The organism is Vibrio sp. 1731 (assembly GCF_033339955.1).
GTDB lineage: Bacteria > Pseudomonadota > Gammaproteobacteria > Enterobacterales > Vibrionaceae > Vibrio > Vibrio alginolyticus.
In genome coordinates this window covers 1-57,671 of record NZ_JAWOVO010000002.1, presented here as the reverse complement: position 1 = coordinate 57,671, position 57,671 = coordinate 1, and the positions used below count along the sequence as shown (strand labels likewise).

General features: G+C 44.9%; 51 protein-coding genes and 1 pseudogene (1 of these 52 running past the window's edge). 39 read left to right on the top strand and 13 right to left on the bottom strand.

Annotated elements, in window-relative coordinates:
- The 7 genes in view from R7035_RS03005 to fliJ are tightly spaced (at most 24 nt apart) and all read left to right on the top strand, a layout consistent with a single transcriptional unit that may run on beyond the window.
- Positions 1-1,261, top strand: partial view of a sigma-54 interaction domain-containing protein gene (locus R7035_RS03005; RefSeq protein WP_031778880.1) — the 3' portion only. It extends 71 nt beyond the left edge of the window; 1,261 of the gene's 1,332 nt are visible here — the last part of the coding sequence; its start codon lies beyond the left edge, outside the window; it ends in the stop codon at positions 1,259-1,261.
- A 15-nt stretch (positions 1,262-1,276) separates the two neighbouring features.
- Positions 1,277-1,633: a flagellar hook-basal body complex protein FliE gene (gene fliE / locus R7035_RS03000; protein WP_005375045.1), complete on the top strand. Its 357-nt coding sequence runs from the start codon at positions 1,277-1,279 to the stop codon at positions 1,631-1,633.
- 3 nt (positions 1,634-1,636) lie between these two features.
- Positions 1,637-3,388 carry a flagellar basal-body MS-ring/collar protein FliF gene (gene fliF, locus R7035_RS02995; RefSeq protein ID WP_005384024.1) on the top strand — a complete coding sequence of 584 codons (1,752 nt, stop codon included), beginning with the start codon at positions 1,637-1,639 and terminating at the stop codon, positions 3,386-3,388.
- On the top strand, positions 3,357-4,370 hold the full coding sequence (locus R7035_RS02990; RefSeq protein ID WP_005375048.1) for a flagellar motor switch protein FliG: 1,014 nt from the start codon (positions 3,357-3,359) through the stop codon (positions 4,368-4,370). The genes fliF and R7035_RS02990 overlap by 32 nt, the downstream gene beginning before the upstream one ends.
- 4 nt (positions 4,371-4,374) lie before the next feature.
- Positions 4,375-5,130, top strand: coding sequence for a flagellar assembly protein FliH (gene fliH / locus R7035_RS02985; protein ID WP_017820534.1), 756 nt, complete (start codon positions 4,375-4,377; stop codon positions 5,128-5,130).
- Complete coding sequence (gene fliI / locus R7035_RS02980) at positions 5,123-6,469, top strand: flagellar protein export ATPase FliI (protein ID WP_005375057.1); 1,347 nt, start codon at positions 5,123-5,125, stop codon at positions 6,467-6,469. Before fliH ends, fliI begins: the two co-directional genes overlap by 8 nt.
- Before the next feature lie 24 nt (positions 6,470-6,493).
- Positions 6,494-6,934, top strand: a complete 441-nt coding sequence (fliJ, locus tag R7035_RS02975; RefSeq protein ID WP_017820533.1) for a flagellar export protein FliJ — start codon at positions 6,494-6,496, stop codon at positions 6,932-6,934.
- 16 nt (positions 6,935-6,950) lie between these two features.
- Here the strand turns inward: fliJ and R7035_RS02970 are convergent, their stop codons facing one another.
- Both R7035_RS02970 and R7035_RS02965 read right to left on the bottom strand, forming a co-directional pair.
- Positions 6,951-8,009: a S1 family peptidase gene (locus R7035_RS02970; RefSeq protein ID WP_167415864.1), complete on the bottom strand. Its 1,059-nt coding sequence runs from the start codon at positions 8,007-8,009 to the stop codon at positions 6,951-6,953.
- 73 nt (positions 8,010-8,082) lie between these two features.
- On the bottom strand, positions 8,083-8,976 hold the full coding sequence (locus R7035_RS02965; RefSeq protein WP_033906699.1) for a LysR substrate-binding domain-containing protein: 894 nt from the start codon (positions 8,974-8,976) through the stop codon (positions 8,083-8,085).
- Positions 8,977-9,104: 128 nt separating this feature from the next.
- Here R7035_RS02965 and R7035_RS02960 point away from each other — a divergent pair, with 128 nt between their 5' ends.
- The 6 genes from R7035_RS02960 (at position 9,105) to R7035_RS02935 (ending at position 14,389) form a co-directional block, all read left to right on the top strand.
- A complete protein-coding gene (locus R7035_RS02960) occupies positions 9,105-10,028 on the top strand; it encodes a DMT family transporter (RefSeq protein WP_053307934.1) in 924 nt (307 codons plus the stop codon).
- 99 nt (positions 10,029-10,127) lie between these two features.
- On the top strand, positions 10,128-10,574 hold the full coding sequence (locus R7035_RS02955; protein WP_005375065.1) for an SRPBCC family protein: 447 nt from the start codon (positions 10,128-10,130) through the stop codon (positions 10,572-10,574).
- Between the two features lie 83 nt (positions 10,575-10,657).
- Positions 10,658-11,410, top strand: coding sequence for a phosphatase (locus tag R7035_RS02950; RefSeq protein ID WP_005375066.1), 753 nt, complete (start codon positions 10,658-10,660; stop codon positions 11,408-11,410).
- A gap of 156 nt (positions 11,411-11,566) precedes the next feature.
- Positions 11,567-11,956, top strand: a complete 390-nt coding sequence (locus R7035_RS02945) for a cytochrome b562 (protein ID WP_021035869.1) — start codon at positions 11,567-11,569, stop codon at positions 11,954-11,956.
- A gap of 218 nt (positions 11,957-12,174) precedes the next feature.
- Positions 12,175-12,534, top strand: coding sequence for a hypothetical protein (locus R7035_RS02940; protein WP_080276971.1), 360 nt, complete (start codon positions 12,175-12,177; stop codon positions 12,532-12,534).
- Positions 12,535-12,949: 415 nt separating this feature from the next.
- Positions 12,950-14,389, top strand: coding sequence for a PepSY-associated TM helix domain-containing protein (locus tag R7035_RS02935; protein ID WP_262651704.1), 1,440 nt, complete (start codon positions 12,950-12,952; stop codon positions 14,387-14,389).
- 57 nt (positions 14,390-14,446) lie between these two features.
- On the opposite strand, the gene R7035_RS02930 is transcribed toward R7035_RS02935, so the two are convergent.
- The 3 genes from R7035_RS02930 to R7035_RS02920 all read right to left on the bottom strand — a co-directional run bounded on the left by R7035_RS02930 (position 14,447) and on the right by R7035_RS02920 (position 16,322).
- Entirely contained in the window at positions 14,447-14,830 is a 384-nt protein-coding gene (locus R7035_RS02930; protein WP_053303870.1) for a VOC family protein, read from the bottom strand.
- Positions 14,831-14,841: 11 nt separating this feature from the next.
- Positions 14,842-15,771 carry a LysR family transcriptional regulator gene (locus R7035_RS02925; RefSeq protein ID WP_042601221.1) on the bottom strand — a complete coding sequence of 310 codons (930 nt, stop codon included), beginning with the start codon at positions 15,769-15,771 and terminating at the stop codon, positions 14,842-14,844.
- Between the two features lie 77 nt (positions 15,772-15,848).
- Positions 15,849-16,322, bottom strand: coding sequence for a hypothetical protein (locus R7035_RS02920; RefSeq protein ID WP_213870665.1), 474 nt, complete (start codon positions 16,320-16,322; stop codon positions 15,849-15,851).
- Positions 16,323-16,610: 288 nt separating this feature from the next.
- Here R7035_RS02920 and R7035_RS02915 point away from each other — a divergent pair, with 288 nt between their 5' ends.
- The 4 genes from R7035_RS02915 (at position 16,611) to R7035_RS02900 (ending at position 20,367) form a co-directional block, all read left to right on the top strand.
- A complete protein-coding gene (locus R7035_RS02915) occupies positions 16,611-17,294 on the top strand; it encodes a spondin domain-containing protein (protein ID WP_033906705.1) in 684 nt (227 codons plus the stop codon).
- Between the two features lie 9 nt (positions 17,295-17,303).
- A complete protein-coding gene (locus R7035_RS02910; protein ID WP_213870661.1) occupies positions 17,304-17,999 on the top strand; it encodes a spondin domain-containing protein in 696 nt (231 codons plus the stop codon).
- A gap of 146 nt (positions 18,000-18,145) precedes the next feature.
- The gene (locus R7035_RS02905) at positions 18,146-18,877 is read left to right on the top strand and encodes a response regulator transcription factor (protein ID WP_017820525.1); all 732 of its coding nucleotides are present in this window, start codon (positions 18,146-18,148) and stop codon (positions 18,875-18,877) included.
- A gap of 116 nt (positions 18,878-18,993) precedes the next feature.
- On the top strand, positions 18,994-20,367 hold the full coding sequence (locus R7035_RS02900) for a sensor histidine kinase (RefSeq protein ID WP_065275485.1): 1,374 nt from the start codon (positions 18,994-18,996) through the stop codon (positions 20,365-20,367).
- A gap of 28 nt (positions 20,368-20,395) precedes the next feature.
- Here R7035_RS02900 and R7035_RS02895 read toward each other — a convergent pair whose 3' ends face one another.
- Positions 20,396-20,911 carry a superoxide dismutase family protein gene (locus R7035_RS02895; protein WP_213879420.1) on the bottom strand — a complete coding sequence of 172 codons (516 nt, stop codon included), beginning with the start codon at positions 20,909-20,911 and terminating at the stop codon, positions 20,396-20,398.
- Between the two features lie 541 nt (positions 20,912-21,452).
- Here R7035_RS02895 and R7035_RS02890 point away from each other — a divergent pair.
- The 11 genes from R7035_RS02890 to R7035_RS02840 all read left to right on the top strand — a co-directional run bounded on the left by R7035_RS02890 (position 21,453) and on the right by R7035_RS02840 (position 35,160).
- Complete coding sequence (locus R7035_RS02890; protein ID WP_025768582.1) at positions 21,453-22,862, top strand: aminotransferase class V-fold PLP-dependent enzyme; 1,410 nt, start codon at positions 21,453-21,455, stop codon at positions 22,860-22,862.
- A 62-nt stretch (positions 22,863-22,924) separates the two neighbouring features.
- Positions 22,925-23,857, top strand: a complete 933-nt coding sequence (locus R7035_RS02885; protein ID WP_053307925.1) for a transporter substrate-binding domain-containing protein — start codon at positions 22,925-22,927, stop codon at positions 23,855-23,857.
- A gap of 73 nt (positions 23,858-23,930) precedes the next feature.
- Complete coding sequence (locus R7035_RS02880; protein WP_318145953.1) at positions 23,931-26,183, top strand: putative bifunctional diguanylate cyclase/phosphodiesterase; 2,253 nt, start codon at positions 23,931-23,933, stop codon at positions 26,181-26,183.
- A gap of 212 nt (positions 26,184-26,395) precedes the next feature.
- Positions 26,396-27,589: a glycine C-acetyltransferase gene (locus R7035_RS02875; protein WP_005375095.1), complete on the top strand. Its 1,194-nt coding sequence runs from the start codon at positions 26,396-26,398 to the stop codon at positions 27,587-27,589.
- A gap of 44 nt (positions 27,590-27,633) precedes the next feature.
- Positions 27,634-28,665 (top strand): L-threonine 3-dehydrogenase, encoded by a 1,032-nt coding sequence (gene tdh / locus R7035_RS02870; protein WP_005383983.1) that lies wholly within the window; start codon positions 27,634-27,636, stop codon positions 28,663-28,665.
- A gap of 389 nt (positions 28,666-29,054) precedes the next feature.
- Positions 29,055-29,600, top strand: a complete 546-nt coding sequence (locus R7035_RS02865) for a spore coat U domain-containing protein (protein ID WP_005375099.1) — start codon at positions 29,055-29,057, stop codon at positions 29,598-29,600.
- A gap of 39 nt (positions 29,601-29,639) precedes the next feature.
- The gene (locus R7035_RS02860; RefSeq protein WP_017820521.1) at positions 29,640-30,137 is read left to right on the top strand and encodes a spore coat U domain-containing protein; all 498 of its coding nucleotides are present in this window, start codon (positions 29,640-29,642) and stop codon (positions 30,135-30,137) included.
- A gap of 20 nt (positions 30,138-30,157) precedes the next feature.
- Positions 30,158-30,913 carry a molecular chaperone gene (locus R7035_RS02855; protein WP_025768578.1) on the top strand — a complete coding sequence of 252 codons (756 nt, stop codon included), beginning with the start codon at positions 30,158-30,160 and terminating at the stop codon, positions 30,911-30,913.
- The gene (locus R7035_RS02850; protein WP_373921582.1) at positions 30,913-33,339 is read left to right on the top strand and encodes a fimbria/pilus outer membrane usher protein; all 2,427 of its coding nucleotides are present in this window, start codon (positions 30,913-30,915) and stop codon (positions 33,337-33,339) included. Before R7035_RS02855 ends, R7035_RS02850 begins: the two co-directional genes overlap by 1 nt.
- 96 nt (positions 33,340-33,435) lie before the next feature.
- The gene (locus tag R7035_RS02845; RefSeq protein ID WP_318145952.1) at positions 33,436-34,299 is read left to right on the top strand and encodes a spore coat protein U domain-containing protein; all 864 of its coding nucleotides are present in this window, start codon (positions 33,436-33,438) and stop codon (positions 34,297-34,299) included.
- A gap of 141 nt (positions 34,300-34,440) precedes the next feature.
- Positions 34,441-35,160 (top strand): carbonic anhydrase, encoded by a 720-nt coding sequence (locus R7035_RS02840; protein ID WP_005375106.1) that lies wholly within the window; start codon positions 34,441-34,443, stop codon positions 35,158-35,160.
- Positions 35,161-35,232: 72 nt separating this feature from the next.
- Here R7035_RS02840 and R7035_RS02835 read toward each other — a convergent pair whose 3' ends face one another.
- Positions 35,233-36,336, bottom strand: a complete 1,104-nt coding sequence (locus R7035_RS02835) for a mechanosensitive ion channel family protein (RefSeq protein WP_005375107.1) — start codon at positions 36,334-36,336, stop codon at positions 35,233-35,235.
- A 300-nt stretch (positions 36,337-36,636) separates the two neighbouring features.
- Between R7035_RS02835 and R7035_RS02830 the strand changes: the two genes are divergently transcribed.
- Positions 36,637-36,984, top strand: a complete 348-nt coding sequence (locus R7035_RS02830; protein ID WP_005375109.1) for a helix-turn-helix domain-containing protein — start codon at positions 36,637-36,639, stop codon at positions 36,982-36,984.
- A gap of 90 nt (positions 36,985-37,074) precedes the next feature.
- Here R7035_RS02830 and lldD read toward each other — a convergent pair whose 3' ends face one another.
- Positions 37,075-38,214, bottom strand: a complete 1,140-nt coding sequence (gene lldD, locus R7035_RS02825) for an FMN-dependent L-lactate dehydrogenase LldD (protein ID WP_213891083.1) — start codon at positions 38,212-38,214, stop codon at positions 37,075-37,077.
- Positions 38,215-38,528: 314 nt separating this feature from the next.
- Positions 38,529-40,220 (bottom strand): L-lactate permease, encoded by a 1,692-nt coding sequence (locus tag R7035_RS02820; protein ID WP_005375111.1) that lies wholly within the window; start codon positions 40,218-40,220, stop codon positions 38,529-38,531.
- 162 nt (positions 40,221-40,382) lie between these two features.
- Here R7035_RS02820 and R7035_RS02815 point away from each other — a divergent pair, with 162 nt between their 5' ends.
- Together R7035_RS02815 and R7035_RS02810 are read left to right on the top strand one after the other, a co-directional pair.
- Entirely contained in the window at positions 40,383-41,282 is a 900-nt protein-coding gene (locus R7035_RS02815) for a LysR family transcriptional regulator (protein ID WP_005375112.1), read from the top strand.
- Positions 41,283-41,402: 120 nt separating this feature from the next.
- The gene (locus tag R7035_RS02810; protein WP_005375113.1) at positions 41,403-43,436 is read left to right on the top strand and encodes a prolyl oligopeptidase family serine peptidase; all 2,034 of its coding nucleotides are present in this window, start codon (positions 41,403-41,405) and stop codon (positions 43,434-43,436) included.
- Between the two features lie 242 nt (positions 43,437-43,678).
- Here R7035_RS02810 and R7035_RS02805 read toward each other — a convergent pair whose 3' ends face one another.
- Together R7035_RS02805 and R7035_RS02800 are read right to left on the bottom strand one after the other, a co-directional pair.
- Positions 43,679-45,310: an ABC transporter ATP-binding protein gene (locus R7035_RS02805; RefSeq protein ID WP_318145951.1), complete on the bottom strand. Its 1,632-nt coding sequence runs from the start codon at positions 45,308-45,310 to the stop codon at positions 43,679-43,681.
- An 85-nt stretch (positions 45,311-45,395) separates the two neighbouring features.
- Positions 45,396-45,893 (bottom strand): hypothetical protein, encoded by a 498-nt coding sequence (locus R7035_RS02800; RefSeq protein ID WP_005375116.1) that lies wholly within the window; start codon positions 45,891-45,893, stop codon positions 45,396-45,398.
- 187 nt (positions 45,894-46,080) lie between these two features.
- Between R7035_RS02800 and R7035_RS02795 the strand changes: the two genes are divergently transcribed.
- From R7035_RS02795 to R7035_RS02785, 3 genes are all read left to right on the top strand, one after another.
- Positions 46,081-48,441, top strand: a complete 2,361-nt coding sequence (locus R7035_RS02795) for a Lon protease family protein (RefSeq protein WP_054574916.1) — start codon at positions 46,081-46,083, stop codon at positions 48,439-48,441.
- Positions 48,442-48,734: 293 nt separating this feature from the next.
- Complete coding sequence (locus R7035_RS02790; RefSeq protein ID WP_005375120.1) at positions 48,735-50,363, top strand: methyl-accepting chemotaxis protein; 1,629 nt, start codon at positions 48,735-48,737, stop codon at positions 50,361-50,363.
- Positions 50,364-50,760: 397 nt separating this feature from the next.
- On the top strand, positions 50,761-51,720 hold the full coding sequence (locus R7035_RS02785; RefSeq protein WP_064354918.1) for a porin: 960 nt from the start codon (positions 50,761-50,763) through the stop codon (positions 51,718-51,720).
- Between the two features lie 124 nt (positions 51,721-51,844).
- On the opposite strand, the gene R7035_RS02780 is transcribed toward R7035_RS02785, so the two are convergent.
- Positions 51,845-52,591: a flagellar brake protein gene (locus R7035_RS02780; protein ID WP_042521645.1), complete on the bottom strand. Its 747-nt coding sequence runs from the start codon at positions 52,589-52,591 to the stop codon at positions 51,845-51,847.
- A 127-nt stretch (positions 52,592-52,718) separates the two neighbouring features.
- On the opposite strand from R7035_RS02780, the gene R7035_RS02775 reads away from it, so the two are divergent.
- Positions 52,719-52,994: a GNAT family N-acetyltransferase gene (locus tag R7035_RS02775; RefSeq protein WP_005375124.1), complete on the top strand. Its 276-nt coding sequence runs from the start codon at positions 52,719-52,721 to the stop codon at positions 52,992-52,994.
- Entirely contained in the window at positions 52,991-53,968 is a 978-nt protein-coding gene (locus tag R7035_RS02770; protein ID WP_262651723.1) for an ecdysteroid 22-kinase family protein, read from the top strand. Before R7035_RS02775 ends, R7035_RS02770 begins: the two co-directional genes overlap by 4 nt.
- A gap of 46 nt (positions 53,969-54,014) precedes the next feature.
- Here the strand turns inward: R7035_RS02770 and R7035_RS02765 are convergent, their stop codons facing one another.
- Entirely contained in the window at positions 54,015-54,515 is a 501-nt protein-coding gene (locus tag R7035_RS02765) for a GNAT family N-acetyltransferase (RefSeq protein WP_017820512.1), read from the bottom strand.
- 395 nt (positions 54,516-54,910) lie between these two features.
- Here R7035_RS02765 and napG point away from each other — a divergent pair, with 395 nt between their 5' ends.
- From napG to R7035_RS02750, 3 genes and pseudogenes are all read left to right on the top strand, one after another.
- Entirely contained in the window at positions 54,911-55,681 is a 771-nt protein-coding gene (gene napG / locus R7035_RS02760) for a ferredoxin-type protein NapG (protein WP_005383947.1), read from the top strand.
- Positions 55,681-56,535, top strand: a complete 855-nt coding sequence (gene napH, locus R7035_RS02755) for a quinol dehydrogenase ferredoxin subunit NapH (protein ID WP_262651712.1) — start codon at positions 55,681-55,683, stop codon at positions 56,533-56,535. The genes napG and napH overlap by 1 nt, the downstream gene beginning before the upstream one ends.
- 105 nt (positions 56,536-56,640) lie before the next feature.
- Positions 56,641-57,572 (top strand): annotated as a pseudogene (locus tag R7035_RS02750) (IS5 family transposase).
- The last annotated feature ends 99 nt before the right edge of the window (positions 57,573-57,671 follow it).

Genomic DNA, 57,671 nt, shown 5'->3' with positions numbered 1-57,671 from the left:
AAATGCAGGTTACACCGCGAAACACACTCGTACTGGTCGAGGCGCTTTGCTTGAAGAGCGAGCAGAAATCACTTTAGTGAGCTCTACGCTGCCGGATATGTGTGTTCGTGAGTTTGTCGCGTGTCACCAAAAGCAGCGAAATTCGGGTGTTGTTATTGCGATTGTCGACCAAGAACAAGGCATCTTGGCTGCTGAGACGATGAAAGCGGGCGCTACTGATTATCTATTACGCCCGTTTGAATCTAATCAGTTGGTTAATCTGCTTAAACGTGTTGAAGCGTTAGGTAAGCCAATGGCCAACATTGTTGCGGAGTCTTGGAGAAGCAAACAAGTTCTGCAATTGGCGCATCGTGCAGCATGTACTAACGCGAGTGTGCTTATTACAGGTGAATCGGGAACGGGTAAAGAAGTGCTGGCGCGATATGTGCATGAGCACTCTCCGCGTATCAATGGTCCATTTGTGGCGGTTAACTGTGCCGCCATTCCAGAGTCAATGTTAGAGGCTGTGCTATTCGGTCATGTAAAAGGCGCGTTCACCGGAGCGACAAATTCTCAAAGCGGTAAGTTTGAAGAAGCAAATGGCGGGACGATTCTGCTTGACGAGATTGGTGAAATGTCACCTGCGGTTCAAGCGAAATTGTTACGCGTCCTTCAAGAGCGTGAAGTAGAACGTGTTGGTAGCCATAAAGCCGTTCAGCTCGATATTCGTGTTATTGCGGCAACCAACAAAGACTTACGTGAGGAAGTTCAAAAAGGCACGTTCCGTGAAGATCTTTATTATCGATTAGATGTGCTGCCTCTGCACTGGCCGCCTTTGCGTGAAAGAAAAGAGGACATTCTACCGATTAGCCAATTCTTTATTGAAAAGTATCAAGATAGCAGCCGCTGTCACCTATCCCAAGATGCGATTAGTGCGCTGAGTCAGTATCACTGGCCGGGCAATATTCGTGAGTTGGAAAATGTCATTCAACGCGCTTTGGTCATGCGTCATGGTGATTACATTACAGCCCATGACCTGATGCTGCCTATTGAGCTTGTCGCGTCAGTTCCTACAGCAGAGCCAACTTCAAGTTTTGGTCATGTAGAAGCGAAGAAGCAAGCTGAATATCAGTTTATTTTGGAAAAGTTACGTCAGTTTGGTGGAAACCGAACGAAAACCGCAAACGCGCTTGGAGTCTCTACTCGAGCGCTACGCTACAAGCTCGCAGCAATGCGAGAACATGGTATTGATTTACAGTCGGCACTAGGCTCGGCTGCCTAATAGGAGAAAAAATAGATGGCAAGTCAACCTACTCATGCGGTCTCGGCAGAGCAACTTATGTTGTCAAAAATGCAGGCGATGCAGGCACAAGTGCAGCCGCCAGAGTTTATCGTGAGTGCAAATCCTTTAGATCAACAATCACTAAACGCACCTTTATCGTTCTCACAAGCGATGACAAATGTGTTGGATACAGTGAATCAACATCAATCAGTGGCTAGTCAAAAAATGACGGCCGTAGAAACAGGAAAAAGTGATGACCTAGTTGGTGCAATGGTCGCGAGCCAAAAAGCCAGCTTGTCCTTTAATGCTTTGATGCAAGTGCGCAACAAAGTCGTGACCTCATTTGAAGATATTATGAAGATGCCGGTGTAATTCATGTCAGAACTAACCCCCCAAGTCGCCGGAAACACAGCTATGGCTACCGGCACAGCACAGACATTTTCTACTGCCAACGGCATGGACGATGTGACAACGAAGCTGAAGCAAATCTGGTCTAGCAGTCAGAGAAACTTAGTGCTATCTGCGGTGTTAGCTGCGATTGTTGCAGCGATTATTGTGGTTGCACTATGGAGTTCCTCGCAGAGCTTTCGTCCGCTATATAGCCAGCAAGAGCGTTTTGATATCGGCGAAATTGTGTCGGTATTAGAAAGCGAAGGCGTAAGCTACCGCATGCAAGAGCAAAATGGACAAGTTCTTGTACCAGAAGGTGAGGTTGCGAAGGTACGCATGTTGCTTGCATCAAAAGGTGTCAAAGCTAAGCTGCCGACAGGTTTGGATTCGCTCAAGGAAGATAGCTCTCTTGGTACGAGCCAATTTATGGAAACGGCGCGTTATCGTCATGGTTTAGAAGGTGAGTTAGTACGTACTATCATGTCTTTGAACTCAGTAGCGAACGCGCGTGTTCATTTAGCAATACCTCGTCAAACTCTATTCGTCCGCCAAAACAGTGAGAATCCTTCAGCATCTGTCATGCTTGAGCTCAAACCTGGTGAAGACTTAAAGCCTGAACAAGTTGAAGCGATCATTAACCTAGTGGTCGGCAGTGTCACGGCAATGAAGCCAGAATTTGTTTCTGTCATTGACCAGTATGGCCGTCTTCTTAGTGCGGATGTCGCTTCTGCGGAAGCTGGTAAAGTAAATGCGAAATATCTTGAATACCAGAAGAGTGTTGAAAAACAGATCATCCAACGCGCAGCAGATATGCTTACGCCGATTGTGGGGCCGAGTAACTTCCGAGTACAAGTCGCTGCCGATCTGGATTTTAGCCAAGTTGAAGAAACACAAGAAATTTTGGATAACGCGCCGGTTGTGCGTAATGAGCACACCATTCATAACAACTCGGTTGATCAAATTGCGTTGGGTGTTCCTGGTTCTCTAAGTAACCAACCGCCAGTGACAGGATCTGGTGAAGTGGAAACGAACGACAGCCAAAACACGAATGCGCGATCTGAAGTGAATCGTCAATATGCTGTAGGTAGTAGTGTTCGTCGTACTCAATACCAACAAGGCCAAATAGAAAAGCTTAGTGTCTCGGTTCTGTTGAACTCCAAAGCTTCGCCAGATGGTGTGGCGTGGAGTGAAGCCGATAAAGAGCAAATCTCAAACATGATCATGGATGCTGTTGGTATCTCTGCCACACGAGGTGACAGCTTAAGTTTAATGAGTTTCAACTTCACCCCAATCGAAATTGATGCTCCTCCTGCACTGCCGTGGTGGCAAGACCCTACAGTACAGCAGCCAATACGCTACGTTATTGGTGGCTTGTTAGGCTTGGCGATGATCTTCTTCGTACTGCGTCCATTAATCATGCACCTAACTGGCGTTGATAAACCTGTGCCTGAGCTAAATTTTGCTGAGCCTCAGGAAGAACCTGACTACGAAAACTTGCAAACGCGTGAAGAGCGCGAGCATGAAGAAGTACTTGATCGCCGCCTATCTGAAAAAGGCATCTCAGCCTCTTCAGGTTTAGATGTAAACAGCGACATGCTACCACCAGCAGGTTCGCCATTAGAAATTCAATTGAAACACCTACAGCTTATTGCTAATGAAGAGCCAGAGCGCGTAGCCGAAATACTGAAACAATGGGTAAACATCAATGAACACAGTTCTATCAAAGCAGACGCTTAGTTATGTTGAACAAACCGCGCTCGTGCTATTAGGCATGGGCGAGGATGCCGCAGCGAAGGTTTTGCAACACTTTAGCCGTGATGAAACCCAGCGTGTGACTCGTGCAATGGCGAAGTTAAATGGCATTAAGAGCGATTCTGCTCGTGGTGTTATTCAAACTTTCTTTGAAGATTTCCGTGAGCACAGCGGTATTCGAGGAGCCTCTAAGGAATACCTATCTAATACATTGCGTAAAGCATTGGGTAACGATTTGGCAAAAGGGTTATTAAATACCTTATATGGCGATGAAATTCGCAACAATATGCAGCGCTTACAGTGGGTGGAAGCAGAAACTCTCGCTCGTTTCATTGTGAACGAGCACCCACAAATGCAAGCAATTTTTCTAGCGTATTTGCCAGCAGACAGCTCTTCAGCGGTATTGAAGCACTTGCCACAAGATTACCATGACGAAATCTTGTTCCGTATTGCTCAATTGCAAGATATCGATCATCAAGTTGCCGTTGATTTGCATGAACTCGTTGAGCGTTGCATCGAAAAAGTATCCGCAAGTCAAAGCACGCCGTTATCAGGTGTTAAGCAAGCAGCAGATATCATTAACCGCTTTGAAGGTGACCGTGGTTCATTGATGGAAATGCTGAAGTTGCATGATGAAGATGTTGTTAATGCAATTGAAGAAAACATGTTCGACTTTATGGTTCTTGGCCGACAACGCGAAGAAACTATGGACATGTTGGTGCAGCAAATCCCGCTAGAGTTGTGGGCTGTTGCGCTAAAAGGTTCCGATATTACCTTACAACAAGCTATTAAGCGTTCAATGCCGCAACGTATGGTGAAAGCGCTAGAAGATGACATGGACGCACGCGGTGCTGTTGCGTTAAGTCGAGTTCAAAAAGCACGTCAAGACATCATGCAAATGGTACGTGAGCTGGATGAATCTGGTGAAGTTCAGCTGCTTCTCTATGAAGAGCCAACGGTGGAGTAAGGTCATGCTAGAGACAAAATCAAGTACTATGCGATTGCCTCCGAACGGGTATCGTTTACACCGTTTTCCGCCTTTAGCGCAACCTAAGACTATCGAAGACGAATTCGGGCTAGATAACCAAGGCTGGCAAGAACCTCAAATTGATATCCAACAGCAACTTGAAGAAGGTTTTCAACAAGGTTTGCAACAAGGACATGAGGAAGGCTTACGCCAAGGTATCGAACAGGGCAAGCAACAAGGTCTGTTGGAAGGCCAAAAAGAAGGTTTCCAAAAAGGCTTTGTTTCCGGTGAGCAGTCTGGAAAGCAAGGCTTTTTGGAGGCGGCGAAGCCTGTCAATGAACTTTTTCACGCCCTTTCTCGTTGGCAAGATGAAAAAGAACAGCAACAACGCCATATGATTTGTGAACTGGTACAAAAGGTAGCTCAGCAAGTGATTCGTGCCGAGCTCACTTTAATGCCTCAGCAGATCCTAGCTTTGGTGGACGAGACATTGTCTGCCATGCCTGGTAAAGCGGAAACAGTAACTGTGCATTTAAATCCGCAAGATTTAGAGCGTATTACTCACATCAATGCTGATTTGCCGCAATCTTGGAAACTGGTCCCTAATACGGAGCTTCCTATTGGTGGCTGTCAGTTAGTGACTGATGACGCAGAAGCGGATGCGAGCTGCGACTCTCGTTTGGAAGCCTGTATGGACAATGTAAAGCAACACCTTTTGGATGAAGTCAGTATTCCACAGGTAGAGTCTGAGCATGAGTAATACCCTAAGCCATGAACTATTAAGTGAGCGTTTGAGCGAAGCCTTGGCTTCGCTTGATTCAATCCCTGTTGCTCGCGTAACAGGGCGATTGATAAAAGTAAACGGCTTAATGTTACAAGCCGTAGGGTGTCGGTTTAAGCTTGAGCAGCGTTGTCTCGTAGAAACCGCGGAAGGCGATATGATCGAAGCGCAAGTTGTGGGCTTTGAACACACTATTGCTTACCTCATGCCTATCCGCCGTTTAGGCGGTCTGTTTGCAGGTGCAAAAGTCATCCCTCTTGATGGTGACAGTACCGTGCAGCTAAGCTCTCAGTGGTTAGGACGCGTACTGAATGGTTTAGGTGAGCCGTTAGATGACGGGGCACCGCTTAAGGGGGGAGATCGAGTTTCACTTGAACCAAAACCGATTAACCCACTGAAGCGACGCCCAGTTGATACACCACTCAACGTGGGCGTGCGAGCGATTAATGGACTATTGACGGTAGGCAAAGGCCAACGTATTGGTTTGATGGCTGGCAGTGGCGTCGGTAAAAGTGTGTTAATGGGGATGATCACCAAAAACACGGAGGCCGATGTAATTGTGGTCGGGCTTATCGGTGAGCGAGGCAGAGAAGTACGTGAGTTCATTGAGAGAAACTTAACCCCAGAAGCGCGCAAGAAAGCGATCATTATCGCGGCTCCTGCTGATGAATCCCCGCTAATGAGGTTAAGAGCGACACTACTTTGTCATCGCGTTTCAGAGTATTTCCGAGACCAAGGCAAAGACGTTCTACTTCTAATGGATTCTCTAACCCGATACGCCATGGCACAGCGCGAAATCGCTCTTTCGCTCGGAGAGCCTCCAGCTTCTCGTGGTTATCCGCCCTCAGTCTTCAGCGTGTTACCTCAACTCCTAGAGCGAGCGGGTAACAGTGAAAATCAACATGGTAGCTTAACGGCAATTTACACCGTATTGGCAGAAGGTGACGACCAACAAGATCCTGTCGTGGATTCCGCGCGCGCCATCTTAGATGGGCATGTCGTTTTATCACGTCAACTGGCTGAGCAAGGGCATTATCCTGCTATAGATATCAACGCGTCTATTAGCCGTTGTATGAATACTTGTACGCAGGACGCACACAGCACGATTGCGAATAACTTCCGTCAAATGTACTCCAACTACCTTCAGGTTAAAGAGTTACTGCCATTAGGGGGTTATCAACCAGGACAAGATCCTGAGTTAGATCAATCTGTTGCTATGTATCCAAACTTGCGTGCATATCTACAACAAGCTGCCAATGAGTCTGTAGATTACCCAACCAGTTTGACCGAGCTCGCGCAGCTTTTTCAAAGTGCTTAATCAAATGGGAGTGACAAGGCTGAAATGAAATCCAAGTTAAAAGCCGTAGGCAAGTTACAGCAAATGGAAGAAAAACAGCGTGACCGTGTGGGCCAACAACTTGATGCCATGCGTCAGCGTCACTCCCATCTTTCAATGCAATTGGAACAGTTGTCGGCGTTGAAAGGCCACGCTGGACAATCAACCCGAACCGGCCCGACGCTGACGAGCGCGGCTTTGATGAACTTTAATCGTGTTGACCAAATGCTACAAAGAATGCTTCGTCACCACGAGCAAGAGCAAGCCGTTATGCAAGCGGAATGTGCATCTGTACAGAAAACGCTAGAACACAAGCACGCACGCGTTCAAGGGTTAGAAAAAGTGCTTGATCGTTGGCGTACTAAGCAGAACTATGAAAAAGCGAAAAAAGAGCAAAAGATGATTGAAGACATCATTAACTCTCGCGTTAAGCGCAAGATATTATGATGTCTTGTTGACGCTACTAGGAGCGCGAATCATTTCTGCGGTGTCTTAGCCAACCAAACCAGCCTCCAAGCATGATCAATCCTGATCCGAGAGCACCGCCGCCACTGCTGCCGTTGTTACCAAAGCCAGATGTGTTGGTATCGACAGGCTCAAAGCCAGAGTCCCCTTCGCTATGATAATCTTCCGAACTTGCTAAGAGGGCGTTATAACTGGTTTTTACACCTGAGCTGGTTTGGGTCTCAATCCATGTTGCATAGTTCAAAATCTCGGTAAACACACTTGGAATCGCAGCGGATTCGCAAACTGAAGAACCGTAGCTCACAATGCCAATTTGCTGATACATGCCATTATTGTCTTGATAGGTGAGAGGACCGCCTGAGTCACCACGACAGATACCAGTGTAGCTTCGTTCAGGAAATCCATTCGCACATAAACTTTCCTGAGCGTTAAACCCTGTTACCAACGAAGCGCATTGGGTGTCGGTAAGGGGTTTTACTTCTGCCCAGCGTAAATAGTTAGGGGGGCTTTCATCATTGGTTGAGGTCTGACCTAAACCGAATATCTGATAAACTGACTTGCTGCTGTAGTCTCCAAAGTCTTGCGGTAAAGTGATGGATTGGACGTTATCGGTGATAGGTCTAGTCAATTCAAGGACAGCGATGTCATTAATCCATAAATCGCTAGGCACATAATCAGGATGAATCGTGATAGAGCGAACATCTTTGAATTCTTCAACAAACACGTCATTCATCGTAGGGTTTTTGACTAACACTCGTAGGTCGTTGATTGTCCAGCCGTCAGTAAAAACGCTTGGTTCTACGCAGTGAGCCGCAGTTAAAATGAAGCGGTCGTTTACAATGGTTCCCCCACAAATATTGGCAAACTGATTCGCGCCAGTTTTATGTAGAATAAGACGTGCAAAAAAAGGAAGTTGGTTTTGGGTAGCCTGCTGACCCCCAATAATTGCCGTGGAGATCCCTTGTTCTGAAAGGCGGTTATCATTTTCTACTTCAGCGGTCGTACTCAAAGATACTGCAAAACAGAGTGCGCTTAGCCATATTTGATACTGCTTCATAAACCATCCTTGGATGAAAAGTGCTCTTCTAACTTTATACTAGTTTTTCAGTGAATGTGCTTAACAAAAGTTTCTAATAGTTGAATGATTGTTGTAGCCAAGATCGCAACAGATGAAACGATTCAAGCTTTAGCTTGTGTGGCGGGCATACAAAGTAAAGCTGTTGATGAGGATTAATGACGGGTTCACCCAGCTCGATTAGCTGACCATATTTGATGTCATCCTTCACAAACAAGCGATGAGTGACCAATAACCCCAAACGACGAGTTGTGGCCTGGACGGCTTGTATCGACATGTTAAAAGTGATTGGTTTTTTATTTTTAGGTCGCTGGATACCCGTCGCGTCCAGCCACACGTTCCAGTCATTTTTTCTTCGTTCGTTAGTAACTTCAATGATGGGATACTGCTTTAAGAGTTGAGTGATGTTTGAGTCCTTGGTCTTCGCTATCAATTCAGGACTGCACACCAAAACCAGTTCATCTTCACTGAGCTTTTCGCAGTAGTAATCCTGCCATTCTTCGGGATTTCCATGCACCAAGGCCGCGTCGATACCTTCTTGTTCTAAATTGAATCTGCCAGACAGGTTTGATAAACGAACGTCTAATTGAGGAGCAAACCCTTGTAAATCTGACATTCGAGGAATCCACCAGTGAAGAGCCAATGAATTCACCATATTGAGCGTAACACGCTGCAAGTTCTGATCTTGGATGAGTGCTTCCGTTGCATCGACAATTTGCTCTAAAGCGGGTGCCACCTTCCTGTAATACTTTTTACCGTCCGCGTTGAGTTGAACTTGTCTGCCTATGCGATCAAATAGAGGCTTGTTGACTTGACTCTCCAGCGATTTAATTGCCTGACTTACGGCTGAGTGGCTCACACTTAATATCTGTGCTGCTTCTGTCATGCTGCCAGACTCAGCTACTGCAACAAATGCGTAGATGGACTTTAAGGGGACTAGTTTCCGCATAATTTAAAAACCGTAGCTGGTGATAGATAAGTTAAACTGTAAGTTTTTCTTACATCAATGGTTAATATTACTCGCTATTTACGATAAGTGATGTCTTTTAAAATGCTCCATATATTAAGGAGTATTGAATGAATGCTGTAAATAAATCTATCCTTTTCATGTTGATGTCTACGTTAAGCTTATCTGTTACTGGACTGTTAGCAAAGCAGTTGTCAGGCGAACTTTCCGTCACACTATTTAGCTTCTTACGTTTTTTGGTGCCTGCGCTTATCTTGCTTATCTTACTTCGTGTGAAAAACCTTACCTTTCCTAAAGCGGGCACGCTAAAGCCTATTTTATTGCGTGCTCTTTGTATCGGTTTGTCACAACTTTGCTTTATCGCGTCATTACAAACGTTAACGCTCGTTGAGGGGGTCGTTTTGTTTGCTACTGGCCCATTATTTATTCCCTTGGTTGAAAAGCTGTTCATGAGGGGGCGCATTCGTGTTTCAACATTGGCGGCATTAGCAATGGCGTTCACTGGTGTGGTTATGTTGGCGGGCGGTGGAAGTGAGATCACATGGCGAGCGGATTTATTGCTCGGCTTGGCTGGTGGACTCTTCAATTCTGGTTCTCAGCTTACGTTATATAAAGTGAGTAAAACAAATATGTCGCCGCTAGAAATCAACTTTTGGGCGTTTGGTTTTGCTGCCGTATTTCTGTTGCCGCTAACTTTGTTTAACGACTTCGACGCGTTACTTAATATGAGTGTTATGGCGCCTGAGATTTCTTCAAATACGCTGTGGATCGGTATGATGTCTCTGATGATCATTAACACCCAAGTTTTTCGCTCCAAAGCATATAAACTGGCAAGCAGTGGCTCTCAACTTGCGCCACTCATTTTTACTAACTTATTGTTCACTGCGGTTTGGCAGAGCCTGTTTTTTGAAGACCGAATGAGTCAAAGTCAAATTGTTGGGATGAGTTTAATAGTGCTCGCAATCATACTGAACACATGTTGGGTTCGTTTTACGGCGCATCGCAGTGGCGGTTTACAAGCGAGAACTTCTTAGTCTGTCGGAAAATGAAGGGGGCAGGTAGATAAATTGGTCGTGTGGTTTGATTTTTCCTGAGTATGGGCTAGCGTCAAGAAAGGTTCAGGGAGAGAAATCATGCTTACGCTAAATTATTACGTCGAAATTTCGGCGACACCGCAACGAGTGTGGGAAGTGCTAACCGATGTTGAGTTGTATAAACGTTGGGCACAAGCCTTTTCACCGCAGTCTCAATTTGAAGGAGCTTGGGAAGAAGGAGGTGGCATCACTTTTTTTGATCCAGATATGGGCGGGACAAGGGCGATCATAGATACGGTGCTACCGCTTCAAAAACTTGAATTTCATCATGTTGCCATTTTTAATCCGGATAATCGTCAACAACTCGATGCTGACCTAGCATCTAGGTGGATCGGATCGCGAGAGATCTACCAGATCGATACCAACAACGATCGTTTACTACTCAATGTTACCATTCATACTCACAACGACTTTGTTTCCATGTTTAATCACGGATGGGAAAAAGCTTTACCCTTGATAAAAGCCATTAGTGAAGAGCAAGCTTAGGGTTCTTGCTTACCTTGGGCTGACGATGCGTTGCCTGAAGGTATACAATAGCACGCAAGATAGCGCACCTAAGAGAGTGGATGATGGAATTTAAAGTTGATACCCATACACATACGTACGCAAGTGGTCACGCGTACAGTACCTTGATTGAAAATGCAAAGTTGGCAAAAGAGAACGGGCTGGATATGTTCTGCACGACCGATCACGCAGAATCAATGCCGGGTGCGCCTCATTACTGGTTCTTCTCGAACCAGAAAATTCTGCCTCGCTTTCTTGAAGGCGTTGCGATTATTCGTGGCGTTGAATCTAACATTATGAATACCGAAGGCGACATTGATATTCCACTGAGTGTGGACCGCAACTTAGATTGGGTGATCGCGAGTTTTCATGAACCCGTTTTTCGTCCTGCAAACAAGCAAACTCACACGGAAGCACTTGTTAATGTCATTCAGAGTGGTCGTATTGATGCGCTCGGTCATCTTGGTAATCCAAATTTCGACTTTGATTTTCAGACCGTTTTAGCGTGCGCGAAAGAGCACAATGTCGCGATTGAAATTAATAACACCACGCTGAAAGGCAACAGCCGAGTAGGCAGCGTAGACCGTTGCCACGAGATTGCACAAATCGGGAAAGATCTCGGTGTTTTCTTCACCACGGGCAGTGACGCGCATTTCTGTCACGATGTTGGTAATCTGGATTTGGTTGGAGAGTTAATGGACAAAGTGGGTATTGATAGCAAGAAAGTGATTACTCACACCGCTCAGCAGTTTTTGTCTTTCTTAGCTTTGAGAGGCCGTAAACCAATTGCAGAATATGACAGCATTCTCAACGCATAAACTTGATTACATTTAAGGTATGCACCCGACGCCAGATTGCTTTACACTGCGACCCGGAAATACTCAACTAAGCTAGTTTTTCGCCTCTTATGGCGTAGGTTATTTGGGTGAATAAAGCCGACACAGAATTCGGCACTATAAATGGAGAAGTGAAAAATGTTACGTCCTTTAGTCCTAGGGTGTGCGATTGCGTTTGGCTCAACATACGCAATGGCAGAAGCGGTTGATTTAAAACAAAACATGAAACAGATGAAGATGGAATTCAAACAGGCGGCGGAAGCGTCTGATGTTGAAACCATGAAATCTGCGATTGATAGCTTGCAAGCGATTGTTGAACAATCTAAGCGTGGTAATTACCCACCAGAGAAGTTTGATACTTACTTAGAAGGCTTTAACAAGCTGACGGTAACGCTAGATAAGATTGAAGCGGATCTTGATGCGGGCAAGCTACAAGAAGCAAAAGCTCAACTGCGTGAAATCGATAGTCTTCGTGAAGAGTACCACGACAAGCGCAATCCAAGCATTTGGAGCAAGTTGTTTGGCTAATTATCTACTGAGCGGAGCATTTGCTCGTGGCAGTGGATTACGCGTTATCTCTAAGTAATGAATGAACACATTATCAGCCTGCCATTTCGGCGGGCTTTTTTGCGACTGTCAATCGATGCATTCAAGAAAACCTGTGAGGTAGCAAGCACTTATTGATCCTGTTTTTGAGCTATCACTCAAAATTGGTTACGCTGTGTGAAATTTGTTAAGTCACCGTTATGCGTAGATTAATTCCTTTTTACCGCTCGATGTTATTTGCTAGTGCTCTCAGTTGGGTGCTAGTGACACTGATGCCTGTTATCAATGCTCATGGTAACAGCATGGGCGTGTGGGCGACGCTATGTACGCTTAACGGATTTGAGTTGGTCCAAATAGAAGAGGGCGACAATTCGGTCAGCCACAAAGGCAAGCCTTGTCCGTTTAGCCACTTCTCGACTTTTCATCACGATACACTTCCAACGACACCGATACTTTCAAGACAGAGCTTGGTGACTTCTGACAGCTACGCTTATTTGGCTCTAAGTGTGCGATTTGAAACACCAGTTCCTCGAGCGCCGCCAGTTTCCCTTTTCTCATAACAAAAACAATTACACGATACCCAAGTAACCTCGAGATGCTTGGTTCAGCGAGAATGACTTGGTTTGTAGACGCGGCGGCGATTTAAAGGTCTAGTGGGTCTAAATCAAGATATCGACAACAAAGTATACAAGCCAAGGCAACTCGCCCTTCGGGAGCGTGTTATTGCTCCGATTGCTGCTTCAAACAACTTGGAAAGAGTTGTCTATTACACAGCGTTGTTTTCTTTGCACTCGAATCAATGACAACGCTCTGAATCCAGCATCTTGAAGTCACTTGGGTATATAGTCAGCAACACTGCCACTTCGAGCAGTGGTACTCCCAAATCTAAGTCAATTAGCGCCGCATACAAATGTGTATGTGCAGGATGCGTTTGACTGAATTTGGGTGTTCAACAATGAAAAAAGGAAAATACACATGTTGAGAAACTCGGCAAAGCCTCAACTCAAGGAAGCCTCACGCGCAAAATCCATCTACTTTATGACGTGGCGATGGCACTTTTACGCAGGTTTGTTCGTCATTCCATTTATGCTCATGCTTTCCCTCACGGGGTTGGTGATGTTGTTTGATGATGAAATCGAACTGGCTCGATACGAAGCGACATTACAAGTTTCACCACAAGAGCACATGATTCCTGTCTCTGCACAATTGGAAACCGTAAAGCAGGCGTATCCCGATTTTAATGTCACTCAATTTGTACCTGCTAAAACGGCCGATATCGCCAACCGATTCTCGATTCAAAACCAAGAAGGCAGCTCGCTGATTGTTGCAGTAAATCCTTACACAGGAGACGTACAAGGCACCATTAATCGTGGTGATAGCATCTATGAACTGATGAATAGTATTCACGGTACGCTGCTCATTGGCGACCTAGGCGACCGTTTAATTGAAATCGCCGCAAGTCTGGGGATTTTGCTGTTGGTATCTGGTTTGTACCTTTGGTTACCTAGAGACAACGCCAGTCGCGCCGGCTTTTTGAAAATTCGCCTTAACAACGGTCCTCGGATTTTGATGCGTGACCTGCATGCGAATTTAGGTGGTGTGCTGTCGATTGTTCTGTTGTTCTTTTTGATTTCAGGTTTGTCGTGGGCAGGGATCTGGGGGGCGAAAATGGTGCAAGCTTGGAATACCTTCCCAACCTATTACACATGGGGTGAGAAACCGGAATCCACACTGACACACAAAGATCTCAACCATGGCGCTTCAGAAGAGATGCCATGGAACTTAGAGCTTGCTGCTGTGCCTGAATCGAAAGACAAACCCGCTCATGATCATGCCAATATGAAGGAAGATATGGCATACGCAGGCAGCCATGATGCGCTCTCCATTGATGATATCATCCTCAAGGCTGAAATGATGGGCTTCACTGGTTATAAGCTGTTTTTGCCACGCTCTGAGAAGGGCGTTTACACCGTTGCAGCTAACTCCATGGGTGGTGATATCTCCGACCCAAGACAAGATCGCACCAGCCACTTTGACCAATATTCCGGTCGCTTGTTGGTGGATGTAACGTGGCAAGATTACAGCGTATTTGCCAAGTTCATGGCGGCAGGTGTGTCATTGCATCAAGGTGATGTGAGTATATTGAACAAAGTGCTCAACGTAGTGTTCTGTTTGGCGTTCATCTTAATCTCAATCACAGGTGTGGTGATGTGGTGGATTCGTAGACCAAGTCGCAGTGCCACATTGGGCGCGCCACCTAAGTTTCAGCAAGACGGTATTTGGAAGCTTGGCTTAGTAACGTTGGTGATATTGTGTCTGGCGTTTCCGATGGGCGGTTTGGCAATTGTTAAGGTTCTCGCACTGGATTGGCTGTTGTTCAACCGCGTTGAGAAACTGAAAACGGCGTTGAATTAGTAACAGACAAAGAATGGAATAATAAAAGAGCCTGCGAAGTCGAAGTGCTGGCTCTTTTTATTTCTGGTAAATCTCCAGTGGCAAGCCATCTGGGTCTTGGAAGAAGGTAAAGGCTTTGCCTGTAAATTCGTCAATACGAATTGGCTCAACTTCAACGTCATTCGATTCTAGGTAGGCTTTGACTTGCTCAACATCATCAACCAAAAAAGCGAGATGTCGCAGGCCTTGCGCTTCGGGAAAGCTCGGTCTCTCAGGGGCGCCCGGAAAGCTAAACAGTTCAACTTGACTGCCGTCAGGTAAAGCGAGGTCAAGCTTGTAGGAGTCTCTGGCTTCACGATAGTTTTCGGCAATGACTTTCAGTCCTAACACTTCAGTGTAAAAGCGTTTTGACTTTGGGTAATCGCTGCAAATGATCGCGACGTGATGAATGGCATTAAACATGGTTAGCCTCTTCAAGCATGGTTAGTATCCTCGGAGACTAAATGCTCCTTAACGAAGTCGATAAACACGCGCAGACGAGCAGGCATGTATTTGGTTTGTGCATACTGCATCGCGATAGCGCCATGGTAGTTACTCTTGATCATCCAATCCGGCAGAACCTCCACCACTTCTCCTTGCTCTAACGCGTCTTTGATCACGAAGTCATGGAAGATCCCAATTCCCAAGCCAGACTTAACCCCGTTCAAGCGCATTTGAGAATGGTTGACGGCGTAGCGTCCACTCACGGCAATGGAGTGGAACGCTTCTTCTTTAAAGAATGACCAGATGTTGTCTTTGTCGTTCTCGGCAAGATAAATGCAGTCGTGTTGCTCAAGCTCGGTTGGGTGCTCAGGCATACCGTGTTTGGTGAGGTAATCTGGAGAAGCACACAAAACAAGATTGGTCTTGCTGATCTCTTTGAGGACCAGATTCTCATCGGGTTTGTCGGTGAGCTTAAAGGCGACATCAATTCCTTGGCGGAACAGATCAATCTCACCATCTGCTGCACGCAGCTTAAGCTGAATATTTGGATAACGTTCTAGGAATGGCAACACAAACGGTTGAAGCACCGAATTAAGAAATGCTTCAGGGGCTGCTACTGTGAGTGCGCCTGTTGGCTCGGCATGATCTTCCGCAGATAGTTCAACGGCTTGCTGCGCGGCATTCACCATTGCGATGCTTTGGTCGTAAACCTTTTGCCCTGCTTGAGTGATGATCAACTTACGAGTTGTGCGCTCAAACAGTTTCACCGAGAGGGCTTGCTCTAATCGTGTGATCAACTTACTTAAAGCCGATGGCGTCACGCCGAGTTGTTTGGCTGCAGCGGTAAAACTGCCTTCGTTTACCACTAAGATAAACGAAGCAAGATCAGGAAGTAGGGCAATGAGTTTTGGATTAACCATAATTGTTCAGTTCTTCGCAGCGGAATAACGATATTGTCTGGTACGGTTTCACGAGGTTCAAGTGTCACCGTCTCGCTTTAACGATATTTTGCCAAAAATGCATTGAGTGCAGGCAAGCCAGATTCACCAGTATGGTATTGCTGCCAACAGTGATAAATGGCCGTTTCGTGGTCTGCAATCAACTCGATAGCTTCTCGCTCAGCGATTGAATACTGTTGTGAAGCGTTCACTTCTTCATGCCACTCTTGATACTTGACCTCATAAGGCTCCACCCACTTCAGAAGAGTCGCCACCAACTCTTGCCATGGTAAACCAATCCACTTGGTTGCATCTGCCAAGCCTTTATCCAGCATCTCTTGGTGTCGACTTTCTATATCCATGCCATTTGTCAGCAGTACAGGTTTGAGCTTTTCTGCAGTGAGCTCTTCCACTTCAATCAAGGTTTGCCACAGCGTTTGTTGTTCACTTCGGTCGTAATGGCTCAAGTAGTGGTTGAAAAAAGCGATGCCGTAGATTTCGCCATAGTAGGCAGACAGAGCGTTATGAATCATGGTGAAAATCGTGATTTAAACAGAGAATACCGCATTGTAGGAGGGGAAAGCGCGACGTGTAAATAGCTGATTAAGAGTAAAAAAGTGCTGCTGACAGAATTCGAACAGAACTTGTGAGAATTTTATGAGAATTCGATGAAGTTGCTGATAGATTTGCTCGTCATTCTTAGAGGCAAGAACGCAAAACGTTCGAAACGTAATGCTTAACCTACTCAAGTCACGAACAAAGAAGTAAAGCCGTACACATGGGCTTGGGTAGTTCAACCCTCATTAAAGGATGGAATCACAATGAAAAAACGTACCCAACTCGGACTCGTCATGACTTCAGTCGCTATGGCACTAGGCTCTGCATCAGTGAATGCGGCAGAATTGGAAATCACCGTGACAAACGCAACCAAAGGCATCTACTTTACGCCACTTATTGTTGCCGCACATGGCTCCGACCTTCAAATGTTCAGAACGGGTCAAGCAGCGACTCCAGAACTAGAAGCAATGGCAGAAGGCGGTGATATCTCTGGTCTTGCGAGTGTGATTGGTAACGCTGGTGGTGCGGTGGTTGAGAACCCTGCTGGTGGTATTTTGAATCCGGGTGTTGCAACCACCTTCACCTTGGACAGTGGCGACCACGGTTATCTTTCTCTGAGCGCGATGTTGCTGCCAACCAATGACGGTTTTGTCGGTCTAGATAGCTGGAAGATTCCAACGGAAGCGGGTACATACCGAGCAACGCTAAGAAGTTACGATGCCGGTACAGAAGCGAACGATGAACTTGCGTCTAGCATGCCAAACCCACCTTTCATTACCTTTGGTACTGGCGGCACAGGCGTTGAAGCAACGGTAACTAACGACAAAGTTCACGTGCATCCGGGTAACCTTGGTGATAGCGATCCAGCCGGCGGCATCAGTGACCTAGACAGCAGCAGCCATCGTTGGTTAAACCCAGTTGCAACCATCACAATCGTTGTGAAGTAAGGGGGATGTATGAAATACAGAATCTTACTAGTTGCAGCTTCAGTCGGCTTGCTCGCCGGTTGTCCAAGCGATGATGATAACGATGTAGTGAAATCGTACCGCTACACCGTCAACGTGGCGAACTTGACTGCGAATCAACCTATGTCTCCGCTCGCGGTACTCACTCACAATGGTGACTACCAACTGTTTGAAATTGGACAAGCCGCATCTGTTGAACTTGAGCATCTTGCCGAAGGCGGGAGTAACGCTGAGCTGATTGAGTTGATGAACAGCAATGACAGTGTTTACCAAGGTATTTCAGGTAATAGGTTAGTGTTGCCGGGTACATCGGACGAAGTCACCATCACAGTCGACCCTAGTCGTTACGGCTACTTATCTGTGGCGTCTATGTTTGTGAATACCAATGATGCCTTTGTTGGCGAAACGGGGTTATCGCTCAAATCGCTCGCAGTAGGTGAAAGCTATGAAATGAGCATGAACGTTTGGGATTCCGGCACAGAACTGAACGATGAACTTGCTGCAACCATTCCGGGCCCAGCAGGCGGTGGTGAGGGCTTCAATGCTGCTCGTAATGACAGCAATGACGTTGTTTCATTCCATGCGGGAGTTGTTAGCCAAGATGACGGATTAGCAAACTCAGCACTTTCTGCGAACCACCGTTTCCTTAACCCAGGTGCGAAAGTCACCATCACTCGAGTCGAGTAACACAGGCTCCGATGACGTCTCCTTTCCAAAGCGCTTTTAGCCGAGCGCTTTATCCCTCATGGCGTCATCGGAACCTTTTTTGAAAGAATTTCTAATTTGTTCCGGTCATGTGCAAAGTGAGGATACTCGAAGGCAAGGAAAGGACCATGGAACAACAGGCAATCAATTTAGTCGCGAACATCTTGTTGGTGGAAGATGACGATGATTTGGCAGAACTGGTTCAGATGCATCTCAAGTTTCAAGGACACCAAGTATCGCGAGCCACAAATGTCGCCGATGCTAAAACGCAATATCAGCAACAACCCTTTGATTTATTGATCCTTGACCGAGGTTTACCAGACGGCGATGGTCTAGACATCTGCCATTATTTGCGTCAGCAACAAGATTGGAGCCCAGTGCTTATGCTAACAGCCAGAGACGGTGAAATGGACAAGGTTGACGGTTTAGAAGCGGGCGTTGATGACTACATCACTAAGCCATTTAGCGTATTAGAATTCCAAGCACGAGTGCGAAACGTGCTGCGCCGAGTCAGCCAAACCGCAGAAGCCAAAGTAGCAGATGAAGTCCTCGATGATGCGATGGATTTTGGTCCGCTGAGAATCATTCCGGAGTTGCACCAAGTATCCCTAAACGACAAAGACGTCACTCTTACCGCGACAGAGTTTACTTTGCTGCAGTTTCTCGCGACTCGTCCGGGCAGAGTCTACAGTAAAGATGAATTGCTAGATCACGTTTGGAACACCAGTCATTCTGGTTATCACCACACTGTGTGTAGCACCATTAACCGTTTACGCAGCAAGCTGTCGTTGTCTGATTCTGATCATCACTTCATTCAAACCGTGTGGGGTGTTGGATATAAGTTTCAGCCAAGACATTAATGCAAGAAAGTAAGTCAAAACATCAAGCCAAGACAGTAAGTCGGCAGTTGTTTTCACCGTCATTTTTTAATCATCACGGGTGTTTCAAAAACACCGCTGTTTAAGGAGGCGATAGGATGAGCTTCAAATCTCGCTTAGTGGTATTTACTAGCTTGTGGTTCTGCCTCGCGGCGGTGGTGATTGCACTGACTTACAATTGGCAAAAAGAAACCATTGAGTTACGCACTAAGCAAAGCCTGCATAAAGAGCTGGCAAGCCATATGCGTGACGATAATCCGCTGATGATCGGGACGGATTACAACCCTAAAGCACTTAAGTCGATCTTTCACACGCTCATGCTGATTGGCCCTGATTTTGAAATCTACTTCCTCGATAGCCAAGGCAATATCACCACCCATGCAGCACCGGAAGGAGCGGAGATCATGGGGAAGGTGGATCTCAATCCCATTAAGCAATTCTTAAATGACCAGCCTTTTCCTATTTTGGGTGAAGACCCACGCAATCGTGGTGAGCACAAAGTCTTTTCTGTTGCGGCGATAGAGGAATTAGGCTCTACGGTCGGTTATCTCTACGTGGTGATTGGCAGTACCCGACATGACGCCATTGCCAACGCTCAAGTCGATACCCCTTACATCGCGCTGGCAGGATTGGTTTTAGTGTCCATTTTAGGCTTTGCCCTCGGGGCTTATGTGCTGGTCAAACGTAGTCTATTGAACCCGATTGAGCGTGTGACCAAGCAACTTCAACAGCAAGCTGAACATGATTTCCGCCTGCAACCTGATTTTACTCACCAAGTGCCGGAGCTCGTGCCGATTGCGCACTCTTATCAGATGATGGCAAAGCACATTCAGCAGCAGTTTTTACAGTTGGAGTATCAATCGTCTCATCGTCGTCAAAGCTTGTTGCAGCTTAGTCATGATTTAAAAACGCCGTTATCGAGCGTGCTGGGCTATTTGGAAACATGGCGTTTGCAACATCCGGAATCCGATCCTTTGATTGACGTCGCTTTCCGAAATTGTGAGAAGCTCTCAACTCAACTGCATTCTTTATTAGACGCCGCGCGCAAAGAAGCACCAATGCCAAACTACGAGTACCGCCCCGTGGATTTGGGAGCGTTGATGGCAGAATGTGCTGAAACGATGCAGAGCCAGTTTTCTCGTAAAGAAGTGGTGTTGAAAGTGGATATCGATAGTGAAATCCAAACCGTGGGTGATAAAGGACTCTTAGAGCGGTTGGTGTTGAACCTGCTTGAAAATGCATTGCGCCACAGCCCAATTGGCTCGGAAGTGCATTGCCAAGCGTATTTGAGTGAAGATAAGTCGCGCATCCACTTTACCTTCGTCAATCACATCGAGGAAGAAGCGGAGGGCGGTTCTTTGGGGATCGGGACGAAGATTGTCCAATCGATCTTAATGCTTCACCACAGCTACCTTGAGACCAATGCAACCTCCTCTCAGTATCAACAGAAGTTCACACTTCTCGCAATCTAAAGAGAAGTGTGAGACATAAAGTTAATGTTTATTCAATAACACCACATACGACGCGAGCGCCACCACCACCTAGCTTATTTGGGTGATCGGAGTGATTGTCACCACCTGCATGGATCATTAACGCTCGACCTTTTAAATCCGATAATTTTAGGCGAGGAGCGACAACGGGCTGATTGGCATTGCCGTCCATGTCCACATAGAGTGGAGGCAAGTCGCCTAAATGATTGTCATCGGTCCAAGGATAGCCATGCTTCCCTGTGTTGTTAGGATCATAATGGCCACCTGCTGCGCCGCCTAATACGGTTTTGTCATCCTTTTCTATGCTATCGCAAGATGGATTAGTGTGAACATGGAAACCGTGCACACCTGCTGACAAACCTGATAATTGAGGCGTAAAAACAACGCCATAATCACTTTGTGAAACCTCAATGGTACCAGCGCTCTCATTGGTGTTGAGAGCAGTCATTTCTACCGTTTTTGCTAGCGCGTTAGGGGCGGCGACAAGAGCGGATGCAACTGAAATGCATAGCAATCCTTTTAACATGGGACCTCCTTCTTTTAGGGTGTACGCTCAAGCACATATTAGTGAAAACCTGTTTTACTTATGTCTGTTGAGCGGTGAGTTTATGTCATAGAGTGATGTGTATCACTTTATAGTCTTAAACTGATATCTCGATCCGAAATCAGCTTTCTTTTATTTAGTCTTAACATGTTGAGATCGTTAAGATATAAAAAGAATAGACGCCAATCTTAAAATAGCCTGAATATTTTTAAATTAACGCAAAGTTAAATTTTTAATGACTTTATAACAAAGCTCATAATTGTTTTATAAAGAATTTGGTGGAATTGTCCGCAATAAAGAATAATCAAATTAACGAATATATTAATGTGAACATTGTTGTTTATAGATTTGTGGTCAAACTGTTGCTTATATCATCAAATAAGATAAAAAATTGGAACTAAAGTCACTTAATGGCAGAGGAAAAAATTAAACTCTGATTGTAATGGGTAATAATGTTTTAGTAACAGATAGTTACGCACTTAAAATTAATAATATGGCTAATTTCCGACAAGGATTGAAAAAGATGAAAGACAAGGAATCTATTCAGACTAATAGCAGCCGCCGTAATTTTCTGAAAGGCGCAACAGGAGCTGTTGTTGCTGGTGTGAGTGCTTCCGCTTTCTCAGGCGTAGCTCAAGCACGAGAACAGAAAATTGATTGGAGCAGCCGCGGGCTAGGTAGAAAACACGATAAGCGCTTCTGGCGTAAAGTGCGAAGACAGTTCGTTTTGGACAAACGAACCACTTACATGAACATTGGTACAACAGGTTCAATGCCAAAACATGTTCTTGAAGATTACGAGTATAACAACAAGCTGGTGGCTAAATATCCTTGGGACATGAAAGGCAAATTTGGCTCTTGGCCTTATGTTTCAGAGATGGTTAAAGACGTCGCACCAGGTTTTGGTGCTAACCCAGAAGAGATCATTCTCAGCCGCAACACTACTGATGGCTTATGCTCGATCATTAATGGCTTACACTTTGAACCAGGTGATGTGATTCTAACGACACACCATGAACATATTGCTGCAACATCACCTATGAACGTAGCGAAACATCGTTTTGGTGTGGATGTGGTAGAAATTCAACTACCAGTATTTACTGGTACCGAAAACGTTTCTGAGCAAGATTACATTCAAGCGTTCCGAGACGCGCTTGATGCGAATCAAAACGTTCGCCTAATTGTTTTCTCTCATATCACATACAAAACAGGAACCGCGCTACCAGCAAAAGCCATTTGTGCTTTAGCAAAAGAGTATGGTGTACCTACTCTTGTTGATGGCGCGCATACGGTCGGTATGTTTGACCTTGATTTCCACGATATGGATTGTGATTTCTATGCAGGTTCTGGTCATAAGTGGCAGTGTGGTCCGGGCGCGACAGGTATTCTGTATGTTCGTGATAACGGTAACCGTTTGAATGAGTATTGGAGTGACCGAGAGAACCCGTTATGGTTGATCAACTCCTCACTTTCTCATGCTGATTACCTAGGTAAACAGCTGCAAATGCAATACATTGGTAACGATAACTATCCTGCGAAACAAGCACTAGTTGATAGTTGCAAAATGTGGGATGAGATTGGTCGAGACCGTATCGAAGAGCGAGTTGTAAGCCTTGGTAGTTTATGTAAAACCTTGCTTCAAGAGTACTTACCGCAAGCCAAAATGTATTCACCAAACGTGGAAGGCTTAACCAGTGGCTTAACGACGGTTAACCCGTTCTCCGATGTAACTAATGAAGAGATACTGACGGAATTCCGAGATCGTTTACGTGAAGAGTATGGTTACATCATCCGTACGACTAGCTTTAAGCTGCATAAGGATGATGACTTTGATACTTACGCGCTGCGTATCTCTACGCATTTGTTCCATGACGAACAAGATGTGGAAGGGCTCGTAGTGGCGATGACGAATTTGTATTACTCGTCGTTCTAACATCGTTGTTTATCACTCAAGCGCCCATTATTGGGCGCTTTGTGAAAGGTAAGGATATTATTATGTCAGTCATAGCATTTAAAAGAACTTTAGCGACGGTGGCGCTCATGGTTACCTCTGTTGCGTCGTCTGCCGCTTGGTCAGACGATTTACAACAAATCCGTGAACGCGGTGTACTGCGTCACATTGGTGTCCCGTACGCTAACTTTGTCTCCTATATTGAACAAGGTGAAGTGGAAACTTTGACTGGCTTGGATGTAGAGATAATAAAAGGTTTTGCCAAGTCGCTAGGTGTTCAGTACCAGTATGTTCCAGCACAGTGGAGCGACGTGGTTGGTAAGTTGACAGGGCAAAATGTGCAATATCACAACAAGCAGGCTGTTGTCGGAGAAAGTGTTCCAATTGAAGGCGATTTGATCGCAAACGGCGTTACTATTCTTGATTGGCGCTCTGAGGTAGTCGATTTTTCACAGGATTATTTTCCTTCAGGTGTATGGTTGGTTTCCAGATCCGACTCTAGTCTGAGCCCGATTAAACCAAGTGGGTCGGTCGATGAAGATGTTAAAAACGTCAAGCAGCTGATCGATGGTCGCGAAGTGTTAGCTTTAGAACATTCTTGCTTGGATCCTAACCTTTATGACTTATATGACACAGGTGCAAAAGTTATATTACCTGATGGGGCGCGTCTCCTTAATGAGATGGTTCCAGCGATAATGAAAAATGATGCGGAAAGCACATTATTAGATGTTGCGGATACGCTAATTGCCCTCGAAAAATGGCCGGGCGAAATAAAAGTCATTGGCCCTATATCTGAAAATCAAAAAATGGCTGTTGCATTCCGTAAAAATTCCCCTGAATTACGCAAAGCATTTGATCGTTATTTAGACTCGATAAAAAAAGACGGTTCATACGAAAAATTAGTAAAAAAATACTATCCATCTATTTACTACTTTTATAACGATTACTTTATAGAAGATAAAAAGAAAGTCCGATGAATAAGGCCGTTAAAAATTTTCCAGTAAAAGATTTATTACAATAAGCGCAATATTAGTTTCAATTTACTTAGCTATGCTTATTACTGTGACTAGCGTAGGTCAAAATAAATTAAAAGAATCTCAATACAGAGAACTAGATTTAAAAGTAAAAAGTTATGCAAGCACACTCGATAATTTATTTACCATAGCGAGTGAAGATGTTGATAATCTAGCTACAGATAAAACAATACAAACATTCTTTGGTAATTTAGCTTCTGGCATGTCAATGGAGTATGGATTAGGTGCCAGTCTAATTAATTTAAAGCGTCGCTTCGATGAGAAGATAGACAGTAAGCTAATTAATAGCAGCCAAATCTATAAGAAGCTCACGCTAGTAGGCAGTGATGGAGTCACCATTGTCACCACTGGATCTGAAAACCTTGCCGAGCACAAAATGGACATACAAACCTTAATGACTCAACACGGGCATCCCGAAGAGGTTTGTGCGACGCGATACAATGATGACGTTCGCATTCAAGTCATTAAGCAAGTTAAGTTCTCCGGAAAGCCTGTTGCCTTTTTAATTGCCGATCTTAATAAGAATATTGTTATTGACCAACTTACTAACCAAGAACACGAAGATAGTTATAGCCGAATGGTGCTAAAAATAAAAGACGTGGAAATGGTTGTATGGGATACCATAAATAAAACACCTTCTCACAATAAGGATGAGAACTATTTCGTTTCTGAGGCTGTAGACGGAAAAATTTACTTTGAAGTTCCTGTGGATAAACATCACTTCAAATTGATGGCGTGGTTCGAGCCTTTGAGTGAACGAGATATATTTACATCACGGCTCTTTATTATTGGTTTGAGTATTCTGGCCGTTATGATCGTCATTGCTTTATGTTATGCATTCATCACGAACAATAATAGGATTGAATTGAAAATTAAGCTTGAGGAAGAAAAAAAGCGTAAAGATATTCTTTCTCAACAGAATAAAAAATTAACTAACGAAATTGAACGTCGAAAAGCGTCTGAAAAAGAACTCGCCTTCCAAGCTAAATATGACACATTAACCAATTTACCTAATCGTAGTTATGGTTCCGAGCGATTGGCTTTGGAGTTAATTAGGGCATCGCGTAGTGGGTCTAAAGTTTTGGTGATGTTCATCGACTTAGACCACTTTAAGCAGATTAACGATTCAATGGGACACTTTGTTGGGGATGAAATCCTTAAACTCAGTGCTCAGCGACTGTATCAAGTCGCAAGAAAAACAGACTTATTGGCGAGAATTGGTGGGGATGAGTTTTTACTCGTCATCCCAGACTTGCCTGATAATGATACTGCAAAGCGAGTTGCTTCAAGTGTGCTTTCGGCGTTTAACGATCCGTTTGTTTGGAACAACCATGAATTCTTCTTGAGTAGCAGCGTCGGAATGTCTGTGTTCCCGGATGACGGAGACAACGCTGAGCAGCTCCTTGCATGTGCTGATATGGCAATGTATCGGGCGAAACAAGATGGGCGTGATGGCTTTTGTTTTTATAACCATAATATGAACCAAGATTTGCAACGCTATTTGGATCTGGAAAATCGTCTGAGAAGTGCGATCTCCAATCAGTTATTAGAGCTGTATTATCAGCCAATTATTGAGCTGAGTAGTGGTAAAATCGTAGGGGCAGAAGCGCTAATGCGTTGGAATGATGACAAGTACGGATTTGTAAACCCTGAAGAGTTTATCTCTATTGCAGAGAAAAATGGTTTAATTCATCAAATTGGTGAGTTTGCTATTCAACAAGCGTGTCGACAAGCGGCACAATGGCAAAGTCTGACTCCGTTGTTTGTTTCTGTAAACTTTTCTAGTGTTCAATTTAGGTACTGCGAGCGCTTACTTACGTTTATTAAACACAGCCTTGAGGAGTCTGGTCTTCCGTCAAATAAGTTCGATATTGAAGTGACAGAAAGTCTCCTCTTCAATCACGATTCTGAGCTATTAGACATGCTTAATAACTTACGAGCGTTAGGCACCAAACTTACTATTGATGATTTTGGTACTGGTTATTCTGCGCTGAGTTACTTGCAGAAGTTTCCGTTCGACCGCTTAAAGATTGATCGTAGCTTTATGCAAAATATGTTCGAGAACGACTCAGACCGCGAGCTTGTCAACGTAATCATAGCAATGGCGAAAGCGCTGGATCTTAAGATCGTCGCAGAAGGCATCGAAGAACAGCGTCATGTGGATTACCTGAAAAACCTAAACTGTGAGTTCGGACAAGGTTTCCACTATAGCCGACCATTACCTGCTAAGGACTTTGAAACACTTTTGGCTAAGCCTACCTGGCTATAATTCCTTTTATAACAACCTTATAGAAAAGCATTAATCGAACTTGTGCCTAGGATTCATTAATGCTTTTCCACCTTAAGGTATAATCCTTCCTCCTTCCTTGAATTACACTACAATTAATTGATGAGTGATAGCCCGTGACGCCCGTCACATAAAGGCTAAGCCTAATTCTAAACGAGTAAATACTCGCCAAAATAACTAGGAAGGAATTTCAAATGTCTTCTGCATTCTACCAACAGATTCAGCAGCAAATCGAAGAAGTAAAGGCGGAAGGCCTTTACAAATCAGAGCGTGTCATTACGTCTCAACAGCAAGCGGCTGTTAAAATCTCTACTGGTGAAGAAGTACTAAACTTCTGTGCGAACAACTACCTTGGTCTTGCTAACCACCCGGCACTTATCGAAGCGGGTAAAGCAGGCATGGACGAGCACGGCTTTGGTATGGCTTCAGTACGTTTTATCTGTGGTACGCAAGACATCCACAAAGAGCTTGAGCAGAAGCTTTCTAAGTTCCTAGGTAAAGAAGATACGATTCTTTACACATCATGTTTCGACGCAAACGCGGGCCTATTTGAAACTATTCTAGGCAAAGAAGACGCAATCATCTCTGACGCTTTAAACCACGCGTCAATCATCGACGGTGTTCGTCTATGTAAAGCAATGCGTTTCCGCTACTCAAACAACAACATGGAAGAGCTAGAGCAACAACTGATCGCTGCGAAAGAAGCAGGTGCTCGCCACATTCTTATCGTAACGGACGGTGTGTTCTCAATGGACGGCGTAGTAGCAAACCTTCCGGCTATCTGTGACCTAGCAGAGAAGTACGGCGCGTTGACTATGGTTGATGACTCTCACGCTGTTGGCTTCATGGGCAAAACAGGTGCAGGTACGCACGAGCACCACAACGTAGTTGACCGTATCGACATCATCACTGGTACGCTAGGCAAAGCAATGGGCGGCGCTTCAGGCGGTTACACATCTGGTAAAGCGGAAGTGATTGACTGGCTACGTCAGCGTTCTCGTCCATACCTATTCTCTAACTCTGTTGCACCAGCAATCGTAAGCGCTTCTATCCGCGTTCTAGATCTACTAGAAGAGAGCGGTGACCTACGTGATCGTCTATGGGAAAACGCAGCACACTTCCGTACTCGTATGGAAGACGCTGGTTTCACAATGGGTGGTGCTGACCACGCAATCATTCCGATCATGCTTGGTGACGCAAAAGTAGCAGCAGAATTCGCAGAGCGTGCGCTGGAGAAAGGCATCTACGTAATCGGCTTCTCATTCCCTGTAGTACCAAAAGGTCAAGCACGTATCCGTACTCAAATGTCTGCGGCGCACTCTCGCGAGCAGCTAGACCGTGCAATCGACGCGTTCATCCAAGTTGGTAAGGACATGGGTCTTATTTAAGATTCTAGGCCTTAGACAATAGGGCCTTTAATTAAGGTTACATTATGAAAATTAAAGCATTATCAAAGCTAAAGCCTGAAGAAGGCATCTGGATGACTGAGGTTGATAAACCAGAAGTTGGCCATAACGACATTCTGATCAAAATTAAGAAAACCGCTATCTGTGGTACAGACGTACACATCTACAACTGGGACGAATGGTCACAAAAGACAATTCCAGTGCCTATGGTTGTTGGTCACGAATACGTGGGTGAAGTGGTTGCGATTGGTCAGGAAGTTCGTGGCTTTGAAATCGGTGACCGCGTATCTGGCGAAGGTCACATCACGTGTGGTCACTGTCGTAACTGTCGTGGCGGCCGTACTCACCTATGTCGCAACACGATTGGTGTGGGCGTTAACCGTGAAGGTGCATTCGCTGAATACCTAGTGATCCCAGCGTTCAACGCGTTCAAGATCCCTGAAGGCATCTCTGACGATCTAGCGTCTATCTTTGACCCGTTTGGTAACGCAGTACACACAGCACTTTCTTTCGACCTAGTAGGCGAAGACGTGCTTATCACAGGTGCTGGCCCAATCGGTATCATGGCAGCAGCGGTTGCTAAACACGTTGGTGCTCGCCACGTAGTGATCACAGACGTGAACGAATACCGTCTAGAACTTGCTCGTAAGATGGGTGTAACACGCGCAGTAAACGTGGCTGAAGAGAAGCTAGAAGACGTAATGGCTGAGCTAGGCATGACAGAAGGCTTCGACGTTGGTCTAGAAATGTCTGGTAACCCAGCAGCATTCAACTCAATGCTAACCACAATGAACCACGGTGGTCGCATTGCACTACTAGGTATTCCACCGTCAGACATGGGTATCGACTGGAACCAAGTTATCTTCAAAGGCTTGGTGATCAAAGGTATCTACGGTCGCGAAATGTTCGAAACTTGGTACAAGATGGCTTCACTGATCCAATCTGGTCTGGATCTATCGCCAATCATCACGCACCACTACAAGATTGATGACTTCCAAGAAGGCTTCGATGTAATGCGCAGCGGTATGTCAGGCAAAGTTATTCTTGATTGGGAATAACTTATTCAAGTAAGAAATGCGCTCCTTTTTGGGGCGCATTTTTGTTTCATGAAGATTCTTGTTTCGGGAAGAAATGGTCGCCAATCTTTTCTAAACTTCTCGTGTCGTTCTGCTACTTTTTTTAGATTTTTTCCACTCAACTTCACCCTACCTTCTAACTCATTGTCGATTCTGTATTTGGAACAAGATAATAACCATTTGTTTTTAGTGGTTATTTTTTAGCATTACATGCTTAAAAATCGTCACTTTTAAGTTTAATATTTTTATTTGCTGTTCGTCTTTATCCTTATCCTGCTTCTTTTTATTGTTTTACATTTTATATGCATTTGGTTTGTCATAATTGAGCTATAACTAATAAAAAGGTTACCGATATACAGTGGAATGTAAAAATGGAGCTTTATATGAAAAGATTTTATCTGATGATGCCTCTGCTCTTAACCTCATTTAGTTGGCAAGCGAGTGGAGCGTCAGTGAGCGGTACGATTGATGTTTCAATTAACCTTGTACAAGGTTGTGTGATTAATGGAAACAATGCGGTAGATGCAGCTTCTGGCGTTGGCTTTGGCTCACTCGCCTTTGGAGACGTGCCTGCAATCTTCAGTGAACAAGATGGTGTGGTAAATGGTGGTAGTGCGACGGGTATTGAAGTGCTTTGTAGTAACGGTGTGACACCGACGTTTACATTGGGCACCGGATTGTATGATGCAAGTGCGACCGTTGGTACCTACGCGATGTCAAATGGCGCGCAATTTATTGATTATACGTTGTTTACCGACTCAGACCGAAGCACACAAATTATACAAGGCGGGACGGTAGCTCTGTCTGAATTTACTAGTGCAACATCGCAAACTATTGAGCTTTTTGCGAAAGCTTACGGTACGAGCAGCATTGCCGGCACATACTCCGATACCATCAGTGTGACGCTAAGCTGGTAAAACGTGACGCTGGTTGTTAGGGGCTTTTCACTTGTCGCGATGAGTTTGTGCTCTTTAACTGTGCTGGCTGATGCGACACAAACTTTTCAGGTGTCTGCCACCGTAGATACAGGTTGTTTGATTAACGGCGCAGTACAAGAAGAAAGCGCAACCCAAGCTGGGCAAATAGGCACGTTAGATTTTGGTGAGCATTCTTCAGTTTACGCGACGGAAGTACAAGGCAGCATCACTTACAGTTCATCACTCACATTAAGTTGTACTCCGGGTATTACGATGAATGTTTCCGTAAATGGCGGGATGAATGCATCGGACGGTGTACGTAAGCTAAAGCACAGTGAAGAAGCGACAACGGTAGATTACTTTTTGTTTCAGGATCTAAATTATACGCAGGTGCTTGATATTGACACGCAATATTCCGTCGATACCGACCAAGACCCAGATAATATTCAGTTTCCTATCTGGGCAAAGGCGACAATAAATGGGAATGAAATGGCTGGAATTTATATGGATACGCTTACGCTGACATTAGAGTGGTAAGTGAACTTTGGAGGGGTGAAATGGAATTCATACTCAAAAAACTATTATTAATAACCTTCCTTTTTGTTTTTTTCTCAAATGCCAATGCTAACTCATTATTAATTTGGCCGATTTACCCCAAAATATCAGAGGAGAGTAATGCAACATCACTTTGGATGGTAAATAAAGGCAGTGTTGATTCTTATTTACAGGTGAGAATTTTTAAGTGGGAACAAAACGAAGGAGAAGATAGTTATTCAAGTCAAAGCCAGTTAATTGCAACCCCTCCGTTTGTCAAAATTGAACCAGGTGAAAAGCAGTTAATCCGCATCATCAACCAAGATGAGGCCTCTGCAGGTAAGGAGTATGCATACCGAGTGATCATAGATGAATTACCGCCAACTCAAAACCCTCAAACAGAATTGACGGAAAATGAACTCGCTGTAAAAGTCCGAATGCGTTACTCGATACCTTTGTTTATTTACGGGAAAGGGCTGACTGATACTCAAAAACCAAACCGTGACAGTGAATTATGGGGTGATTTACAGGCACAGTTTATTAAGAAAAATAATCAGCGTTTTGTTCACATTAAAAATTCAGGAAAACACCATGTTCGCTTAGTGAATTTACAGTTGAATCTACCAAATAAAGATCCTGTCGTTATTTCCGATGGACTAGCTGGCTATATTCTTCCTGAACAGTATAAGGTTTGGTCTATTCCCCATAGTAATGTCAGACCCTTGAGTTTGAGCGCGAATATTGGAGGTAAACGTTACCAAATACCATTGAAGCAATAATGAATAGATTTAATACAATGAATGCTTTCTTTTGGTTGGTATTACTTAGCGTAACGTGGAGCAGTATTGGTCTTTGTGCAAATTCAGCAAACCACTTCTCTGAGCTACCGAGTCCTGAAAATTTCTCATTAGAAAAGTTTGAGAATATTAGCCTCAATCTGGAGTTGGTGATCAATCAAAGAGCAACAGGGCTTGTTGCGAAAGTTGAGCGAGTTGGCGATCAGTTCTTTTTGCTCCGGGAGGACCTCATTTCAGTTGGGGTTACCGCCAAGTCGTTGCCTGGAACTGAAGAGAGACTTGAGGTTACGTCTATCCCAGGAGTTAACGTGCGTTACTTGCAATCGTCATTGCAACTTACAATTGACGTACCGCCTAATTGGTTACCGATGCAGAGCTTATCAGCGCAGGATATGGGGCGATTTTCCCCGGCTCAGTTTGGGCGTGGTGGCCTGCTTAACTACAACGTATTTGGTGTGTACGAGAACGAAAGCCGACAAAAGGAGGTTTCTATAAATCATGAAGTCAGAGCCTTTTCTGAGTTTGGCGTTTTTTCTACTACCGGGATATTTAAATCTAACTTTCATCGCGATGTTCAGTCCCAGCAAAGCAGCCAGTACACTCGTTTTGATACGAGTTACGAGTACGTCAATCAAGAGAAGCGAATTCGTATGGAGGTAGGGGACTATATTGTTCGCCCTTTATCTTGGAGCCAACCAGTAAGACTGGCGGGTATTCAGTTATCACATGATTTCTCTATGCGTCCGGATGTCGTGACGACGCCGTTACCTGCATTTTACGGTGAAGTCACAGCGCCCACTACGTTAGATTTGTTTATCAATGGCTTTAAAACTGACTCAATGAATGTTGGGCCCGGTCCTTTCATTATTAACGATATTCCAATGCTCTCTGGTGCTGGGGAAGCAACGGTAATTGCAACGGATGCTCAGGGTAAGCAAACGGTCATGACCAGCCCATTTTTTCTCTCTTCCGATCTACTCAAGACCGGATTTACATCTTACAGTGCGAGTATTGGTGCGATCAGAGAAAATTTCGGTAATGCATCTAACGACTATGGAGACGGTGGCGTGGTTACCGCTCTGCGTCATGGCATGACTGATTGGTTAACATTAGAAGCTCAAGCTGAAGCAAAAGATGACCTGATCGTTGCGGGGCTGGGCTTTGTCACCAATGCTTTCAACTTGGGTACGGTGGATGCCTCGTTTCGTGTGAGTAATTTTCAGGATCAATCTACCTCATATGCGCTAGGTTATAGTTATCAGTCTCGGCTGTTTAGCTTCGCTGCTCGAACTCAAGTAGAACAAGCCGACTTTTATACCTTATCTCATTTACCAAATTATGAAATGCTCGATGAAGGCAAGGACGCTTCACTCGCGTCGCGTCATCTATCACAAATCAATATGGGAGTCCGTTTGGGAGATTGGGGCTCACTTTCTGGTGGGTACTTTGATATTCAACAATCCGACTCAGATTCACGTACCCTAAATCTTACTTATAGCTACGCTCTGCCTTTTAATATCAATATGTCCCTTTCTTACAACCATAGTATTGGTGGTCAGAGTGTTACGCTGGCGCAATTCTCTCTACCTTTCAGTTCTTTGGGGGGAAGTTCGGGGCTAACGCTGAAAAGAGAGGACGATGGCGATGTGCGAGGGCGAGTGGGTTATAGCCGCCTTGCGCCAATACGAGGTGGGTGGGGCGTCAATTTAGCGCATGATATTAACGAACACCCAGAAAACCGTAAACAGGCTGATTTGACCTACCGTGCGTCATGGGCGCAGTTCAGAGCGGGGTTAAATGGCACCAGTGGCGACTATGATTATTTTGCGGAAATGGCAGGTTCGGTCTCTACGTTGGATGGAGAAATATTCCCGGCGAATGAAGTGTATGACAGCTTCGCTGTGGTGAGCACCAGTGGTTTTGAAGGTATTCCGGTTAAATATGAAAATCAAATTGTCGGAGTGACAGACGATGAAGGTTACTTACTTGTTCCTTGGGCTACGGCGTATTACACCGCCAAATATGAAATCGATCCACTTAATTTACCTGCCAATGCTGCGTTTTCTGCAACAGAGCAGTTTGCTTCGATACATTCGGGCTACGGCTACCTGTTAGAGTTCCCAATAGAGCTACAAATTGCACTGAGCATGACGGTGGTAGACGAAAATCATTTGTTCCTTCCGATTGGTACATATGGCCGCTCAGAAACGGGCTTAACAAGCCAAATTGGTTGGGATGGTTTTACGTACTTTGAAGGCGTTGACCCAGGCCGCTATATTCAGTTTTATCCTCAAGGACAGTCGCCATGTAAAGTGTTTATTGAGGGGTTGTATCAGCGTGAGAGTCAAAAAATACAAACATTGCCTGAGCAGGTTTGTATCAAAGCCGAAGAAGAGACCGCACTATGATTTTGCGCCGCTGGCTTGCTAGCCTACTTCTCTTTTTCTCGTTCTCGACAATGGCTTGTCAGCTCACGGCGGCAACACCTTTAATCTTGTTTGGCAATGTTTCTTCGTTTACTGTTTCAAGCTCTCAGCAGCAAAGCTCAGCCTCATGCGGGGATTACGTGTGACTTTTCTACACTTGTGTCTTTGTTAAGTGGCGACTACGTATCAGCAACGTTTAACAGTATAAATAATGGTTTGCTATTAAATGAGGATGATCCGAGTTCGGAGCTCAGCTATCAGATTTTTGGCGATCCAGGTCTTTCACAAGAGTATGTATTCGGCCAAACTTACAATTTTTTTGAAATTGGGTTACTCGATTTACTCGGGTTGTTTGGCACTCAAGCTGAGTTTCCGCTTTATGCTCGGACGGGAGTGGGCAGTAATCTTTCCGCTGGGACTTATAAAGACCAAATCACCGTATCCTGGATTTGGGATTACTGTAAGGGTATCGGGGTTCTAGGAGTATGCATTGGCCGCGCCAATGGCAGCGCTCAAAGCGTGATTACGGTTGAGTTGGAAGTGACCCCTGATTGTATGATCACGGCGCCAGATATTGATTTTGGTTCGTCCCCATTAGTGGCCGGTTTTGAGCCAGTCAGTCAGGTTATATCGTTAACTTGTACCAAGAATAGTTCCTTCTCCATTGGCTTGAATGACGGCCTAAATGCGTCCGGCGGTCAGCGGCGAATGATTTCTAGTGGTCACTATTTGGAGTATGAAATCTATAAGTCATCATCGATGGATCGCTGGGGAGGAACCAGTTCTGAACGTCGTGAACACAGTGACGTCGATACTGGCGGCTCCATTCCTGATGGTATCACTCCACAGAATTATAATTATCGCGCGCAGATACTAACCAGCCAAACGACCCCTCCTGCAGGTACTTACACCGACTCAATAATCGTTGACGTTCAATTTTGAGCATCATGTCAATTACATCATTAGAGGCTTCTATTCCAAAAATCTTTTGTAATCATAGTTTTCACTCTGTCACTGCTTAATTTTGTGAGATTAGTATGGCTTTATTCTCACGGAATTTAACTTTCAGAAATAAGGAAAATGATGAAGAAGTCACTAACAACATTAGGTTTGGCACTGGTATTTACAGGAACAGCTTATGCAGCAAGCTGGGGCTACGAGGGAAACCATGGACCTGCTCATTGGGGTGAGTTTGCATCTGAGTGCGCAAAAGGTCAAAACCAGAGCCCAATCAACATTGAATCGGCGACCGAAGCGAAGCTAGAAAAATTGAATTTCGACTACGAAGGTAAGGCAATTTCACTGCTGAACAACGGTCACACTTTACAGACTGGTTTAGAAGGTAAAAACACACTCACCATTGATGGTAAAGAGTTTACGTTGAAACAGTTCCACTTTCATACGCCATCTGAAAACCATGTGGACGGTAAAGAATACCCTCTAGAAGCACACTTTGTGCATGCCGACAAAGTAGGTCATCTAGCTGTTGTCGCGGTGTTCTTTAAACTGGGTGACGCGAACCCAGATCTAGCTAAGATGCTAGCTAACATTCCAACTAAAGATCAAGATGTTACCATCAAGGTTCCATTTGATGCTGATGCCCTTATCCCAAGTGATAAAGACTACTACCGCTTTAACGGCTCACTAACGACACCGCCATGCTCTGAAGGTGTACGTTGGTTGGTGATGAAAGAAGCACAAACTATTTCTCCTGAGCAGATAAAATCTTTTTCGGAAGTAATGGGGAAAAACAATCGCCCAATCCAACCGCTGAATGCACGTATGGTGTTAACGCAACAATAACCACTTCATGCGAAGAAAAATAAAAAGCCCGCTTAAACACAGCGGGCTTGATTATTTGGGTATTGGTGAGAACTAGAAGCCGTGATCTTCTTGCTCTTCCGCTTTTACCATTTGTATAGGATCAAGCTTAAGCGTCTGAGTAGGGAACGCGATATCTGCATCGTGTTCTTTAATGATGTTGATTACCTTAAGCAGTATGTCCTGCTTAACCTCATGGTATCTCACCCAATTCACGGTTTTAGTAAAGGTATAGATAAAGAAGTGCAATGATGATGGACCGAATGTATCGAAGTTGACGATAAGTGTTTGGCGTGCATCAATGTCTTTGTGATTTTTCAGCATTTCTTTTACCGCGGTGATAATTTGCGGCATTTTTTCAGCATCGTCGTAACGAAGTCCAATTTTTTCGTAGATACGTCGGTTCAGCATGCGAGATGGGTTTTCTACGACAATGCTGCTAAACACTGAGTTTGGCACATACAGTGGACGCTTATCGAAAGTTCGGATAATGGTCATACGCCAGCCAATGCGTTCTACCGTCCCCTCTATTTGTCGGTCTGGAGAACGGATCCAATCGCCAACTTTAAATGGACGATCGAAGTAGATCATAAGACCTCCAAAAAAGTTAGACAGCAAATCCTTCGCCGCTAAACCGACGATCAAACCACCAACACCACCGAAGGTAAGTAGGCCCGATAGTGACAGACCAAATGCCTGCATTACGGTTAGAATTCCGACGGTAATAAAGAACAGGCGCGCGACCTTAGCTATCGCTTGTACTGTTGTTTCATCTCGGTTCTTTTGTTCGAGAACATGCTCTTCAACATTGGTAATGAGCCGCATAACGGTCCATACGAAGATGCTGATGATTAAAATCAGTTTCAGCGTACTTAACCAGTTTATTTTATCGTTGAGCTCGCTCTCTAATATGATGCCGATAGAGACGGTTGCAGGCCAACACCAAATGAGTGTACTGACTGGCGCTTTTAGCGCATCAAGCAACATGTCATCCCAGTGGAAGGGCGTTTTCTCTACGAGCGCAGCGAGGCGAGAGCGAATCAGCCGCCAAGCTATCCAAGCTATAAAGCTAGCGAGCGTAATGAAAAGGACGCTTCCACTCCAATTTTGATGAGACGTTTCAATGTAGCTTTGTAATTCGGTAAACCACTGTGGCATATGTAACTTATTTCTAGTGAACCATGGAAGGAAAGGTAGCAGATATTACTCCTTCACCCCAGTGATTTCCTTTAAATCATTTACTTATGTCTAAACCGCCGAGATGGACTTTTCCTTCCAATGACAAGAGAGTTACCTTTACGTTTTGCTGAGCGACCGCCTCATGCATGTTCAGAGGTACGCTACCAATGATTGAGGGTTGATATTTGGACGATCAATTATAACTTCTCTGACTTATCGCTAACATTTATCTTAAGTAAGTGTGAGAGTGTATTGACTCTTGAATTAGCGGAGGCAGATATGGAATTTACAGAGCTGGATCGAAACGCGCTCTACGACATCTGGATGTCACAAAAAGCCAAAATGCACATCACTCAAATGGAAATGGCGAAGCGCCTTGGTTTGAGTCTACACGAGTTTTCTGGCTTGTTACGTGGTAATTCTCCACTGACGCTAGGTTTTGTAAAACAGCTATGCGAGCAGCTACATGTACGTCCTGGTCAGGTGATTCCGTCTTTGACGGAGCGTGATCTATCTGCATCTGGTACCGTTTATTTACAAAATCGTGTGACGGTGGATGGCGATATCAGTAACGTGTTTATCGACGGAAACCAAGTCGTGATCGAGTACGTTCACCAAGTTAGCTAGCTTGCTCGTCAAATTATCGGGTTGAAGAGCAATAAAAAACGAGCCACTGTTGGCTCGTTTTTTCGTTTCTGTTTTGCTCGCTTGCAAAGATTATGGGATTTTCACTAGCGAATCGTGTGAAAGATCCGCGATAGACTTAGCGCCAGTCAGCGTCATTGCTACACGCATTTCTTTATCGTACAGATCCAGTAGATTTTCAACGCCTGCTCCGCCTTGTGCTGCCAATGCGTACACAAATGAACGGCCAAGAAGCGTACAGTCTGCACCAAGTGCGAGCATACGAACGACATCAAGACCAGTACGAATACCAGAGTCTACGAAGATCTTAAGATCACCTTTTACCGCATCCGCAATGCTTGGTAGTGCTTTAGCACTTGAAAGTACGCCATCTAACTGACGGCCACCATGGTTAGATACCACAATGCCATCTGCGCCGAAACGTACCGCATCTTTCGCGTCTTCTTCATCTAGAATGCCTTTGATAACCATTGGGCCATCCCAAAAATCACGAATCCACTCAAGATCTTTCCAGGAGATAGAAGGGTCGAAGTTTGCGCCTAACCAGCCGATGTAATCTTCTAGCTTTGTTGGTTCGCCACGATAAGTTGAGATGTTACCTAAGTCGTGCGGTTTACCAAGTAGACCCACATCCAGCGCCCAGCTTGGGTGGCGCATCGCCTGGAGTACACGACGCATGGCCGCGTTAGGGCCACTCATACCTGAGTGCATGTCACGGTAACGTGCGCCAGGAACTGGCATATCAACGGTAAACACCAGCGTTGTTACGCCTGCTGCTTTTGCACGCTCAAGTACGTTTTTCATAAAGCCACGGTCTTTAAGCACGTAAAGCTGGAACCACATTGGTCGTTCAATTGCAGGTGCGACTTCTTCAATCGGACAAACCGAAACAGTCGACATAGTAAATGGGATGCCTTTTTTCTCGGCTGCTTTTGCTGCTTGCACCTCGCCTCGGCGCGCGTACATACCAGTTAGACCAACAGGAGCTAGCGCGATTGGCATTGCCAGTTTCTCACCGAAGATCTCGGTTTCGAGGCTCAAATCTGTCATATCGCGTAGGACGCGTTGGCGAAGAGCGACATCACCTAAATCGTCAGTATTACGCTTCAGCGTGCGTTCGTCGTAAGAGCCGCCATCAATATAATGGAATAGAAACGGGGGAAGCTTGGCTTTCGCGGCAGCGCGGTAGTCAGTAGAAGCTGAGATAATCATAATGGTGTCCTAGCGGTTATTCTAAGCAAAGTTGTGGAGCAATTTGCTCTTTCGTTGAGCCTTCATCGCAAAGCAGTGAAGACATCAAAATGAGTATAGTTACCTATGGTTCACTTACGTTTGAACCGGTGATGTTGGTAACCCATTTACATAATTGGTTGAAAAATTTTTTAAATCACTCAATCAGTTATGCAAACTGGAAAGAGTGACACAGCTGTCGGGGGAATTGATGTAGCAAGCTAAATCAACATGTCGGGGTAGTAGTGCAGACAGCTGTGTCAAATTAGGCAGGGCTGCAAACCCTGCGTTTCGCGTTACTTCATTAAGACATCTGTCATTTGGAAGCCATAAATCAGCACCAATCCAATAATGCCTGTCATTACAATGTAGTAGAACGTAGGGATAATCGTCTTACGCAATGTTGCGCCTTCTCGACCAAGCAAACCTACCGTGGCTGATGCGGCAACAACGTTGTGAATCGCAATCATGTTACCTGCGGCAGCACCGACGGCCTGGAGTGATACAACAATCACACTCGAAATAGACAACGTTTGTGCCACTTCGAATTGGAACTGGCTGAACATCATATTTGATACCGTGTTTGAGCCAGCGATGAACGCACCCAGTGCACCAACGGTGGCACTCAGCGCTGGGAACGCAGAACCAACAAGGTCAGAGGCGAAGTTTGCGGTTGTGACGGGCATACTTGCTAGGTCAGCACCGTTGATGCCTGAGTTGATAAAGATACGAACCATCGGAATGGTAAATACCAAGACAAAACCCGCCCCAATCAGTGTTTTGCTTGACTCGCCAAACGCTTCACGCAATGGCTTTACACTACCGCTTTGTAACATTGCAGCAAGTAGTGCGACAAACACCAGAATGCCTCCAGGAAGGTATAACGGCTGAATCGCAGCGCTAACGCCAGTCTCACCAAGAATGTTGCTGAACGACAAACTTACGCTTTGTACAAAGCCTTTCAGCTCAGGGCTTACGCGGCTTGCGACGAGAATAACTGCCAGCATTACATATGGAACCCAAGCTTTTACGATGCTCATTGGCTTGCCCGGATTGTCGTTTAGATCGACTTTTAGCGAGCCTAACCACTCTGCAGGCCACTTGTCTTCGCTTTCGAAATCCCACTTAGTCTTTGGTACTAAGAAGCCTTTTTTCGCTGCGGTAACAACGATAGACAGACCAACCAAACCACCGATAAGTGAAGGGAACTCTGCGCCCAAGAATACGCCGGTTAACGCGTATGGAACGGTGAAAGAGACACCAGCGAATAACGCAAATGGTAGAATATCCAGGCCTTCACTCCAGCTTCTGTTCTTGCCGAAGAAACGTGTTAACATCATCGCCATTAATACCGGGATCATCGTACCTACGACTGCGTGAATGACAGCAACGTGTGCTGTGATATCTTGCAGGTACATTTCCCACGTTGCACCTTGTGCGGCCAAAGACTCACTGATGTTATGGGTGTCTAAACCTTTGTTTACACCTACGATGATAGGCGTACCCACCGCACCGAATGAAACAGGCGTTGACTGAATCATCATGCCCATTAGGACAGCGGCTAGCGCAGGGAAGCCGATTGCAACCAGTAGTGGTGCAGCGATTGCTGCAGGGGTACCGAACCCAGATGCGCCCTCAATGAACGAGCCAAAGCACCAAGCAATGATGATGGCTTGCACACGGCGGTCAGCCGAAATATCGGTAAATCCATTACGGATAGTGGTGATCGCTCCAGTGTGTTTTAAAGTGTTGAGCAAGAAGATGGCACCAAACACGATCCATAGAACAGAGACAGTAATGCCTAGCCCTTGGAATACAGAAGCCAGTACGCGATTGGCTGACATATCCCAAAACATTAGTGCGATAGCGACGGTTAGACCGAACGCAACAGGCATGGCTTTTTTAGCAGGCCAGTTGAGACCAACCAATAAGATGGCGGCAACAACAATTGGCGAAAATGCCACTAGGGCAAGTAGGGTTTCACTCATTTGTACATCCTTCGTACGCTGACTTCTCGAACGGTGTCAATCCGCTGTAGAGGCGACTTTTTGTTGTAATGGTTTTGTTAATTTGGCGTGAATTTACTCCTTTATTTTTTGTTGATATAGGGAAATAATGAAAATAATTAATTCCAAAAGTGACATAATGGTATGAGAGCAGACGACTTAATCCTATTTTCTCAAGTAATCGAACTTGGCAGCTTTAGTAAGGTTGCAGAGGCAAATAACCTTACAAATTCGGTAGTTAGCAAAAGAATGGCGAGGTTGGAGGAAGAAATAGGGGCTCAGCTATTATATCGAACAACGCGCAAATTAACCTTGACCGAGGCAGGTAAGGTGTTACTCCACAGTGCTAAAAATGTGAAGCAGGCCACTCAGGAGGCTATGGATGCTGTTGCAGGCTTTGGAGAGAATGTGAGCGGTCATATAAAAATGTCCGTGCCGTGTATCTCTGGAGATTTGATACTTGCTGATGCTGTTGCCGAATTTTGTAACCTTCATCCGGGTCTGACCGTGGACATGTCATTGGATAATCGCTTTGTCGATTTAGTGGCTGATGGTTACGATTTAGTCATTCGAACTGGCTACCTAGCCGACTCCAGTTTGATCGCACGACATATTCTCGATTCCCAATGGGTGGTATGCGCGTCACCTTCTTATATTGCGAAAAATGGGAAACCGATCGAGCCGATTGATCTCACCACGCACAATTGTCTGCAATACGCTTACCAAACCACAGGTGCAACGGATTGGGAGTTTAAAGGAGAAGATGGCAATTACATCGTCAAAGTATCGGGCTGCTTTTCTACTGATAACGCGACCGCATTACGTAAAGCCGCTCTGGGCGGCCATGGTATAGCTTACGTCCCGCGATGTTTGGTGTATCATGATATTCGCAATGGCCAACTGGTGGATATTTTTCCTGAACTAGTAGGTAAAAAGTTGGGTATCTACGCGGTGTATCCGTTTACTCGTCAACCACCGAACAAAGTGAAGCTGCTTATTGAGCACATTCGTGACCGGTACTTAACGATATCTCATTATTTCTAGGTTCTTCATAGATTTAAAACAATGTCGTTGAAATCAAAATTGGGTGCTCTAAGGTAATCACCGCAATAAAACGATTGAAGATAAACAACTTAATAAAAACAACGGAGTAACACGGACGTTATGCATTACCCAAAAACACGTAAAGATTCTGTCGTGGACACTTATTTTGGTCACGACATTGCCGACCCTTATCGCTGGTTAGAAGATGATCGCAGTGAAGAAACCGCACAATGGGTTTCGGGTCAAAATTCGGTCACCTTCGATTTCCTTGGTCAGATACCGTACCGCCAACAAATCCGTGACTTAGTGGCGAACAGTCAAAACTACGAAAAATATTCCCAGCCATTTGTACGTGGTGACTACACCTACTTCTACAAAAACGACGGTTTGCAAAACCAAAGTGTATTGTATCGACGTAAAGGCGAGGGAGAAGCCGAGGTTTTCCTTGATCCAAATACTTTCTCCGAAGAGGGCACGACCTCTCTTGGCGAAGTCAGCTTCTCTAAAGACTACCGTTTGGTCGCGTATTCCATCTCAGAAGGGGGCAGTGATTGGCGTAAGATCTTTGTCATTGATACGGAAACCAAAGAACAGCTAGAGCCTGAGATTGTTGATGCGAAGTTTACGTCGATTTCTTGGCTGGGCAGCAAAGGCTTCTATTACTCAAGCTACGATAAGCCGCAAGGCAGCGAGTTGTCTGCTCGAACTGAGCATCACAAGCTTTATTATCATGAACTTGGTACACCTCAATCTGAAGATAAAGTGATTTTCGGTGAGTTGGATACGCAAGTTCATCGTTATGTGTCTGGTACGACGACGACAGATGATCGCTTCCTCATTATCTCTGGCGCAGAATCTACATCGGGTAATCGTCTGTTTTATATTGATTTACAGTCTGAGTTACAGGCAATTGTGACGCTGCGCGAGACAACGCAAGGAGACACCTACTTAATTGATAGCCAAGACGCAACCTTGCTGCTTTACACCAACCTAGACGCGCCGAATGGCAAAGTTGTCAGCTACAACACTCAGACAGAACAATGGGCTGACGTGATTGCTGAACAAGAACAGCCGTTAGAAATCAGCAAAGGTGGCGGTTATCTGTTTGCGACTTATATGGTAGATGTGCTTTCTAAAGTGCAGCAGTTTAACTACCAAGGTGAGTGGATTCGAGATGTACAATTGCCGGGAGAAGGCACGGCTTATGGTCTGGCGGGTAAAAAAGAAGAAACCACACTTTATTACACATTCACTAACTACGTGACGCCTCCGACGATCTTCTCATTTGATGTCGAATCTGGTGAATCGACACTGTTTCAGGAATCAAAGGCACCGTTCGATCGTAATGAGTATGAATCAAAACAGGTGTTTTATACCTCAAAAGACGGCACGCAAGTTCCGATGATCATTTCATACAAGAAGGGAATTGCACTTGATGGTAGAGCACCAACCATGTTGTATGGTTACGGCGGTTTTAACATCAGCCTCACTCCAATGTTTTCTGGCAATGTGTCCAACTGGCTAGAACTGGGTGGTATTTACGCTGTCGCCAACATGCGAGGCGGCGGTGAATACGGTAAAGCTTGGCACAACGCAGGCACTCAGCAGCAAAAGCAAAACGTGTTTGATGACTTTATTGCGGCGGCGGAATACCTGATTGAAAACGACTACACGAGCTCGGATCGCCTAGCGATTCGCGGTGGTTCTAATGGTGGTTTGTTAGTTGGAGCGTGTATGACGCAACGCCCTGAACTATTCAAAGTCGCGCTGCCTGCGGTTGGCGTGCTTGATATGCTGCGTTACCACACGTTTACGTCTGGAGAAGGCTGGAAGTATGACTATGGCACGTCTTCGCAAAGCGAAGCGATGTTCCAATACTTGCTTGGCTACTCTCCTGTTCACAATGTAAAAGAAAACGTGCAATATCCTGCGACATTGGTGACAACCGCCGATCACGACGATCGTGTGGTTCCAGCACATTCGTACAAGTTTATTGCGGAGCTGCAAGACAAGCAGCAAGGCGCTAATCCAGTATTGATACGCATTGATGTTAATGCCGGTCATGGTGCAGGAATGCCGCTGAGTAAGCAAATTGACCTCACCACAGACGTGTATGCATTTACGTTACATAATATGGGTATTGAGTCGATTTAATGCCCTAGTTGTTCGAAGCTTCTGAGAATAAAAAAATGCCGCGACAGTGTCGCGGCATTTTTCATGGTTGGGGGAACTCAATTCATACTGTTTGCCAGTATTTGAGCCAGGTTGACTAAGTCTGACTCTTGAACCAACCAGTCTCGGCGGCCAAACCGAAAGGCAGCTACGCCATTCTTAAGACAAGATGAATTTATCACCTTTTCTTAATCCTAGTTTATGAATATGAAACTGTGATGAACCTAAGCCGCATTGTGCTGATTTTCACTGTTTTCAAGATCAAATGAGACATCTATCAGTTTTTTCGTGTAGTCATTTTTAGGGTTTTGGAAAATCTTTTCGGCCGTACCTTGTTCCATGACCTCGCCCTTTTGCATGACTAGAACACGATCAGAGAGTGCTTTAACTACTGATAGATCGTGGCTAATAAACAAGTAGCCAATATTGTGTTTTTTCTGCAAATCTTTCAGGAGATCAATCACAGTCAGTTGAACCGAGCGGTCCAATGCAGAGGTTGGCTCATCAAGCAAAATAAACGAAGGCTCAAGAATTAGTGCTCGCGCGATAGCAATACGCTGACGCTGGCCTCCCGAAAACTCGTGTGGATAACGGTTGATGGACGCGGGATCTAAGCGAACCTCTCGAAGCACGTCGCGTGCTTTCTGCATACGTTCTTTTTTACTCAACATTGGCTGGTGGACAGTTAATCCTTCAGTGATGATCTCGCCGATAGTCATACGAGGAGAAAGCGAACCATAAGGGTCTTGGAATACCATCTGAACGTCTTTTTTCAGCTCAAAACGTTCTTTGTTTGTCAGCAAGGCCATATCTTGGCCTTTATATTCTATTTTGCCAGTTGAGGGCAGTAGACCTATCAAAGCTCGGCCGAGTGTAGACTTACCTGAACCGGACTCCCCAACGATCCCGAGGGTCTCTCCTTGTTTAAGCTCAAGAGAAATGCCTTTTACCGCTTCGAAGTACTCATTCTTGCTCGCAATAAAATGCGACTTTACCAAGAATTTGACTCGTATATCGTCAGCCTTTAACAGCTGCGTAGCACTTTCGCTAATAGGCTCCTTACTGCCTTTAGGAATCGAATTGATTAGCATACGTGTGTATTCGTGCTTTGGGTCCTTGAAGAGTGTTTGTGTTTCGCCTTCTTCGACGACTTCTCCTTTACACATCACAATGACACGGTCTGCAAAGTGTTTTACGACGCCTAAGTCATGAGTAATAAATAGGATTGCCATGCCCATCTGAGCCTGAATTTCTTTAATCAGGTGCAACACTTCTGCTTGAACCGTGACATCCAACGCCGTTGTTGGTTCGTCGGCGATCAAAATATCGGGCTCGTTAATCAGTGCCATCGCAATCATGATACGTTGCAATTGACCACCAGAAAATTCGTGTGGGTACTTGTTGTACGCTTTTTCTGGGTTTGGCATATGAACCAATTCAAACAGCTCTAACACCTTTGCTTTTGCTGTTCGTTTGTCGACCGGGCGGTGACACATGATGGCCTCAGCGACTTGGATACCCACCCGCATGTACGGGTTTAGTGAGGTCATCGGCTCTTGAAAGATCATGCCAATGCGATCACCGCGAATACTTTGCATTTCACGCTCTGTTTTATCCAAGATGGAGCTACCCTCAAACATGATGGATGAGCTTTCACGCAAAATAGCGTTGTCTGGCAGTAGTTTCATCAGTGCATTGGTTGATACTGACTTGCCAGAGCCAGATTCGCCAACGATGGACAGCGTCTCGCCTGCTTTTAAATCGAAGCTAACATTCTTTACTGCATCGACGATACCATCGTTTGTCGTAAAGCTGACTGATAGGTTGTTCACCGAAAGAATGGTTTTAGAAGACATCACAGATCCTTGTGGTTGATAAAGCAAATGATACTCAAGTAATGGACAGCACAAACCTAGTTGTCCTCAATGCTTGAGCTTTAGATTAATTATACAGGTGAGAAGGCGAAGATTTTGCCGAACTCATTGCTTGCAAATGTAAGAACTGCTCATGTGCGCGCGTTACGTGCTCGAGTTCTATCATCCATTGAGCATTACGTTGGGCAGAGCAAAATGCCGCCATGTGAGCTAACAAGTCTTCGCTCTGTTGACCAAGTAGGTGACCTACGCGCTCAATCAGTTCATGGCTCTCTAGCTGCAAAAATTGAAATAGCGCGTAAGTTTGATTGAGTATTGAGAACGCATCATGCTGTAAGCCGAGTTTGTTGAGAATCTCTGATTGCGTCACGCTGGCATCTCTAAGCCCCGTAATGAGACATACAAACTGGCAAGGTTTAGTTTGTGCATTTTCTAGCGCTAGATGAATGTGGTTGGGTAGATTGTTGAGCACGTCGTCATATAAACGATGAGCTTCTGGCCAATGGCCTTGTTCCATCAGTTGCTCCGCTTTTAAGTAGCGCATCCAGCATTGCTCAATATTCATATCCATCTCCACAACATTTGATTTGTTTAGATATTAAATGAAATTGATTATCAATTGCAAGTGCGTGTTAATATCACTTATGTGTTCATAAAATGTCCAATCAATCTAGGGTGGAAGGTAAATCACTTAAAATTAAGCAAATAATCTCTACACTCAAATAACGAAAATAAGAAAAAAGGAAGTGGATATGGCAATACTAAGATTGGAAGCTAAGCAGCTATATTCTGTAGCAGATCTAGAGAATATGCCATGTAAGTCGACCAAGGAGTTACCTCCAATTGATGAAATCGTGGGCCAAGAGCGCGCGCAAAAAGCGGTCGAGTTTGCGATGTCCATCAAAGAGAAAGGGTATAACATCTACGCCATTGGTCAGAATGGGCTAGGTAAACGCACCATGATCTTGCGCTATCTGAATCGTCACCAGCACGATGCAGCAGCCCTGTTTGATTGGTGTTACGTTGCGAACTTTGAGGATACCCGTACACCAAAGGTATTAAAGCTGCCTTGTGGTATCGGAAATAAGCTACGTGTTGATATTGAAGCTTTAATGGGCAAATTATTAAATGCTTTACCCCTAGCATTCGACAATGAAATGTACTTTAGCCGCGCTGAGCGATTAAAAAATCAATTGGCAGCTAAGCAACAAAACGAGCTGGATCGTATTAGTCGAGAGGCAAAAGAAAAGGGCATCAGCCTAACACTGACTACGCAGGGGGATTATCAGTTTGTCGCCATGAACGGTGATGAGCTTCATACGGAAGAGTCTTTTGATGTACTAAGCAAAAAAGAACAAGAGCAATTCAGCGATGCTATTGATGAACTCGAAGTGCGATTGCGCTCGATGGTTCGTGAGCTTACGGAGTGGGAAGAGACATACAGCGATAAAATCAAAAAGCTCAATGATGAAGTGACGCTTGATGTGATTACTCACTTCATCAAAAAACTCAAAGTGGATTACGCGCAATATTCCGAAATCAAAACCTACTTGACTGAGCTGCAAAAAGATATTGTTGAAAACGCAGATATCTTCCTTGACCAAAGTGGCGAGCAAGGCGAAATTGCGACGGCATCCTTGGATAAAAAATTGCCACGTCGTTATAAAGTGAATGTCTTGGTAAGCCGTAAAAGCAGCGAATTTCCTATCGTTGTTGAAGAAAACCCCAACTATCATTCACTCTTCGGGTCGATTGAGACTGCCACTTTCAAGGGAACGGTGTTTACCGACTTCTCGCTGATTCGTGCAGGGAGCTTGCATAAGGCGAATGGCGGCGTTCTATTAATGGATGCTCAGAAAGTACTTGAACAGCCTTACGTTTGGGATGGTTTGAAGCGCGCATTGCGTGCTCGTCAATTGAGTTTTACGTCTCTAGAAAAAGAAGTCACATTGACGGGAGCGGTATCACTCGATCCTGAACCGATTCCGCTTGATATCAAAATTATCTTATTTGGTGATTACCGAACTTACCAATTACTCCAACATTACGATCCAGAGTTCAGCGAGTTGTTCCGTGTGACGGCAGATTTCGAAGACGAAATGAAACGTACGCCGGAGTCTGAGCTGCATTACGCGCGCTTTATCTCTAGCGTGGTGCATGACAACAATATGCTGCATTGCGATCGCAAAGCCATTGCTCGGATCATCGAATACAGCTCACGTTTGTCTGGCGACCAATCCAAGCTATCTCTACATTCGGCTAATATCGCCAACTTGCTTCGAGAGTCGAACTACGTTGCTCGTCAAGCCAACTCCAACATGATCCGTATTGGGCATGTTGAAGAGGCGCTCAATAACCAAGAAATGCGAGTAAGCCGATTACGCGATAACGTAATGGAAACCTTTATTAACGGCACAACGCTGATTCGCACCGAAGGAGAAGCCGTAGGCCAAGTGAACGCACTTTCGGTATTGAGCACTAGTGACTACATGTTTGGTGCACCGAATCGCATCACAGCGACGACGTGTTACGGTGATGGGGAGGTTATCGATATCGAGCGCAGCGTGGATTTGGGGGGCAGTATTCACTCTAAGGGTGTGATGATTTTGTCTGCCTACTTATCTTCCGTATTTGGTAAAACGGCACGAGTGCCATTAACGACAACCATTACCTTTGAGCAATCTTATGGTGGTGTTGATGGTGATAGTGCCAGCATGGCTGAGTTATGTGCGGTTGTGTCTGCTTTTTCAAAGCAACCAAACCGACAAGACATTGCGATAACAGGGTCGATGAATCAATTTGGTCAAGCTCAGCCTATTGGTGGCGTAAACGAAAAGATCGAAGGCTTTTATGATGTGTGTGTAATTAAAGGTCGTCATGACGGGCAGGGGGTCATTATTCCGCGCTCTAATGTTCACAATCTAATGCTTCGTTCCGACATCGTGAAAGCAGTCGAAAAAGGCGAGTTTAATATTTGGGCGATTGACCATGTTACTGAAGCTATCGAATTGTTTACGGGGAAAGTTGCTGGTGAGCCAACCGATGAAGGCTCTTATCCAATCGATACCATTTTTGGCCTTGCTCAAGCTAAGCTCAATTCGTTGAGAAAATAGGCTGAAACCGTCCTAAATGTGAATGTATCTCATCATAAGTGATCATAATTTATCATAACGACAATATCCCGACGCCACTGTCGGGATATTGTCAATAACAGATTGAAAATGGAGAGTTTTTGTACTAGACAAAAGTGTGATCGACCTCTAATATTCGCCACTTGTTTATTCGTCTGGGATTTATCCCGTCGCAAGGAAGCATAGATATTCAAACTGCCGAAAAGTAACGTTGTTATAGGCACTGCTCGAGTTTGTTTGGATATAGACATCACGCATACAACTGAGGCCCTGTCATGCAGTTATCACTGAAAAATTTGTCAGTACGAACGCAAATTTTGGTTCCGGTATTATTTACCGCGATTGTTTTGTTTATTGCTCTTTGGATTACTAAAAACAATCTTCAAGCAGAGCAAGATGTTATTGCTTCCAACCAAGAATCTTTGGTTTTTCACAAAGACACATTGGCGAGTATTGACGACCAAATTTACCCTCTGCGCATAAGCGCGGTTTACGCTATTTACGATGCTTCTCGTCGTGAGAATTTTCTAACCGAATTGAAAGAAGGCTTAAAGCAAGTTGATGCCGATTTAAGCGCAATTGAAGCCCGAAATCTATTCCGTGACGATGCCGTTAAAGTTCGCCAAGCAATTGAATCCTATGTGCGATATTCAGAGCGCTCAGTTGCTTTCTTCAACCAATACGATCAAGGTTTGAAATCGGATAGCGAGTACCGTGCATTTGTCAAAGAGTATCGCAATGTTGGCCGAGAAATGGTCCAACAAATTAACACACTATCAAAGCATGTAAACGAGCAAGCTGAACAATCTACTATCAGAAGTCATCAGCAAAATGAACGTGTGCAAAATAACGCTATGTTGACGGTTTTAGCGGTATTTGCTTTCTCATTGATAGGCGCTTGGTTCCTATCTGGCATGATTGTTACACCAATCCAAAAGCTGCAAGAAGTGATGCGTCAGTTAGCAATGGGTAATCTATCAGTACGTGCAGATGTCGATGGGGACAATGAGATCTCTAAGCTGAGCAAAGATGTAAACCAAACCGCAGAGCAGTTATACAACACTGTGGACCAGTTAACCCGTATTAGTGAGGAAGTTGCATCTGCATCGACCGAATTAGCTGCGGTAATGACGCAAGCGGAAGCGAACGCTCAACAAGAGTTGGCGGAGATCGAGCAAGTTGCATCTGCGGTTAATGAGCTTGCAAGCACTGCGAATAATGTGAGTGATAACGCGACCTCTGCTGACGCAACTGCGCGTGAAGCTGATGGACTTGCTCAATCAGGTTTGGCCATCTTCCAAGAAAGTGCGGAAGCAAGTGCGCAAATGTCTCAAGCATTGAACGATGCAGCGCAAGTTGTTTTGCGTCTAAAAGAGCAATCTGTACAGATCAACGATGTTATTGAAGTGATTCGCGGCGTATCTGAGCAGACCAACTTGCTAGCATTGAATGCTGCGATTGAAGCGGCGCGAGCTGGAGAATCTGGTCGTGGTTTTGCGGTAGTAGCTGATGAAGTACGCATGCTAGCAGCTCGTACTCAAGACTCGACACAAGAGATCCAAACGATCATTGAAGAGCTTCAAGCGCAGTCTGGGCTGGCGAATGACAGTATGCAAGTCAGCCTTGATATGCTTAGCCGCAACAACGAGCTGACGCAACAAGCGAATGAAGCGTTGGTTGGAATTACCGAGTCGGTCGCCAACATCAACGATTCAAACACGCAAGTAGCAACCGCAGCCGAAGAGCAGTCTCAAGTTACTCAAGATATCAATCGCAACGTGGTTAACATGTCGGAGCTTGTAAACCAAAACGTAGCGGGCATCAGCCAAAGTGCAAGTGCGAGTACTGAGCTTTCATTACTTGCAGAGAAGCAGAAAGAGCAATTAAGTTTCTTTAAGCTTTAATTCATCATCTACTTATCAAATCTCTAAATCCCTGAGTGAATGCTCAGGGATTTTTTTGTTTGTAATAATCGGATTTATTATCAATAAGTCTATCTAAAACAGTCAGTTAACAAGATTTTTTTGCGGGCAATATCACGTTTTGTGATATTGTTTTTACATTTTTTTCGTCAATTTTTTTTTGACGCGAACATTTTTTTTAACTCAACCGATAACTTGATGGTTGAGAGGTATTCATATCGTCATTTTAAGTGGTGTTTTCTTCTATAAGTGCTGTTTATTCAACACGTTGCGTGAAAAATAACAGCTGCTACTATGCCGCCAGTTTTCTCGTTGGTACAGAAAAGTCCTGTTTTTCTGGTGAGAAAACACATATAAAACAATGATATGGAAAATAACAATGAAATTAAAAACTTTAGCTGTAGCAGTGGCGCTAATGGCATCAGGATCTCAAGTTGTCGCTTCAGAACTATACAACCAAGATGGCACTTCTCTTGAGATGGGCGGCCGCGCTGAAGCGCGTCTTTCTATGATGGATGGTAAGGCAGAAGACCGTACTCGCATCCGTCTTAACTTCCTAGGCAAACAGGAAATCAATGAAAACCTATACGGCGTTGGTTTTTGGGAAGGTGAGTTCAAAACAAAAGAAGAAGGTGCCGTAGATAACAATAGTGATCTTGAAACTCGTTACGCTTATGCAGGTCTGGGTGGCAAATACGGTGAAGTAACTTACGGTAAAAACGACGGCGCACTAGTGGTTCTTACTGACTTTACTGACATTATGGCTTACCACGGTAACACAGCAGCACTTAAACTGCCTGTTTCTGACCGTACAGATAACATGCTGTCTTACAAAGGCCAATTCGAGCAACTAGCTGTACGCGCTAGCTACCGTTTTGCTGATCGCACAACAGATGCACAAGGCTTTACAGACAACGAGGAAGATGGCTTCTCTCTATCTGGTGTTTACGCGTTTGCTAACACTGGTTTTGAACTAGGTGCTGGTTACGCAGATCAAAACGACAGCGATGAGTTCATGCTGGTAGCTGCATACTCTGTAGGTGACTTCTACTTCGCTGGTAACTACACTGGCGCGGATATGGATGTTGCAGGTAAGACTTTTGATTACAAAGGCTACGAACTAGCCGCTGCTTACACTATGGGTCAAACTGTATTCACTTCTACGTTCAACAAAGGTGAACTAGAAGACGCAGATACTGTAGAAAACCTAGCTGTTGATGTAACTTACTACTTCAAGCCTAACTTCCGTGGCTACGCATCATACAACTTCGATCTAATGGATAACGAAGGCGCGGCTGAAAAAGATGAGCTAGCGCTAGGTCTACGTTACGACTTCTAAGTCATGACTCTTATCTAAGATACTGCCTTATTCTTAGTAAATAAAAACCCCTTACTGAAAAGTAAGGGGTTTCTTGTTTTCTAGCACTTCAAAGCTTCTTGATAAGCGATAGGGGTGATCAAATCTATCTTTTTAGTGTGAGCTTAGTACCATCAAATTTGAGGTGACTGAGGAGGTTTTTAGCGTTGTTTTTACCAACCTCATCAAACTCCATTCCGTAGCGAGCATAGTGCGTTGATTTTTGTAAATTACAAATACGACCTCGCAACGGCGCTAGCATACGACTTTCTCCGGGCATCGTTAGATCCAATGAAACGTGGTCACCAACCTGAAGTGGTCGGCTCATCGGTGATGTTACAAAACGACAGCCACTACGAGATAAATCTCTTATTTCGCATTCAGTTCGATAGGCTTCTAAACAAACACGCGCTCTCAAATTTACTTCGTAACGCACTTCTTTGCGAAGCTGAAAGACCTGCATAGTGTTGGGTAGGTCTAGCACCAAAATTGGGTACGGATCGCCTAGTCGATGCTGCAATTGGGCCCGAAATGGGATAACGGCCCCTTCACCTCGATGAGAGTAGGCTTTTACATTGATCCAAAAGCCTTCCTGAAAATAGAACTTCAAGTCTTCATCGGAGATGTTCGGAACCTCTATCAATGCAGTATTATTTGAGTGACAGCCAACAAATGTGCTGGTTGTAATAAACTTTGTACCAACGGGGGTGGTGACGTTTAAGCTCACTTCACTGCCGTGTTCGACCATTGCCATTGCATCGGTGCTATTTAATGTACTTGCCTGACGTTCTGGTGCCTTCTTGCTTTGCAGAGGTAGCTTGCCGTCTCTGGCAATTGGGCTCATATTTCTCATTATAATTGTCGTACCTGATGTAAGAAGGTAATCGCGTGAGGCGAAGCAGCACTCTCGCATGGTATCGATTTTATTCAGTGATATAGTTTGATTCAATCAATCTGTAACAAAAATTAGAGAGCAAGATATGCATAAAGTAACTCATGAGACCACGAATAGTACATTCTGGGTTGATTTAGAGCAGGGTTATAAAGCCAAGGTGATTTATCAGCTTAAGGGTAATGTCATGCACATTACATCAACGGTTGTTCCTGAAGCACTGCGAGGTAAGGGGTACGGAAAAGTGATGATGGAAGCGGTGTTGCCAGAAATTGAGTCACTCGGTTATCAAATCAAACCAGTTTGCCCATATGTTATTCACTACATGGAGAAGAACCAAACGTGGTCACATCTGCTCACATGATGAGTAACAACCACCAACGCTACCAAAATATTGGCCAGGAACTCAATCTCGGTAATTACCGCTCTGTAGAAGTCATACAATCGCTATGGGGAGGCTATGGGGAGTTAGTCCGAGTTACTTATTCTACTGGTTCAGTGATCATTAAGCATGTAAAACTCCCTAAGCCTTCAGAGCATCCTAGAGGCTGGAATACGGACCGTTCTCATCAAAGAAAGTTGCACTCTTATCAGGTGGAAGTGAATTGGTATGAGTATTTTTCCGGAGGGGTGGATACTCGCTGCCGAGTACCACAAGGTCTAAAAACGTTCCAATCGGAGAATGAATGGCTCATTGTGATGGAAGATCTCGCCGAGGTGGGCTTTCCAAAAGTCATCACAGATGCACAGCTAGAGCATCTACAAGCCTGCCTCACTTGGTTGGCGAACTTTCATGCGCGATACATCGATGTTCGTTCGGATAAGTTGTGGCATACCGGAACATACTGGCACTTAGCAACCAGACCCGACGAGCTTGAAGCATTGCAAGACACTGAGCTACAAAATGCGGCTCAATTGATTGATCAAACGCTTTCGCAAGCTAAGTTTAAAACACTAGTACACGGTGATGCCAAATTGGCGAACTTCTGTTTTGATGAAGAAGAATCAAGCGTTGTTGCGGTTGACTTTCAATACGTTGGATGTGGGTGTGCAATGAAAGATGTGGCACTGTTTATGAGTAGCGCCGTTAAGCCAGAACGTTGTGCAGAGATGGAAGTTTGGGTTTTGGATACGTATTTTGCTCAGTTGCAACACGCGCTAATTGTCTATCAACCGAATCTTGACCCTAATGAAGTCGAGCGTGAGTGGCGTCCTTTGTTTGCTGTGGCTTGGGCAGACTTTCAGCGATTTGTGAAAGGTTGGAGTCCCGACCACTGGAAGATCAATCCCTACACAGAAGCATTGAATCGCAGAGCGTTGGCTTACTTACGAAAGTGAGTCGAAGTTTAAAAAGAAAAGCCTCCAATTAGTAGGAGGCTTTGTTTTATCTTTGGCCTGGTCTGATGCGCGCCATGTAATAGGTATTGATGAATTCACCATCACGGAAGGAACCGTCAATCGCTTCACCCTCAATTTGAAATCCATGCTTTTTATAAAGCCCAATGGCGGCGTCGTTATCGGCATTGACCTCTATCTGAATTCTTCTCACATTTAACCAGTTATCTGCTAGTTCAGTGACTGTTTCTATCAATTTGCTACCAATACCGAGTCCGTGGAAACTATCATGTACTCCGATGCCAAACGATGCCGTGTGCATCGTTCTTGGACGTAGAGAGTGGTGAAAGCCAATATTTCCGACGACTTTACCATCAATTTCAGCGACATAGCTATAAACACCATCAGGTATGTTTGACAATCTTTCCACCCACATCGCGAGCGAAGGCTTTGGGAGTTGCAGGGTTTCACGTTGTGCTTTTGGTTGTGAATAGATTTCTACGAGTGCCGCTGCGTCTTCGACGGTCGTTGGACGTACGATAATTTCCATGCCTCTCTCCTTCGCTTTTTAGTTTTAATTTTTAATCTAACCACAGTTTTCTTATTTGGATAGTGTTTTTTTATGTTTAATGGATAAATGCCTTTTAAATTAGCTTGTTATGATGTCATTTTTTGAATTTTTAGTAGTGATTTGTCATCGAATTGAGCGAGTAGATTGCAAAGGTGTTGAATTATTGTACTGAGAATGGCGCGTACTGCAGAGTATCGTGGTGAATTTCATGTCGCAGTAAATAAACGCATTTAGTCAAACTGTGACGACGGCACTGTGCGTCAGTTGACTTGAATCAATAGAGGATGGGGTTACCTCCTATGAGGTATAGGGAAACGACACGTTTAGGGCTATTTATGCTTAACTTGATAAGGGAGTTTTGTTGAGGAAATAGCATGAAATCCTCTCAGTCTAAAATATCGCAAAGTCGGCGCCGATTTTTGCGTGATACAGCTCGAACTGCGGCTGGTGTTGGCGCAGCTGCGTGTGTATTGGGCTTACAATCGCTACAAAGCCAAGCTCGAGAAACCAAAGGTGTGCCTATTCGTCCGCCTGGTGCACTGCCGGAAGGCGATTTCGAATCAGCTTGTATTCGATGTGGCTTGTGTGTTCAGGCATGTCCTTACGATACCTTGAAACTTGCGACATTACTTTCACCCGTCGCGACTGGCTCACCTTACTTTACTGCACGCGATATTCCCTGCGAAATGTGCGAAGACATTCCTTGTGTTGTCGCTTGTCCGAGTGGGGCGCTGGATCCGAAACTAACCGATATTGATGATGCTCGAATGGGTACAGCGGTTCTTATTGACCATGAAACTTGCCTTAACTGGCAAGGGTTACGATGCGACGTTTGTTATCGCGTTTGTCCGCTGATTGATGAAGCCATCACATTAGAGATGGTTCACAACGACCGAACCGGTTATCACGCCAAACTTATCCCAACAGTGAATTCCGAAGTGTGTACCGGATGCGGTAAGTGTGAACAAGCGTGCGTGTTGGATGTCGCTGCTATTAAAGTCGTCCCGACGGATTTGGCGAAAGGCAAAGTGGGCAGCCACTACAATTTTGGTTGGAAAGAGATCGACAAACCACTCGAAAATATCCTCCCTAGTGAGACGCCTGTACCGGAAGGTGCGCTTGAATCGCTAAAAGGAGGTAAGTAATGGCAAAGAATTTAGCTCAAAATGCTGGCAAAGAAGCGCTTGAAAAGCTTGGTTGGTGGCGCGCGCATCGGTTTTTGATTTTACGTCGGCTATGTCAGTTCACCATCATTGCGCTGTTTATGGCTGGGCCGACGCTGGGAATTCTAACTGGTAATCTGTCATCAAGTATGTTGCTCGATACCGTGCCGTTAAGTGACCCGTTAATTGTGCTTCAAGCTTTGGCGACAGGGCATGTTCCGGAGTTTAATGCGTTGTTAGGCGTAGTGATTGTCGTTGCGTTTTACGCGATTTTGGCGCCGCGCGCATTTTGTGCTTGGGTGTGCCCGTTGAACATCGTGACAGACTTGGCGGCGTGGTTGCGTCGAAAGCTCAACATTAAAGCGAGCTATCGTTGGTCTCCCGTGATTCGTTATTGGCTGATCCCTGTTTTGATGTTGGGCAGTGCGCTGTCTGGCGCAATTCTTTGGACATGGTTAGATCCAGTGGCGGCACTGCATCGCGGGTTGGTGTTTGGTATGGGCGCAGGTTGGGTGTTGATCGCCCTGGTGTTCGTGTTGGATTTACTCTTGGTTGAGCATGGGTGGTGTGGGCACTTATGTCCACTGGGGGCTACCTATGGCGTGATAGGCCGAAAAAGCCTGTTGCGCGTTACTGCTGTTCGCCGCGAAGATTGCACCAAATGCATGGATTGCTTTTACGTTTGCCCAGAACCAGAAGTGCTTCGGCAGCCTTTGAAAGAGGGAGATCGTCGAGTTATGGATCAAAACTGCATAAGCTGTGGCCGTTGCTTGGATGTTTGTCCAGAACATGTGTTTGAATTTAAGAATCGTCTAACAGTAAAGAATATCGATTAAGTTACTGAGCCTCATCACTGGCGTTTTACCTATTTCTCTCGATATTTCAACATCGCGCTTAGCCAAGGAATTGAGTGCGATGTTTATCTTCATAACAATATCCCTATGCCGAAACCTCGTTATAAAACAACTAACGGGAAACAGTACAACATAGCCCTAATCAACCGTAGTTCACTTATTTTCTGGATTGATGAAGAGACCATAAGAAAGTGGAAGCAAAGCAAAGCAAAATAGAATAAGTGTGGTAGGCTCGTCGATTCAGTGATTTAGCAATTCCTACAGCACTCATCGTAAAATTCGTTTTCTATATGCAATTGAGGGAAAGCAAGATTTTCTAGACTCAGCATTTAAGCTGGCTAACACCCCGTTGTTTGTCCCCACTACACTTGTTTAAGCCGTCGAGCTAAGGAAGTTGAGGTTTAATTTAAAACCAAAACCAGGGGAGCAATACAGCACTAGCCATTGATGCCACAGGTTTCAAGGTTTATGGTGAAGCTGAATGGAAAGTCAAGAAGCATGCTACTGACTGGAAACACTGAATATGGCGTAAGTTGCCCATCGCAGTAGATACAAACTCTCACGAAATCGTCGTAGCATAGCTGAGTTTATCTAACGTAACCGATGTCGAAGTGCTCCCAAACTTGCTAAAGCAGACACGTCGTAAAATTATTGAGATATCAGGTGATGGGGCTTATGACATAAGGGGGGCTGAATTAAGTGAGCGGTTCCGCTCATCCCGCCACGAGAAGGAGCGGCCTTCTGGGAACGTGGGCATCCTCACAATTTAGCGGTAGGTTGTCAGAAACTTTACGGCTCAAACATGAAGTGGAAAAAGCTGCATGGCTATCATAAACGCTCGCTATCAGAGACAGCAATACACCGAGTGAAACAGTTGTTGGGTGGGAAACTTAGCCTCCGAAATTGCAACGCTCAGGTTGGTGAGATTTACACAGTGATTAAAAGCGCTGAACAAGCTTACAGGACTTGGTCTGCCTGAAATTCAGTGTGTTGTATCAAATTTACTCAAGTTTAGGTAGTTTGATTTCTCGTCTGAATTACGCAACATATATGGACGCACCTCAGGATGCAATGGCTAATTGAATGATACGGTCGCTAACATATATCCGACGTCTTTC

Excerpts from the sequence above, each read along its gene's own strand:
- fliE (WP_005375045.1), top strand. The coding sequence starts at position 1,277 with ATGGCAAGTCAACCTACTCATGCGGTCTCGGCAGAGCAACTTATGTTG.
- fliF (WP_005384024.1), top strand. The coding sequence starts at position 1,637 with ATGTCAGAACTAACCCCCCAAGTCGCCGGAAACACAGCTATGGCTACC.
- R7035_RS02990 (WP_005375048.1), top strand. The coding sequence starts at position 3,357 with ATGAACACAGTTCTATCAAAGCAGACGCTTAGTTATGTTGAACAAACC.
- fliH (WP_017820534.1), top strand. The coding sequence starts at position 4,375 with ATGCTAGAGACAAAATCAAGTACTATGCGATTGCCTCCGAACGGGTAT.
- fliI (WP_005375057.1), top strand. The coding sequence starts at position 5,123 with ATGAGTAATACCCTAAGCCATGAACTATTAAGTGAGCGTTTGAGCGAA.
- fliJ (WP_017820533.1), top strand. The coding sequence starts at position 6,494 with ATGAAATCCAAGTTAAAAGCCGTAGGCAAGTTACAGCAAATGGAAGAA.
- R7035_RS02970 (WP_167415864.1), bottom strand. The coding sequence starts at position 8,009 with ATGAAGCAGTATCAAATATGGCTAAGCGCACTCTGTTTTGCAGTATCT.
- R7035_RS02965 (WP_033906699.1), bottom strand. The coding sequence starts at position 8,976 with ATGCGGAAACTAGTCCCCTTAAAGTCCATCTACGCATTTGTTGCAGTA.
- R7035_RS02960 (WP_053307934.1), top strand. The coding sequence starts at position 9,105 with ATGAATGCTGTAAATAAATCTATCCTTTTCATGTTGATGTCTACGTTA.
- R7035_RS02955 (WP_005375065.1), top strand. The coding sequence starts at position 10,128 with ATGCTTACGCTAAATTATTACGTCGAAATTTCGGCGACACCGCAACGA.
- R7035_RS02950 (WP_005375066.1), top strand. The coding sequence starts at position 10,658 with ATGGAATTTAAAGTTGATACCCATACACATACGTACGCAAGTGGTCAC.
- R7035_RS02945 (WP_021035869.1), top strand. The coding sequence starts at position 11,567 with ATGTTACGTCCTTTAGTCCTAGGGTGTGCGATTGCGTTTGGCTCAACA.
- R7035_RS02940 (WP_080276971.1), top strand. The coding sequence starts at position 12,175 with ATGCGTAGATTAATTCCTTTTTACCGCTCGATGTTATTTGCTAGTGCT.
- R7035_RS02935 (WP_262651704.1), top strand. The coding sequence starts at position 12,950 with ATGTTGAGAAACTCGGCAAAGCCTCAACTCAAGGAAGCCTCACGCGCA.
- R7035_RS02930 (WP_053303870.1), bottom strand. The coding sequence starts at position 14,830 with ATGTTTAATGCCATTCATCACGTCGCGATCATTTGCAGCGATTACCCA.
- R7035_RS02925 (WP_042601221.1), bottom strand. The coding sequence starts at position 15,771 with ATGGTTAATCCAAAACTCATTGCCCTACTTCCTGATCTTGCTTCGTTT.
- R7035_RS02920 (WP_213870665.1), bottom strand. The coding sequence starts at position 16,322 with ATGATTCATAACGCTCTGTCTGCCTACTATGGCGAAATCTACGGCATC.
- R7035_RS02915 (WP_033906705.1), top strand. The coding sequence starts at position 16,611 with ATGAAAAAACGTACCCAACTCGGACTCGTCATGACTTCAGTCGCTATG.
- R7035_RS02910 (WP_213870661.1), top strand. The coding sequence starts at position 17,304 with ATGAAATACAGAATCTTACTAGTTGCAGCTTCAGTCGGCTTGCTCGCC.
- R7035_RS02905 (WP_017820525.1), top strand. The coding sequence starts at position 18,146 with ATGGAACAACAGGCAATCAATTTAGTCGCGAACATCTTGTTGGTGGAA.
- R7035_RS02900 (WP_065275485.1), top strand. The coding sequence starts at position 18,994 with ATGAGCTTCAAATCTCGCTTAGTGGTATTTACTAGCTTGTGGTTCTGC.
- R7035_RS02895 (WP_213879420.1), bottom strand. The coding sequence starts at position 20,911 with ATGTTAAAAGGATTGCTATGCATTTCAGTTGCATCCGCTCTTGTCGCC.
- R7035_RS02890 (WP_025768582.1), top strand. The coding sequence starts at position 21,453 with ATGAAAGACAAGGAATCTATTCAGACTAATAGCAGCCGCCGTAATTTT.
- R7035_RS02885 (WP_053307925.1), top strand. The coding sequence starts at position 22,925 with ATGTCAGTCATAGCATTTAAAAGAACTTTAGCGACGGTGGCGCTCATG.
- R7035_RS02880 (WP_318145953.1), top strand. The coding sequence starts at position 23,931 with ATGCTTATTACTGTGACTAGCGTAGGTCAAAATAAATTAAAAGAATCT.
- R7035_RS02875 (WP_005375095.1), top strand. The coding sequence starts at position 26,396 with ATGTCTTCTGCATTCTACCAACAGATTCAGCAGCAAATCGAAGAAGTA.
- tdh (WP_005383983.1), top strand. The coding sequence starts at position 27,634 with ATGAAAATTAAAGCATTATCAAAGCTAAAGCCTGAAGAAGGCATCTGG.
- R7035_RS02865 (WP_005375099.1), top strand. The coding sequence starts at position 29,055 with ATGGAGCTTTATATGAAAAGATTTTATCTGATGATGCCTCTGCTCTTA.
- R7035_RS02860 (WP_017820521.1), top strand. The coding sequence starts at position 29,640 with ATGAGTTTGTGCTCTTTAACTGTGCTGGCTGATGCGACACAAACTTTT.
- R7035_RS02855 (WP_025768578.1), top strand. The coding sequence starts at position 30,158 with ATGGAATTCATACTCAAAAAACTATTATTAATAACCTTCCTTTTTGTT.
- R7035_RS02850 (WP_373921582.1), top strand. The coding sequence starts at position 30,913 with ATGAATAGATTTAATACAATGAATGCTTTCTTTTGGTTGGTATTACTT.
- R7035_RS02845 (WP_318145952.1), top strand. The coding sequence starts at position 33,436 with ATGTTTCTTCGTTTACTGTTTCAAGCTCTCAGCAGCAAAGCTCAGCCT.
- R7035_RS02840 (WP_005375106.1), top strand. The coding sequence starts at position 34,441 with ATGAAGAAGTCACTAACAACATTAGGTTTGGCACTGGTATTTACAGGA.
- R7035_RS02835 (WP_005375107.1), bottom strand. The coding sequence starts at position 36,336 with ATGCCACAGTGGTTTACCGAATTACAAAGCTACATTGAAACGTCTCAT.
- R7035_RS02830 (WP_005375109.1), top strand. The coding sequence starts at position 36,637 with ATGGAATTTACAGAGCTGGATCGAAACGCGCTCTACGACATCTGGATG.
- lldD (WP_213891083.1), bottom strand. The coding sequence starts at position 38,214 with ATGATTATCTCAGCTTCTACTGACTACCGCGCTGCCGCGAAAGCCAAG.
- R7035_RS02820 (WP_005375111.1), bottom strand. The coding sequence starts at position 40,220 with ATGAGTGAAACCCTACTTGCCCTAGTGGCATTTTCGCCAATTGTTGTT.
- R7035_RS02815 (WP_005375112.1), top strand. The coding sequence starts at position 40,383 with ATGAGAGCAGACGACTTAATCCTATTTTCTCAAGTAATCGAACTTGGC.
- R7035_RS02810 (WP_005375113.1), top strand. The coding sequence starts at position 41,403 with ATGCATTACCCAAAAACACGTAAAGATTCTGTCGTGGACACTTATTTT.
- R7035_RS02805 (WP_318145951.1), bottom strand. The coding sequence starts at position 45,310 with ATGTCTTCTAAAACCATTCTTTCGGTGAACAACCTATCAGTCAGCTTT.
- R7035_RS02800 (WP_005375116.1), bottom strand. The coding sequence starts at position 45,893 with ATGAATATTGAGCAATGCTGGATGCGCTACTTAAAAGCGGAGCAACTG.
- R7035_RS02795 (WP_054574916.1), top strand. The coding sequence starts at position 46,081 with ATGGCAATACTAAGATTGGAAGCTAAGCAGCTATATTCTGTAGCAGAT.
- R7035_RS02790 (WP_005375120.1), top strand. The coding sequence starts at position 48,735 with ATGCAGTTATCACTGAAAAATTTGTCAGTACGAACGCAAATTTTGGTT.
- R7035_RS02785 (WP_064354918.1), top strand. The coding sequence starts at position 50,761 with ATGAAATTAAAAACTTTAGCTGTAGCAGTGGCGCTAATGGCATCAGGA.
- R7035_RS02780 (WP_042521645.1), bottom strand. The coding sequence starts at position 52,591 with ATGAGAAATATGAGCCCAATTGCCAGAGACGGCAAGCTACCTCTGCAA.
- R7035_RS02775 (WP_005375124.1), top strand. The coding sequence starts at position 52,719 with ATGCATAAAGTAACTCATGAGACCACGAATAGTACATTCTGGGTTGAT.
- R7035_RS02770 (WP_262651723.1), top strand. The coding sequence starts at position 52,991 with ATGATGAGTAACAACCACCAACGCTACCAAAATATTGGCCAGGAACTC.
- R7035_RS02765 (WP_017820512.1), bottom strand. The coding sequence starts at position 54,515 with ATGGAAATTATCGTACGTCCAACGACCGTCGAAGACGCAGCGGCACTC.
- napG (WP_005383947.1), top strand. The coding sequence starts at position 54,911 with ATGAAATCCTCTCAGTCTAAAATATCGCAAAGTCGGCGCCGATTTTTG.
- napH (WP_262651712.1), top strand. The coding sequence starts at position 55,681 with ATGGCAAAGAATTTAGCTCAAAATGCTGGCAAAGAAGCGCTTGAAAAG.